This is a genomic window from Bacillus sp. LUNF1, assembly GCF_011008975.1.
In the GTDB taxonomy this organism is placed as follows: domain Bacteria; phylum Bacillota; class Bacilli; order Bacillales; family Bacillaceae; genus Bacillus; species Bacillus velezensis.
On sequence record NZ_CP048876.1, the window covers coordinates 287843 to 345513 of the forward strand.

The window sequence follows — 57671 nt, forward strand, 5'->3', positions numbered from 1 at the left end:
AAATTCTTATGTTTTATGAAACTTTGATATAATAAAAGACGTATATCTTAATAAACACCGGGATTCTTGTCCCGGAATTTAGTAAAAATGCGCACTTGCGGCGTGCTTAGCGGCACCCTTACAGAATAGGAGTGAATCATATGGCGATCTCTTTACAAAAAGGACAGCGGATTGATTTAACAAAAGGAAAAGCCGGCCTGTCAAAACTGCTGGTCGGACTCGGCTGGGACCCTGTATCATCCGGGGGCTTTTTCGGAAAGCTGTTCGGCGGAGGCGGTGCCAATATCGACTGTGACGCTTCCGTACTGATGCTTGAAAATGATAAAATGACAGACAGCAAAAACGTCATCTATTTCGGCAATCTGAAAAGCCGGTGCGGCGGTGTCGTACATACGGGTGACAACCTGACGGGTGAAGGCGACGGCGATGATGAACAAATTCTCATCGATTTGGCGAAAGTGCCCGCTCAGATTAATAAACTTGTGTTTGTCGTCAATATTTACGACTGCGTCAGACGAAAACAGGACTTCGGCATGATTCAAAACGCGTTCATCCGCGTCGTTGATCAGGCTAATCGCGAAGAACTGGTGACTTACAATTTAAGAGATAACTATTCAGGCAGAACGAGCCTGATCGCGGCTGAAATCTACCGCGAGGACGGCGAGTGGAAATTCGCCGCAGTAGGAGAAGGCACAAACGATACAAAAATCGGCGATATCGTTAACCGATACGCCTAAACGATAAAAAGGAGAGTGCTCACATGGCAATTTCATTGGCAAAAGGACAAAAAGTAGATTTGACGAAAACAAATCCGGGTCTTTCTAAAGTCGTTGTCGGCCTTGGCTGGGATACAAACAAATACGACGGCGGACATGATTTTGATTTAGATTCCAGCGTCTTTCTACTAAATGAAGCAGGAAGATGCGCGTCGCCCGATGATTTCATTTTCTATAATCAGCTTGAAGGCGGAAACGGCTCTGTCGCACATTCAGGCGACAACCTGACAGGCCAGGGCGAGGGCGATGACGAAAGCGTAAGAGTCAACCTGAGCGCGGTGCCTGCGGCTATTGACAAAATTTCATTCGTCATCACGATTCATGAAGCGGAAGCGCGCGGCCAAAACTTCGGACAAGTTTCCAACGCGTTCGTGCGTATTGTCAATGAAGAGACAAATGAAGAGCTGATCCGCTACGATCTGGCTGAAGATTTCTCAATTGAAACAGCCATTATCGCAGGGGAGCTTTACAGACATAACGGCGAATGGAAATTTTCCGCGATCGGCTCAGGCTACCAAGGCGGACTGGCCCGTATTGCGACAGATTACGGCCTGCAAATCGGCTGAACCATATCAAACACAGAAGGGAGAGGACGGCACATGGCTATTCAATTATCGAAAGGACAGCGTGTTGATCTGACAAAAACGAACCCCGGCCTTACAAAAGCGGTGATCGGCTTAGGCTGGGATACGAACAAGTACTCCGGAGGGCATGACTTTGACCTTGACGCGTCGGCTTTTCTTGTCGATGCCCATGACAACTGTGTAAATGATCTTGATTTTGTTTTCTACAATAACCTGGAACACCCAAGCGGGGGCGTCATCCATACGGGAGACAACCGGACGGGCGAGGGCGAGGGAGACGATGAACAAATTATCGTCGACTTCTCAAAAATACCCGCAAATATTGAAAAGATCGGCATCACCGTCACGATTCATGATGCGGAAGCGCGCGGCCAAAATTTCGGACAAGTGTCTAACGCGTTCGTGCGCGTCGTCGATGAAAACAGCCAGAATGAACTGCTTCGTTTCGATTTAGGGGAAGACTTCTCGATTGAAACGGCGGTTGTCGTTTGTGAGCTTTACCGCCATGGGGCTGAGTGGAAGTTTAACGCCATCGGCAGCGGGTTTTCCGGCGGTCTGGCATCACTTTGCCGGAATTACGGCTTGCAGGTGTAAGCAGGAAATTACCGTTTTACTAAATAGGAGGAAAAAACTTGGATTTTCTACATCATATTATGTCGACCTACGCTTCCTTTTTTGATTGGAAAATGTGGGGTGAGGTGCTGACTGACCCTGTATCATGGGGGCTGATCGGTTCCTTGGTTCTGCTGGAAGGGCTGCTGTCGGCCGACAATGCGTTAGTGCTTGCGGTTATGGTAAGGCATCTGCCTGAAAAACAGCGGAAGAAAGCATTAACATACGGATTGTTCGGGGCATATATTTTCCGTTTTATCTTTATCGGGATCGGAATGCTGCTCATTAAGTTCTGGTGGATCAAAGTGCTTGGCGCGCTGTACCTGGCTTGGCTCGTCATTAAGCATTTCTGGATCGGAGAAGGTGATGACGATACGGAAGGCATGAAGAAAAATTCATGGATGGTCCGTACGTTCGGAATTTTCTGGGCCACTGTCGTTTCAGTTGAGTTAATGGATCTGGCCTTCTCTGTTGACAGCATTTTGGCCGCGTTTGCGGTATCGGAAAAAGTGTGGGTGCTCTTGATCGGCGGTATGCTTGGCATTCTCATGATGCGTACAGTCGCAAAAGTATTCCTTGTTTTAATTGATAAAATCCCTGAGCTTGAAAACACGGCTTTCGTGCTGATCGGGATTATCGCCGTGAAAATGGCGGCGAGCGCCTTTGATTATGAAATGCCGCACGTTGTGTTCTTCGGAATCATCATCGCTGCGTTTGTGGTAACGTTTATTATCCACTATTTCAACAAACAAAAGCAGGTTCAGGAGCAAACGGCTGCATCTAAAGAAGAATAAAACAAAAAAGGAGGGAGAGTTCATTTCCTTCCTTTTTTGTACCGATAATCATGAAGAGAAAGGAGGAAGATGATGAGGCAGGAAGAATTGGTGATCCGAAAGGCCGAGCCGGAAAACGATGACTGGGAAACGTTTCTGATGCGGCCGCTGCCGGAACGTCCCGGTTACGAGCGGGAAAACGGGCTGGCGTTTACCCGGCTTGCCGTCCGGATTTTGGGCACTCCTTATGATGAGACGGAGTATTACAATAAGCTTTTCGAGCTGTCTTCTCATGAAAACATCCATGTGTTAAGCGAAACGCTGGATAAGACCATCGCGCCTGAAACGTTTCAGGCGCTCCAGCACATCCATTCGGTCAATCAAAAAGAGAAAGGGCTTTCGGTTTCCAGATTTGTCGCGTTTCTCGATGGGGGCAGGCTGCTTGCCAAACACGCTGATCCGCTTATGCACCGCCGGCTGAGAACCGCGTTTATGACGCTTTTGGAAACCTTTGCGGACCGGCATGAAAACGGGCTGAATCACCCCGATTTCCGGCGTGTGCTCTTGGATGTGTCAAAGTTTTCGCTGAACCACCTGAATCCATGGCTCGAACAAGCCGATATAGAGCGTGAGATGCCGAAGGTGGTGTGGTATGGAGACGCTACCAAAAGCCAGCTCTATTTTCTCTATTATCTCATGCTGATCGGCTGTGACGTCCTATTGTTTCATCCGGCTGCGGAAGATCCGTTCAGCTTGATTGATCCGGATGAGGAACTCAGCTTTGTGATAAAGCTCCCCGCAACAGGCGGCCTTGAGCCATTCCCGAAAGAAAAGCCGGACAGAACGTCCACGACGGCCTACCGGTCAACGAAAGAAATTGAGCATGTGCTGAACCATGAGGAATCTATGATGTATAAGCCTTGGCAGTTCAGGGATCATACCCCGCAGTCCGTGACTTTAAAAACGACGTATGATGAGTTATTTCTCATTGCGAAGGAGCGGGCATTTATCCGGCCGCAATTTAAAGCGGACAGGGAGCGGGTGGCCGTTCCGAACCTTTTTGCGAAAGTGATGGGGGTTTCCAAAGATACGAAAGAATATTGGAACAGACTCCATACCGCCGCGGACTATCAGGAGACACACATGATCCGCAGTTTTCCGTTTACGGAAGAGCTGAAAGCCAACTACCAGTATCACTACAGTCAGGTTTTGAACGAAGAAGGAGCAATTGACGCGGAAAGGCTTAAAAGAAGCAACATCTGGCAGTACAAGCACCTCCCGTCAGGCGTGCAGAACGCCATCGCCAATGTGATTTCTGACATGTGCAGAAACCCAGGGCTGAAGGCTTTGCCCGGCGAGCAGGCAAGGGATGCCGCAATCTATTTGTTCCGCCAGGCGACGAACCTGCCCGCTTCGCTGCTGCAATTGATTCAGACGTTTGATTACGCCCAAACCGTTCCGAAACTCATTTTATATCATACGGAACAAAATGGCGAACTCACACGTTCGGACGCCGCCGCTCTGTTGTTTTTAAATAAATTCGGCGTCGATATCATCTTGTATAATCCGCCGGGGCATCAAGATATTGAGCACTATATTGAAGAAAGCCAATTTGATGTCCATTGGCTGGAGGACATGGTGTTTCGGCAGGAATATAAGGAGCCGTCACTCGTAAGAAAGCTGTTTAGAACCATTACGCAAAAGCAGGGAGAGTAAATAAACATGACAGAAAATCAAAATCCGCTTGTTCTTGATAAAAATGAAGAGATTTCTGAACAAAAAGCAGATGACATCAGGGTGCAGCTGCGCCAAGACCCTGAAGTGCAGCGCATTTCGCAGCAAATTGACGTGAAAAACCAAATGGAGCTGCTTGAGTACGGAAAAGAACCGGCAGTTGAAATCTCGAAGTTCTCCGACCGCATCTTAAATATGATGAAAACAACAAGTGTCACGGATTCAGGCACAATGCTGACGCAGCTCGGAAAAATCATGGACCGTTTTGACAAAAATGATTTCGATGAACCAAAAGGATTTCTCGCTAAAATGTTCAAACGCGGCAACAGCATGATTGAAAAGATTTTTCAAAAGTACCGCACCCTGGGCGGAGAAATTGAAAAAATCCACGTTGAAATTTCAAAATACAAAGATGAAATGGCAAAGACGAACCATACGCTTGAAGAGATGTATGAAAACAACATTAACTACTACATGGAGCTTGAAAAGTATGTCGTTGCCGGGCAGATGAAGCTTGAGGAAATGCAGGCGCTTATTCCTTCTTATGAAGAAAAAGCGGCCGGCGGAAACCAGCTTGCGCAAATGCAGCTTGATACACTGCGTGACGGGCTTCAGGCGCTTGAGGAACGTGTCTATGATTTAGATATGGCGCGGATGGTGGCGCTGCAAACGGCGCCTCAGATCCGCCTCCTTCAGCGCGGGAATACGAAGCTCATCGGAAAAATCAATTCCGCTTTCGTTATTACGATTCCGATTTTCAAAAACGGCATCATTCAGGCTGTCACAGTCAAACGGCAAAAGCTTGTGGCTGATTCAATGAGCGAGCTGGACCGCCGCACGAATGAAATGCTGAAGCGCAACGCTGAAAATATTTCAAACCAAAGCGTGGAGATCGCCCGTATGGCAGGCCGTCCGAGCATTGACATTGAGACGATTGAAACGTCTTGGAACACGATCGTCAGCGGTATGCAGGAAACGGAACAGATCGAAGAAGAGAACAGACGTATCAGAGAAGACGGCGCGAAACGGATTCAACAGCTTCAGGATAATATTAAAAACGCAGTTTTAAAGAATTAACACAAACCCCGCTTGCTTACGGCAAGCGGGGTTTTTTTGCGAAAAAAGATAATGACAATGTGTAAAGACAGGTGTAAACTTATACGGTAATCATTTTCGATTTGAGGTGCTGCTTATGAACAAACAACCTGCCGTCACTCCGCGAAAACTTCTGGCGATTGCCGGAATGGGCTGGCTGTTTGACGCGATGGATGTCGGAATTTTGTCGTTTATTATCGCCGCGCTTCACACTGATTGGAATTTAACGCCCGATCAAATGAAATGGATCGGAAGCGTCAATTCCATCGGTATGGCAGCGGGCGCCTTTGTATTCGGAATGCTGGCCGACAGGATCGGCCGGAAAAAAGTGTTTATGATCACGCTGTTATTCTTTTCTGTCGGAAGCGGCATATCCGCTTTCGCAACGGGATTGACGGTTTTTCTCATATTGCGTTTTCTGATCGGAATGGGGCTTGGCGGGGAACTGCCTGTCGCCTCAACGCTCGTGTCAGAAGCGTCCCCTCCTGAAAAGCGGGGACGGATCATCGTGCTGCTTGAGAGCTTTTGGGCCGCGGGCTGGCTTCTTGCGGCGGTGATTTCCTACTTTGTCATACCGTCATTCGGCTGGCAGGCCGCGCTGCTCTTAACGGCGCTGGCCGCGTTTTATGCGCTGTACTTGCGGAAAAGCCTTCCGGAATCACCGGCGCATCAGGCATTGCCGCAGAAAAAAAGCATACGCGGGCAGGCGGGAAGTGTCTGGACGAAACCGTATATTCGGCCGACGGTGCTGCTGTCTGTCGTTTGGTTCTGCGTCGTCTTTTCATATTACGGCATGTTTTTATGGCTGCCGAGCGTGATGCTGATGAAAGGCTACAGCATGATTGAGAGCTTCGAATACGTCCTTCTGATGACACTTGCCCAGCTTCCCGGATATTTCTCTGCGGCGTGGCTGATCGAAAAAGCGGGGCGGAAGACCATCTTAGTCATCTATTTGCTCGGAACGGCGGGCAGCGCTTATTTCTTCGGTGCCGCGGATTCATTGGCCATGCTGCTCACAGCGGGCATGCTGCTGTCCTTCTTCAATCTCGGCGCATGGGGCGTGCTTTACGCCTATACACCGGAGCAGTATCCTGCGGCGATCCGTGCGACCGGTTCCGGCACAACGGCGGCCGTCGGCAGAATCGGCGGCATTTTCGGTCCGCTTCTCGTCGGATCGCTTGCAGCCCGGAACGTTTCGTTTACAGTGATTTTCGCCGTCTTTTGTGCGGCCATCCTGATTGCCGTCATCACCATTCTAATTCTCGGAAAAGAAACGAAACAGACAGAGCTTGCGCAATGAGCACCCTTTTGGGGTGCTTTTTTAGTGAGCTGTCTGTTGACAGACCTATATTTTTCCTTAATATTCCTTATTTTCAGGAGGCGAAAACTTCTTTTTCCGGGACAATGTCGCAAAAAAATTCTTTTATTTGTAAAAAAAGGATAGGAAATCAGTTTGCAGCACATTCGATGGAAACGTTCTCAAGCCTGATAAAAGCCCGATTTCCTTTATAATTTATCCTCAATAAGGAGGATTAGAGAGTATTTAGAAGCATACCAGAGGAAAATAAGACACAGGGATGTTTTTAAAGTGATGATACAAAATAAAAAGGGATTATGATGTTTGTTTGACTTATTACAAACGTGTTACGGTATTAAAGATTGCTTATTATGGAGGGAAAATATGAATTTGGATGAGAAACCAATTAAGATAAAAGTCGAAAATGTATCTAAGGTTTTCGGAAAACAGACAAAAAAAGCCATTCAGATGCTGTCCAGCGGAAAAAACAAAAAAGAGATCCTGAAAGCGACCGGATCAACCGTTGGTGTCAATCAAGCAAACTTTGATGTATATGATGGGGAGATATTTGTCATCATGGGTCTATCGGGGAGCGGTAAATCAACTTTAGTTCGGCTGTTAAACCGGCTTATTGAACCGACTGCCGGGAATATTTATATTGATGGTGACATGATAACAAATATGTCAAAAGACCAGCTCCGGGAAGTGCGCCGGAAAAAAATCAGCATGGTCTTTCAGAAATTTGCGCTGTTTCCGCACAGAACGATTCTTGAAAATACGGAATACGGTTTGGAGCTCCAAGGCGTCGACAAAAAAGAGCGTGAGCAAAAAGCGCTTGATTCGCTTAAACTTGTCGGTCTTGAAGGCTTTGAACACCAATTCCCTGATCAGCTCAGCGGAGGAATGCAGCAGCGTGTCGGACTTGCCCGCGCATTGACGAATGATCCTGACATTCTTCTGATGGATGAAGCTTTCAGTGCGCTTGATCCGCTGATCCGCAAAGACATGCAGGATGAGCTTTTAGACCTTCATGACTCTGTCGGCAAGACGATCATCTTCATCACACATGATCTTGATGAAGCATTGCGCATCGGCGACAGAATCGTGCTGATGAAAGACGGTAACATCGTTCAGATCGGGACGCCTGAAGAAATTCTGATGAGCCCGTCCAATGAATACGTTGAGAAATTCGTTGAGGACGTTGATTTATCCAAAGTTCTGACAGCGGGTCACATCATGAAGCGCGCTGAAACCGTGCGGATTGACAAAGGGCCTCGTGTAGCGCTGCAGCTCATGAAGAATCTCGGTATTTCTTCTATTTACGCCGTTGATAAACAGAAACAGCTTCTCGGCGTCATTCACGCGGCGGATGCGAAAAAAGCGGTGGAATCCGACTTATCGCTTCAGGATATTCTAAATACTGAATTTACGACTGTAAACGAAAGCACGTACTTGACGGAAATTTTCGATGTCGTGTCTGATGCGAATATTCCGATCGCCGTCACGGACGATAAGGACCGCATGAAAGGCATTGTCGTAAAAGGCGCATTAATCGGCGCGCTTTCAGGAAATAACGATTATATAAATGTTGAAGATTCTGCTGAACAAGCTCAGGATTCTTCTGTTCAGGGGGTGAAGTAAATGGACAGATTGCCTAGAATTCCGTTAGCAGATATCGTTGACCGGTTTGTTGACTGGCTTACCATGACGTTCGGAGGTTTCTTTGACGGAATCTCAAACGGTTTGGCCGCTTTCGTAAACGCGATTGTGAGCGGTTTGGGTTTCATCCCGTCTATTTTATTGACTGTTATTTTTGCAGCTCTCGCTTGGTGGATCAGTACGAGAGGAATTGCACTCTTTACGTTAATCGGATTCCTTGTTATTGATTATTTGGGCTATTGGTCGCCGATGCTGCAAACGTTGGCGCTTGTCGTCACCTCTGTTTTGATTTCCATTATTATCGGGGTTCCGATCGGCATATGGGCGTCTCAGAAAGAAACGGTCCGCCGCATTGTCACACCGATTCTGGATTTAATGCAGACCATGCCGGCTTTCGTATATCTGCTGCCTGCAATTTTCTTCTTTAATATCGGGGTTGTGCCAGGCGTCGTGGCATCTGTTATTTTCGCGATGCCTCCGACGATCCGCATGACGGTTCTCGGTATTAAACAGGTTCCCGCTGATCTGATTGAAGCGACGGAAGCATTCGGTTCAACGACGTCTCAGCGTCTGTTCAAGGTCCAGCTTCCGCTTGCCACAAAAACAATTCTTGCCGGTATTAACCAAAGCATCATGCTTGCTTTGTCAATGGTCGTTATCGCGGCCATGGTCGGTGCGCCGGGCCTCGGTTCTGAAGTATACAGCGCCGTGACACAGTTGAAAACCGGTGTCGGAGTGGAAGCGGGTATCGCGATCGTTATCGTAGCGATTACACTCGACCGTATCACGCAAAACATTAAAGTGAAGAAGAAGAGCAGGGGGAATGCCTGATGCTTAAGAAAATCATCGGTGTCGGCGTTACCGCTGCGCTGGCTCTTTCTTTGGCTGCCTGCGGTTCGCAGACTGATGGTAAGGCAACGGCTGCGGACCAGGTGAACAAAACCATTATCGGTATTGATCCGGGATCGGGGATCATGGCCCTGACGGATGAGGCCGTGAAGGATTACGGATTGAAAGACTGGAATGTCGTCACGGCATCAAGTGCTGCCATGACGGCGACATTGAAGAAATCATATGACCGGAAAAAGCCGATCATCGTAACGGGCTGGACGCCGCACTGGATGTTCTCCAGATACAAGCTGAAGTTCCTTGATGATCCGAAAAAAACGTATGGAACTGCCGAGCAGATTCATACGATTACTAGAACCGGCTTCAGTAAGGAACAGCCTAACGCGGCCAAAGTTCTCAGCCAGTTTAAATGGACGCAGGACGATATGGGAGAAGTCATGATTGCCGTTGAGGAAGGCGAAAATCCGGCCAAAGCCGCAGCTGAATATGTGAAAAAACACAAAGATCAAGTGGCTCAATGGACAAAAGGCGCCCATAAAGTTAAAGGGGATAAAATCAACCTGGCTTATGTGGCATGGGACAGTGAAATCGCAAGTACGAATGTAATCGGAAAAGTATTTCAAGACCTCGGTTATGACGTGAAGCTGACGCAAGTGGAGGCAGGACCGATGTGGACTGCGATTGCGACAGGCAGCGCGGATGCGTCATTGTCTGCTTGGCTTCCGAATACCCATAAGGCATATGCGTCTAAATATAAAGGCAAATATGAAGATGTAGGAACGAGTCTGACAGGCGTCAAGATGGGTCTGGTCGTTCCTCAGTATATGAAAAACGTCAATTCAATTGAAGATCTGAAGAAATAATGAAGAAAAGCAGCCCTGTAACGGGCTGCTTTTTTTATGCTTCAAACGATTTGAGGACGGCGGCCGTTAATATCTCAACTCCAGTAAAGATGGCGCTTCGGTCAAATGTCATTTGGGGATGGTGAAGTCCCGGCTCCAGACCGCATCCTAGGCCGAGCATCGTCGTTTTCAAGTTCGGCACCTTTAACCCGTAAAAATGAAAATCCTCTCCACCGGTTGTCACAAGAGGTTCATCCAGATGTTCTTCTCCGAGAATGCTGCTGATCGCAGATGCCATGATGGCTTCCGCCTCCTTGTTTCGCTCGGCTGCCGGGAGGCTGTGTTCTTTTTGCAGTTCGATTTTTGCGCCGAATGCGGCAGCCGCCGCTTCACAGGCTCTTTCGGTTTCGGCGGTTAATTTCTCCATGGCGGCATTGGTTTGTGCGCGGAGATCAAGGCTGAACGATGCTTTTCCCGGAATGATATTGGAACTCTCTCCGCCTGCCTGAAGCTTTGTCATCTTCACGGAATGCGGGATGCCGGGATCAAGATGAATGAAGCTGAGTTTTTGGACGAGAAGAGCGGCGATTTCGATACTGTTAAGGCCGAGATGCGGTCTCGCGCCGTGGGCTTCTTCTCCGATAATCAGTCCTTCTATATGCTGGCTTGAGCCATGCAGAATGGACGGTGCGCATCGGCCGTTTGCCGTTTCCTGTACGGGGCGCACGTGCACGCCGTATAAGAAGTCAACATCATCCAGTACGCCTTTTTCAATCATTTTCAGCGCTCCGCCGCCTTTTTCTTCCGCCGGCTGAAAAATAAAGCGGATGGTGCCCTTCGGAAGTTTCGGCTGACTCTTTAAAAGCATCATCGTGCCGAGCGCCATCGTCATATGTGAATCATGTCCGCATGAATGGTTCGCCTGAAAGGCACCGTCCACTTCCTGCCACAGCGCGTCAATATCCGCCCGGACAGCCACAACGGGCGAGCCTTCTCCGATTTCGCCGACAACCCCGGTACAATCATCAAACGTGCGGGTCCGGCAGCCGGCCTCTTTCAGTTTTTCAGTCAGATATTCAGTTGTTTGATATTCTTTCCAGCTTACTTCGGGATTGGCGTGCAGGTGGTCAAAAATATCCATAATGACTTGCTTTTCATGCGCTGTGAGTCTGTTCATGCCGTAAGTCCTCCTTCAAAAGCTGTCTGTTTTTTATTTTTGATATTGAAAACAGGCAATCGGTCTGTATATAATATAGCACATATCTGTATTTTCTGAATAGTTTATAAATTTAAAGCGGGATGGTGATGGTATGGCTGTGCCGAAGGCCGAACCTGTATTGAAAAAGAAGAAATTGTTTGTGATGCCTGATGCTTATGTGCTGCTGTTCATTGTCGCTTTACTATGCGCGATAGCGTCGTACATCGTTCCCGCGGGAGAATTTGACAGGGTGACAAAGGGCAGTGTGACGTCCGCCGTCCCGGGAAGCTATCATTCTTTAGACCAGTCTCCTGTCAGCCCGATCGCTTTTTTCACCGCGATTCAGGAAGGGATGACAAGTTCCGCGCCGATCATTTTTTTAATCCTGTTTACGGGCGGCACCATTGCGATTTTGGAGAAAACGGGCGCCATCAATGGATTGATCAGTAATGTCATCAGTACGTTCCGCACAAAACAGCTGCTGTTTATTGCGATTGTCGGATCTCTGTTTTCGATCCTCGGCACAACCGGCATCGTCGTTAATTCCGTGATCGGTTTTATTCCGATCGGCCTGATCGTCGCCCGCTCGCTGAAATGGGACGCCGTGGCCGGAGCGGCCGTCATTTATATCGGCTGCTATGCCGGGTTTAACGCTACGATTTTATCACCTTCACCGCTCGGGTTATCACAAAGCATCGCGGAGCTGCCGCTGTTTTCCGGTATCGGCCTGCGGATTGCCGTCTACATTTGTTTTCTGTTATCATCTATTTTATATATTTATCGGTATACGAGAAAACTCAGAAAAGCAAAGGACGCCAGTCTGCTGGGGAACGATTGGTTTCCGGCGGCAGGTTCACTCCCGCAGGTTTCTGAGCCGGAGGACAAGCATGTCCCGTTTACCGTCCGCCATAAATTGATTCTGGCTGTCGCGGCTTTGTCGCTTGCAGGCTTTTTATACGGCGCGCTTACTCTTGGCTGGTCTGATTCAGAGATGGCCGCCGTGTTCATTTTTATCTCAATCGTGTCCGGCCTGATTGCGGGAATGGCGGCAAATGATATCGCAAAAACGTTTATTACAGGCTGTCAGGGCCTCGTTTACGGCGCGCTGATCGTCGGAATGGCGAGAAGCATTTCCGTTATCCTGGAACATGGAAAGCTGCTTGATACGGTAGTCAATGGACTTGCGTCACTGCTGCACGGTTTCAGCCCGATGGCAGGCGCCATCGGAATGTATATTTCCAGCGCCCTGCTTCATTTTCTGATTTCATCAGGCTCAGGGGAGGCGGTCGTATTTATTCCGATCTTGGCGCCGCTTGCCGATCTGATGGGTATCACGAGACAGGTCGCGGTTGAAGCGGTTATGCTTGGGGAAGGCGTCGTAAACTGTGTCAATCCGACTTCCGGCGTGCTGATGGCCGTACTGGCTGCCAGCGGCATTCCGTACGTAAAGTGGCTTCGCTTCATGATTCCGCTGGCGCTGATTTGGTTTGTCATCGGCCTTGTGTTTATATGCATAGGCGTCCTGATCAATTGGGGTCCTTATTAACATTTTTGTCAATGATATTTCGGTTTATCATTATGAATCGGCAAGATATAATGGGAGTTGTAAGCCATTCTTAATAGTACGGGAGGAAGTCATGAATCAGCGTCGGAACAGACTTTCAAACGTGAATGGAAAGAGTGAGAGTGTGAAAGAGAAAGAACGAATGATTTGGTCAGAAGTCGGAATGCTTGTGGGCACACTGTCTTTGCTTGACATCATCGTACGCGGACTTGTTCTGAACTGTCCGTTTAGGGAATGGGCCGGTAGCTTGGCGGTTTTCTTCATTATAATTGTTTATTATTGTATCAGGGCGGGAGCGTCGGGAATGCTCATGCCGAGAATAGACACCAAAGAAGAACTGCAAAAGCGGGTGAAGCAGCAGCGGATAGATTCAATTGCGGTCACTTTTGCGGTAGCGGCGATTACGATGTACGACAGGGGGTTTCCCCATACATTCTTTGCTTGGCTGAAAATGATCTTTCTTTTTATCGTCTGCGGAGGCATTCTGTTTCTGCTTCGGTATGTCATTGTGAAGCTGTCTTACAGAAGAGCGATAAAAGAAATAAAAAAGAAATCATCTTGACAGGTGGTTTCTTTTTTTGTTTGAAAGCGGGAAGTCTTTTTAATTGATAGGAATATAGATTTGAATTCACTCTGTCACGTTGCTTTGATAGAGAGAGTGTGATAAGTTGAAATGTAAGCGTTAACAGAATTCTCCAGTCTTCACAACAGTTGAAAGGAGCTGAAGAAAGAGTAAGAGGAATTTTTGACTCCGCAGTCAGTCTTCAAAAATGAAATAAGGAGTGTCAAAAATGTTTGAAAAACGATTCAAAACCTCTTTACTGCCGTTATTCGCCGGATTTTTATTGCTGTTTCATTTGGTTTTGTCAGGCCCGGCGGCTGCAAACGCTGAAACTGCAAACAAATCGAATGAGATGGCCGCGTCATCGGTCAAAAACGGGACCATCCTTCATGCTTGGAATTGGTCATTCAATACGTTAACACAAAATATGAAAGAGATTCGTGATGCGGGCTATGCAGCCATTCAGACGTCTCCGATTAACCAAGTAAAGGAAGGGAACCAAGGAGATAAAAGCATGAGGAACTGGTACTGGCTGTATCAGCCGACATCGTACCAAATCGGAAACCGTTACTTAGGCACTGAACAAGAATTTAAGGACATGTGTGCAGCCGCGGAAAAATATGGCGTAAAAGTCATTGTTGATGCGGTTATCAATCATACCACCAGCGATTATGGCGCGATTTCTGACGAGATTAAGCGTATTCCAAACTGGACCCATGGAAACACACAAATTAAAAATTGGTCGGACCGATGGGACATCACTCAAAATGCATTGCTTGGGCTGTATGATTGGAATACTCAGAATACTGAGGTGCAAGCCTACCTGAAAGGTTTCTTGGAAAGAGCATTGAATGACGGAGCAGACGGGTTCCGCTATGATGCCGCCAAGCATATAGAGCTTCCGGATGATGGGAATTACGGCAGCCAATTTTGGCCGAATATCACAAATACATCGGCGGAGTTCCAATACGGAGAAATCCTGCAAGACAGCGCATCCAGAGATACTGCTTATGCGAATTATATGAATGTGACGGCTTCTAACTACGGGCATTCCATCAGATCCGCTTTAAAGAATCGTAATCTGAGTGTGTCGAATATCTCCCATTATGCATCTGACGTGTCTGCGGACAAGTTAGTCACATGGGTGGAATCACATGATACGTATGCCAATGATGATGAAGAGTCCACATGGATGAGTGATGACGATATTCGTTTAGGCTGGGCAGTGATTGGTTCCCGCTCAGGAAGCACGCCTCTTTTCTTTTCCAGACCTGAGGGCGGAGGAAATGGTGTGAGATTTCCCGGAAAAAGTCAAATAGGAGATCGCGGGAGCGCCTTATTTAAAGATCAGGCGATCACTGCGGTCAATCAATTTCACAATGAAATGGCCGGGCAGCCCGAGGAACTCTCGAATCCGAATGGGAACAATCAAATATTTATGAATCAGCGCGGCTCAAAAGGCGTTGTGCTGGCAAATGCAGGATCGTCTTCTGTCACCGTCAATACTTCAACGAAATTACCTGACGGCAGGTATGATAATAGGGCCGGCGCCGGTTCATTTCAAGTAGCGAACGGCAAACTGACAGGTACGATCAATGCCAGATCCGCGGCTGTTCTTTATCCTGACGACATTGGAAATGCGCCTCATGTCTTCCTTGAGATTACCAAACGGGGGCAGTCCATTCTTTCAATGATCAGCTGACGGTCACCCTGCGTACAAATGCGAAAACAACAAAAGCCGTTTACCAAATCAATAATGGTCAAGAGACAGCATTTAAGGATGGAGACCGATTAACGATCGGGAAAGAAGATCCAATCGGCACGACATACAACATCAAATTAACCGGAACGAACGGCGAGGGTGCAGCGAGAACCCAAGAATACACGTTTGTCAAAAAAGACCCGGCCCAAACCAACATCATTGGCTATCAAAATCCGGATCATTGGGGCCAGGTAAATGCTTATATCTATAAACATGATGGAGGCAGGGCCATAGAATTAACCGGATCGTGGCCGGGGAAAGCCATGACCAAGAATGCAGATGGAATGTACACGCTGACGCTGCCTGAGAATGCGGATACGGCCAACGCCAAAGTGATTTTTAACAATGGCAGCGCCCAAGTGCCCGGCCAGAACCAGCCCGGCTTTGATTATGTGCAGAATGGTTTGTATAACAACTCCGGTTTGAATGGTTATCTTCCGCATTAATGGATAGGGCCATCATCACATCAGCGTGCCGGCAAACCCCCGCTTCTGAGAAAGGGACAGCGCGTCTTCATTCACGCTGAAAAGATGACAACATCCTAAAACGGTTCCGTTTTAGGATGTTGTCAACAATCTGGAAACCATCACCGATATTTTTTTGTCCAAAAATCAAACTTTTCTCTTGCAAAAGTTTGTGAAGTATTGCACAATATAAATGTGAAATACTTCACAAGATAAAAACAGACACCACGAAACACTGGAGGATGAGCATACATGATGAACGAACGAGTGAACAAAGTAGCATTAATCGGAGCAGGTTTTGTTGGAAGCAGTTATGCATTTGCGTTAATTAATCAAGGGATCACAGATGAGCTTGTGATCATTGATGTAAATAGAGAAAAAGCCATGGGAGATGTCATGGATTTAAATCACGGAAAGGCATTTGCGCCTCATCCGGTCAAAACGTCTTACGGCACATATGAGGATTGCAAGGATGCCGATATCGTGTGCATCTGTGCAGGGGCCAATCAAAAACCGGGCGAAACGAGACTTGAGCTGGTCGAAAAAAATCTCGCCATTTTTAAAAGCATTGTCGGTGAAGTAATGGCAAGCGGATTTGACGGCATCTTCCTCGTTGCCACAAACCCGGTCGACATTCTCACTTATGCGACATGGACATTCAGCGGGCTGCCGAAAGAACGCGTCATCGGCAGCGGCACGACACTGGATTCTGCGCGATTCCGTTATATGCTGAGCGAATACTTCGGAGCCGCTCCGCAAAACGTACACGCCCACATTATCGGCGAGCACGGCGATACCGAGCTTCCTGTATGGAGTCACGCCAATATCGGCGGAGTGCCGGTGCAGCAATTGCTGGAGAAAAATGCAGCTTACAAACAGGACGAGCTGGATCAGATCGTTGACGATGTGAAAAACGCGGCCTACCATATTATCGAGAAAAAAGGCGCGACATATTACGGAGTGGCGATGAGCCTCGCCCGCATCACAAAAGCGATTTTGCGTAATGAAAACAGCATTTTAACCGTCAGCACATATCTGGACGGCCAATACGGTGTAAACGACGTCTTTATCGGCGTTCCGGCCGTCGTCAATCGGAACGGCATCGCAGGTGTGACGGAACTTGAGCTGAATGAAACAGAACAGGCTCAATTCAGCCGCAGCGCAAACGTGCTGAAAGATATTCTCGCTCCGCATTTCGCTGGGTAAATAAAAAAGCAGTACATGACAAACGCCATGTACTGCTTTTTTTAATTCGCTTTTTTCGCCATTTCCTGAGAGGTTTTCACTCTCGCTTTTCCCATAAACAAAATGGTAACGGCGGCAATGACGATCGGCGCTAGCGCAAGCGTAAATACATATGTGATGCTTTGCGACATGGCGTCAATAATGCGATCCAGAATGTGCGGCGGAATATGAGCGCGCGTGCCGGCCTGGAAAATGTCCTGCGGATTTCCTATGTTCTGCATCGCGCCGCCCGCTCCTTTCATGCCGCTGAATGAATCTGTGAGCTTATTGGTAAACACATTCGTCTGGATGGTGCCGAAAATCGTCACACCGAGCGTCATACCGAATGATCTCAAAAACGAGTTTGTTGAGTTGGCGCTTCCGCGATAACGCGGCTCCAGATCGTTCATGGACGCGGCCGGCAGCAGTGAGAAGTTGAAGCCGACGCCGAATCCTGAGATCAGCATGAATACCGTCAGCATCGTACGCGCCGTATCCGGTGTCATATTGGAAAGCAGCAGCATTCCGATAAAGAAAGCGACCACGGAAATCAGCATTAAACTGCGGAACCGCACTTTCGTCTGGAAAATTCCGCCGATCATACTTCCGATAACAGAACCGATCATCATCGGCGTCAAAATAAAGCCCGCGCTTGTAGCGGTGCTTCCGTACACAGCCTGAACGAAGATCGGGATAAACACCGCTAAAATGACGAACGTGGCTCCGTAAAGGAACGCCAGAATCTGTGCTGTAGCAAATAAACGGTTTTTAAACATCCAAAATGAGATAATCGGTTCTTCCGCTTTTCTTTCCACAATAAAAAAGGCGATAAAGAACACGGCGAACACAGCGAACAGACCGATGATCTGCACGGAGTTCCAATCATACGTTTTTCCGCCGAGCTCAAGAGCGAACATCAGACCGACAATGGAAACCACCAGCGTAATCGCGCCGGCCCAGTCGATTTTCTGTTTCCTGTGTTCAAGGGATTCTTTATAATAACGAAGAATGAAAAACAATGATAAAATACCGATCGGCACGTTGATGTAAAACACCCAGTGCCAGCTGATGGAGTCGGTAATGAGCGCGCCTAAAAGCGGTCCGAGAACGCTGGACAGGCCGAAAACGGCACCGAACATGCCCGACATTTTTCCGCGTTTTTCCGGCGGAAATAAATCAAAAATGATCGTGAAGGCGATCGGCATCAGCGCGCCTCCGCCGATTCCCTGAATGACGCGGTAAATAATGAGCTGATCCATTGTTTGGGCGATTCCGCATAATGCAGATCCGATTAAGAAAAGAATAAGACCGAATAAAAAGAAACGTTTGCGTCCGTACATATCGGACAGTTTTCCGTAAATCGGCATACCGGCCATAACGGCTACCATGTATGATGCCGTCACCCACGCGAACTTATCGAAACTTCCGAGGTCCGCCACGATATTTCCCATCGCAGTGGCAACGATTGTATTATCCATAGCCGACATTAAAATGCCCAGCAAAAGACCGATGACGACAAACTTCGTCGAGGCGTCCTTCGCGTCTGTTTGTTCCATGCTTTTTCCTCCCATACTTACTTTTGATCATTAAATTTGCTATGATCATATTAGATTTGCCGAAAATTATCTTGATCGTCAAGATAAATTGATTTTATAGGGAGGCCTGTCAGTTGTCAACAAGAAATACCAGAAGCGAGACGGAGGAAACCGCGATACAGTTATTCCGGAAGATGGCCACAAGGACGATCCTGTTTCATCAGGCGGCCGCTCAATCTCTCGGTCTGTTTCCGACCGATTTAAAATCAGCTGATATCTTAAATGAAGCAGGCCCGATGACCGCAGGCGAGCTGGGGAAAAAAACCGGCCTCAGCACAGGTTCGGTAACGGCGCTCATTGACCGGCTCGAAAAAGCGGGATATGTCATGAGGAAAAAAGACCCCGAAGACAAACGTCGGGTGATCATCGTGCCGCTGACAGCCGGAAAAGCGAATGTGAAGCAATTGTTCAGCTCCTTATCCCAGTCCACGATCAGCCTTTGCCGACAATATAAAGAAGAAGAACTGCAGCTGATATTCGATTTTTTAGGAAAAGCGACGGACATGATGGAAGACGAGCTTGAGAAATTAAAATAATGTATCATAGCACGGCCCATTCATGAATAACTTGTACAAGTTGCATGAATGAGGGGGAAGCCAATGAACATCTTTTTAAGCTACATCGTTCTCGGGCTGTCATTGTCAGCACCTGTCGGACCGGTCAATGCAGCGCAAATTGACAAAGGCATCAAAAACGGCTTTTGGCATGCATGGATTTTCGGTCTTGGCGCCATGGCCGCGGACGGGCTGTATATGATTCTGATCTATTTCGGGCTGTCTCAATTTTTGACCGCTCCTTTTGTAAAAACGTTTTTGTGGCTCTTCGGTTTTTTCGTGCTGACCTATACGGGAGTCGAAACGTTAAAAAATATCAGGGAAGCCATGAATGTCAGAAGCGGAAAAGGAAAACCGGCTTTTTACAAAACATTCGGCGCGGGATTTTTTATTTCTCTTTCCAATCCGCTGAGCATTTTATTCTGGCTCGGCATATACGGGAGCATTCTCGCCAAAACCGCTGAATCCTTCGATGCAAATCAGCTTTTGATTTACAGCTCCGGCATTCTTCTCGGCATTTTGATCTGGGATTTCTGCATGGCGGTCGCCGCGAGCACTTTCAGAAATCTCCTTCATGAAAAAGCGCTCCGCTGGCTGACGGGAGCGGCGGGTGTGTCTTTGATCGTTTTCGGGTTTTATTTCGGATGGCAGGGGATTCAAATGCTCATCTCATAAATAGAAGAAGAGTCACCCATCGCCTATCTCCGTCATAACGTATCATGACGATACTGGAGGTGGGCCGATGGCAAGCGGGCTGTACACAAAAAGTTGCCTTGAGGAAAAGTTATTGGATCTGCCAAATTGGCAGAGAATCGCTTTTGAGCTTCTATCAGAAAAAGTAGGCGATAAAGCGGATACGTTTCCGTGCATTCCCGGACGTCAGGGATTTTTGACAGATCAGCTCCGGATATCCTTTGCGGGTGATCCCCGCGAAGACGGAACCCCGGAGGAAGTGGGGATGCTGCTGTCCGAGTACGGAAAGATCTCAAGGAATACCGGAAGATACGCGTCGCTGCTTGTGATTTTTGATACGCCTGAGGATTTAGCTGAGCATTATTCAATTGAGGCGTATGAAGAGCTGTTCTGGTCTTTTTTAAACCGGCTGAGCGGCTGCGACCCGAATGACTGGCCGGAAGATATGCCGGAAGACCCTGAACATTATAAATGGGAGTTCTGCTTTGACGGCGAGCCGTATTTTATTCTGTGCGCGACGCCTGCGCATGAAGCGCGACAAAGCAGAAGCTTCCCGTTTTTTATGCTGGCGTTTCAGCCGAGATGGATTTTCGAAGGATTAAATGATTCAACCGCGTTCGGACGAAACATGAGCCGGCTGATCAGAAAACGCTTAGAGGCGTATGATGAAGCCCCTCTTCATCCCCGATTGGGGTGGTACGGAGGAAAAGACAATTTAGAATGGAAGCAATATTTCCTCCGTGATGATGAGACGCAAGTGTCAAAGTGTCCCTTTTCTTATTTGAAAAGACTATTTAAACCGACGAAATAAGCTATGATCCGGCAGGGCTGTGTCCCTGCTTTTTTTGTACGATCCATGTCACGATCGCAATGACGGCGAGAAAACAAAGGCTGACCAGAAAACCGGGCCGGCTCGATTTCTCAAACAGCGTCCCGGAGACGGCCGCGACAATCAGCACAAGGGCGATAACAATCTGTGCGGTTCCCATCTTTGTCGTTTCGAGCAGTTTCTTGCCCGAGAACAAAATGAACAGCCACGTATAAAGAAGCATGAGGCCCGCTGCGGTTGTCATGTGTTCATATATATTTTTCGGCAGCACCAATGACAGGATGATGGAGACGATGAGTCCGGCAAACGTCAATCCGAGCGCAGGCCAGCAGATTTTTTTGTTTTCCTTTAATCTGAAGCATTTCGGCGCATCCCCGTCATCGGCCATTGTACAAAGCAATGTCGTCACGGCAAACAGCGAGGCGACGAGCGTGGAAAATCCCGCAATAATAAAAATCCCGTTAAAAATATCAAGAATGATATCTAAATGAAAACCCTTCAGCGATGTAATAAACGGGCTGTCCTGCTCGGTGAATTTGCCCAGCGGCACTAACAGCAGCGCCAGGCCGAGAGAAATGACGTAAATCACCGCAAGTACGGCAAGCATCAGCCGGCCTGATTTTGAGGCTTCCTCCGGTTTTTTCAAGTGTACGGTCATCAGCCCCAAGACTTCAATTCCTCCGAAGGCGTAAAACGCATAAATCAGTCCCGTCCATAACCCCATCGCTCCGTGCGGGAACAAATCCTTTGATTCGTTCGGCACCTGCACATCCGGTTTATGAGAAAATATACCGCACAGCGCCAATATGGCGATCACGATAAACATAAATATCGCCGCCGTCTTGACAACAGCGAGCACATTTTCCGTTTTTTGAAAAACGGACAGCCCCGTAAATATAATCAAAAGACCGAGCACCGCATAGATGGAGGCGAAAATCCACAGCGGCACATTCGGAAACCAATGCTTCGTAAACAGCGAGATTGCTGTCAGCTGGCTTCCCGTGATCAGCATCTCGGACGACCAGTACACCCATCCGTTGCTGAAACCGGCCCAAGTGCCGAAAGCCTTTCTCGCATAAGCGCAAAAAGACCCCTTTTCGGGCTGTTTAGCCGAAAGCTTCGCGAGCTGCTCAAAGACAAAATAGGTGCCAAGCCCGGCAATAAGAAATGAGATCAGCGCGGAATATCCGCTTTTGACAATAGCAATGCTGGACCCGAGAAAAAAGCCCGTCCCGATTGTGCAGCCGACGCCGATTAAGGAGAGCTGCCACCAAGCGAGATTTCCTTTAGGCTGGTCCTGTGATTTACCCATGAAGTTCAACCCCTTTATCAAAGCTTAGATTGCAGCCGTCAGAAGGGGAATATACATCCAATAAATTGCTTTACATGAAACAAACGGACGGAGTTCATAATAGAAGAAAAAAGGAGCAGTCTGATGACACAGCAATTTATCGTACCGCCGAAAAAAGGGCTCGGCCTGAAGGTTCACAAAGGGCAGATTATAAAAGTTGTCGATGTGGAAGGACAGCAGGTGGCTGACTTCACGGCGTATCATGCCAAGGACTTTTATGAACATCTTGATCAGGGCGCGACGATTGATGCCAACCAGTCCATTCATGTAAAAACGGGTGATCATATTTATTCAAATTTATACAAGCCGATGCTGACGCTGATTGAAGATACAGTCGGTAAGCACGATCTGCTGCTTCCCGCCTGCCGTCCGGATATGAACAGACTTTTATACGGAAAGCATAAAGACGAACTCCAGGATACGTGTTATGACAATATGAGCGGGGCGCTTGAACCGTTCGGGGTGCCGCGGCCGCATATGCATTACCCGTTTGCCATCTTTATGAACACGGTGCTCGATGAGAAAGGGAACTTATCAGTCGAAACGCCTCTTTCTGACGCGGGTGATTATGTACGGCTCCGTGCGGAAATGGATCTCGTCGTCGCGTTTTCATCCTGTCCGATCGAAAAAGGAAAATGCAACGGAGACAGCATCACGGCGCTGCGGGTGGAAATCAGCTGATCCCGGTGTATTTGATTCACTTAAAATCCGCACCTGTGCTATATTTAACAGAGAGTCGTACATAGTGGCATGATTCATTTTCAGCATGAACGGGAAATGGATCATAAAGAAACAATGCAGGAGGAGTGATTGGGATGAGCATCCAGAAACAAATTATGAATGATCTCCATGTAAAGCCCTCAATTGATCCGAAACAAGAAATTGAGGACAGAGTGAACTTTCTGAAACAATATTTGAAAAAAACAGGTGCCAAAGGCTTTGTGCTCGGCATCAGCGGGGGGCAGGATTCCACGCTTGCGGGACGCCTCGCCCAATTGGCGGCTGAGAGCATCAGAGAAGAAGGCGGAAATGCGGAATTTATCGCCGTCCGGCTTCCACACGGCACACAGCAGGATGAGGATGACGCCCAATTGGCGCTCAAATTCATTAAACCTGATAAATCATGGACATTTGATATTAAGTCCGCTGTCAGCGCGTTCGCCGATCAGTACAAAAAAGACACGGGCGATCAGCTGTCTGACTTTAACAAAGGAAATGTAAAGGCCAGAATGAGAATGATCGCTCAATATGCCATCGGCGGACAAGAGGGGCTGCTTGTCATCGGCACCGACCATGCGGCCGAGGCAGTGACCGGTTTCTTCACGAAATACGGTGACGGCGGAGCTGATCTGCTGCCGCTGACCGGATTAACGAAACGCCAGGGCAGACGTTTATTAGAAGAGCTCGGTGCGCCGGAGCGCCTGTATTTGAAATTACCGACGGCCGATCTGCTTGATGAAAAACCGCAGCAGACTGATGAGACCGAACTCGGCATCACCTACAATGACATTGATGATTATTTAGAAGGCAAGGACGTTTCTTCCGAAGTGATTGAGGCGCTGGAAAAACGCTACCTCAGTACGGAGCATAAGCGCCAGGTGCCGGCATCGATGTTTGATGATTGGTGGAAATAGAATGAAAAAAACCTCCCTTTTAAAAGGGAGGTTTTTTGTTTATCGCATTTTTATTTATCTACACTTTCATAAATCCCTACCCAATACCCTTTGCTGCTGTCATAGTATTTGCTTTTGAAAATCCACTTTGTTCCATCTAAAACGAAAGAAGCAGCGAAGTTTCCGTTAGGGCTTTGAACGAGTTTGATGGCATTAATGCCGGCATCTGCTTTCGTTGAGATTGGGCTATTTTCCATGGATGCGGATGCTGTTGGTGATGCGGCAAAGGCAGGAGCGGCAGACATCAGTAAGGCAAGAGACAGCGCAGAACCGGTTAACACTTTTTTGAAGTTCATTTCGAGCACTCCCTTTTCAAATGAAATGTGTTACGTTGTTAATAATTAGACAATTATCCATAAAATACCTCTTCTGTTTCTAAAATTTTTTTCTTAAATTGAAAAAACATCCCTTCAGAGGGGCTTTTTATTTATTGATCCATTTGCATGGATCAGGGACATGTTTTCAAAACGTTTTTTTATTTGATACGGATATGATTCAGCTTCACCATCAATCTGTCGGTGAATCTTCGAAGGCTGCCTCTCGAATCAGGCTCAAAAGGCAGATTTGCTTGGGCAGCGATCGTTTCTGCGACCTGCTGAATAGACATTTGGTCTGTATGGAGATGTTCTGTGAAGAGGCTATCAGACAGGCTGTTGATGCAGCGGTCGATTTGTTTTGCGGCCCAGGAGTTTTTTCCTTCCGCTCTGGTGCGCAGGCGTTTCAGCAATGTTTCCTTTGAAGCCAGCAGGGTAAAGTGGTGAATGGTCCGGCCATCCTGTCTCAGCCTGCTGATAATGTCATGGAAGTATTGATCGTTCGTAATGGTCATGGGCACAATGATGATGCCCTGATATGTATCTGACAAATAGGAAAGCATGCTGTAATTGAATTCCCGCCACAGAGGGTAGCTTTGAAAGTCATCTTCAGCGATATCCGGCGGTATCATCGAACGCATCGCAAACCCCATCTTTTCAGGATCGTATACGTAAGACGGTTTCAGTCTTCTGTGCAGTTCAAACGCTGTTTGTGTTTTTCCGGAACCGAAAGCCCCATTTATCCAAAGGATCACCATGATATCCCCCTTTTTCTATATGATACAAAAAAAGACCCTTCGATCGAAGAGTCAGCGGGAAAAAACGGACGTATATTCGCGGAGCGATTCCTTTATATGCGTAAAGGCATGTTCTCCAAAATACTCAAGAGAAACAAAACCGTCATATTGTCTGTTCATCAGCTCTTTTAAAAATGCTTTTTGATCGAGATCTCCTTGAAAAATCGGAGTTGGCTTGCTGAGATACCAGTTGTCAAAATTCCAGTGATAGTTTTTCAGATGAATGTGGCTGACGGTATGATACAGTTTTTCTAAAGCGGACATTTGGTCAACGTGATTGACGTGTAGGTTGGAGCCGTCAAAAATGGTGCGGACCCGCGGATGTCCGACATCCTCCAAAAATGCCAGCGCCGCCTCCGGTGTATCCGCGTACGTATCGTAATGAATCTCAAGCCCGATATCGACTTCATAGTCATCTGCGAGCCGTGCCGCCTGCTGAAATTGATCAACCGCACGCTGCCACTTTTCCGGTGATGTCCGGTGCGAAGGAAGATTGCCGGCAAAGACTCTGATCAAGGGACTGTGCAGCTGTCGTGCCGCGCTTAATGCCCTTTGAACATCCTTTAACGCCTGCCTTTCATCCTGAGCGGCGAAGTCAGTGTACAAACTGACGGCAGGCACCCCGAGGCCTTCCTCCTGAAGCTGCTGATCAAGCCTGTCGAGCGGGCCGATTTCCTCTATATATTGTTTAGCGTGTCCGTACCACAGTTCGATTCCCTTAAAGGAGTGCTCCTTCGCGAAAGAAATGATGTCGAGAATATGCTTTTTTTTAAAACCTGTCGTGCAAAAACTCAGTTTCATCGGTAATCCTCCCGTAACTGTCTATCATATGTGTACTTTTTCCCCGGGTGCGATACGGATAAACAGGTGAAAAGGGCAGACACTTTTTTATAAGCGGGGTGTGTCTGCATCAGGTCGGTGCGGCACACAAATTGTTTAGCGCTTTTTTGCGTCAAAGTATTAAATAATTGACCGAAGTGTTGTACAATTAATTTCATTCGAGTAAGGGGGAGAAGCCATTGAAAAATGAAACGGAGCTGACGGACTTCAGTCCCGTCTGCAATAAACCGACTCGCGCTCGTTATGTGATACTGATTCTTTTGTTTTTTATCACTGCGATTAATTATATAGACCGTGCCAGTGTATCCATCGCCGCCCCGTCCATTCAGACATCGCTGAACATAAGCCCCGCGCTTTTGGGCGTCGTCTTTTCCGCATTCAGCTGGACTTATACGGGAATGCAGATTCCCGGCGGGCTCATTTTGGACAAATTCGGGTCAAAACGGACGTACGGCGTTTCTTTATTGATCTGGTCGGTTTTCACCGGAGTGCAGGCTTTTGCGGCCAGTTTCGGATTTTTATTCGGCTGCCGCCTGATTATCGGGCTGGCTGAATCGCCTGCGTTTCCGGCAAACAACCGGATTGTCACGACATGGTTTCCAAGGCGGGAACGCGCCTTTGCGACGGGTGCTTATACGGCGGGGGAATATGTGGGGCTGGCGTTCGCCACACCGGTTTTATTCTGGGTGTTAACGGCATTTGACTGGCGCGCCGTCTTTATTTCCTCAGGGGTGCTCGGGCTTGTTTTCTCCATTTTCTGGTTCAAAATGTATCACGAGCCGAATCGGTGCCGGAAAGTGAACCGGGAGGAGCTTGAGTATATTAGAGAAGGCGGCGGACTGACAGAGGTGTCAGAATCAGCCGGCAGGATCACGTGGCCGGATTTCGTCCAGCTTCTTAAATACCGCAAGCTTGTCGGCTTGTATATCGGCCAGTTCGCCGTAGCCTCCACGCTGTTCTTCTTTTTGACATGGTTTCCGACTTATCTGGCGGAGGCAAAGCACATGGCTTTCTTAAAAGTCGGCTTCGCCGCATCAATCCCGTATATCGCCGCCTTTTTCGGCGTATTGTTCGGCGGATATTGGTCTGACGGAATGATGAAACGGGGCGTGTCGGTGAACGTTGCCCGGAAAACGCCCGTCATCCTCGGTCTTCTGCTGACAGGCTCCATCGTGCTCGCGAATGTTACGGATTCTGCTCCTGCGGTTTTGACGATCTTATCCATTGCTTCTTTTGCGCAGGGCATGTCCAATATATCCTGGACGATGCTGAGTGAGGTGGCGCCAAGCGAGACAATCGGATTGGCAGGAGGCGTGTTTAACTTTTTCGCCAATATGGCCGGTATTATCACCCCGCTTATCATCGGGTTTATCGTTTCTGCGACCGGTTCATATAACGGAGCGATTCTGTTTGTCGGCGCTGTCGCATTTATCGGGGCATTTTCTTATATTTTCATTGTCGGAAAGGTGGAACGCATTACGCTCCGATAGAAAGAAAAACTCATCTCTTCTTAATAAAGGATGGGTTTTCTTTCATTGCATTATCTCTATGTTTCAATATTGAGTTATCATATAATAAACATAACTTTTTCATTTCTTAGGAGGATTTCGCCGAAGATGAACGCAAAACGTGCCATTCCCGTAAGAGAAAGAAATATCGTACTGATCGGATTCATGGGTGTCGGAAAGACAACAATCGGCCAGCTGGTCGCTAAGAAATTATACAGAGACTTCATTGATATTGATCTGCAGATTGAGAAAGATTTCAAGATGTCCATCCCTGAAATGTTTGAGAAAAAAGGTGAAGCCTTTTTCCGTCAGACCGAAAAGGATTATATATTAGATATCTGCCGCAATACGAAATTCAAGATCGTGTCACTTGGGGGCGGTTCGTTTAAACAAGAGGAAATCAGACAGTGCTGCCTTGAAAACTGTCTCGTGCTCCATCTTGATTTATCATGGGAGAATTGGAAGCAGCGGGCTGATCTGCTGATTGAAAGCCGTCCCGTTCTGCATAACCGTTCCATGGATGAAATGCAGCAGCTCTTTAACGAGCGCCAAAGCATCTATGATAAACATAATTCAAAAGTGGCGACGGATAATCTGGAACCAGAAGAAATAGCCGATTATATCGTAGAAACGTTAAAAATCGGCTGGGACCTGTATCAGCCGATGTAAAAAGAGCCGTGACGCTGTGAGCGCACGGCTTTTTTGTTTTTAAACAAACGTTTATTAAAATGTTTAGAAAATGAGTGTAAAATCGTGTTAAGATAGAGTCAGAAAATTAAATCTTATAAAACAAAGGAGAATAATCGGATATGCAATTATACGACTTGCCGCTCGACCAACTGCAAACCTATAAACCAAATAAAACCGCTCCTCATGACTTTTCGGATTTTTGGGCATCATCATTACATGAGCTTGCAAAGGAAGAGGCAAAGCCTGAATTGACGGCTGAAAGCTACCCGGCTGACGGCGTGAAAGTATTCCGGCTGACATACCGAAGCTTCGGCAAGGCGGAAATTAAGGGATGGTACGCCGTTCCCGACCGGCAAGGACCGCATCCGGCCATCGTGAAATATCACGGCTATAACGCGAGCTATGACGGGGATATACATGACATCGTAAATTGGGCGCTACACGGATATGCCGCATTCGGCATGCTTGTCCGCGGTCAGCACAGCAGCACAGATACAAGCGTCTCACCGCATGGACACGTTCCCGGCTGGATGACGAAAGGGATTTTAGATAAAGATACATATTATTACCGCGGCGTGTACTTAGACGCCGTCCGGGCTTTGGAAGTCATCAGCGGCTTTGAGGAAGTGGATGAAACGAGGATCGCCGTCATCGGCGGGAGCCAGGGAGGCGGACTTTCAATCGCCGCGGCGGCACTATCTGACATTCCGAGAGCGGTTGCGGCCGATTATCCTTATTTAAGCAATTTTGAGCGGGCCATTGATGTCGCTCTTGATGAGCCGTATCTTGAGATTAACTCCTTTTTCAGAAAGAACGGCAGCCCTGAAACGGAGAAGGCCGCGATGAATACACTGGCCTATTTTGATATCATGAATCTGGCGGACCGCGTAAAAGTTCCGGTGCTCATGTCCATCGGGCTGATTGACCGCGTGACTCCGCCGTCGACGGTGTTTGCCGCTTACAATCATCTGGAAACGGAAAAAGAATTGAAGGTTTACCGGTATTTCGGACATGAATACATACCTTCTTTCCATACGGAAAAGCTGGCCTTTCTGAAAGCGCATCTGAAAGGCTGACGACAGCGAAAAGCCCAAGTACTTGGGCTTTTTTCAGGAATGATCACGGAAAAGGACGGATACTGATGGAACAAAGGATCATCGAAGAATTAAAACGAATTGAAGCACAGCACGGCGTCAAGGTGCTTTATGCCGTAGAATCAGGGAGCCGCGCATGGGGGTTTCCGTCAAGCGACAGCGACTACGATGTACGGTTTCTCTATGTGCCGAAAAAAGAATGGTACTTTTCGATCGAACCGCATAGGGATGTCATAGAAGAGCCGATTCATGACATGCTTGACATCAGCGGCTGGGAACTGAGAAAAGCGCTGCGGCTTTTTAAAAAATCAAATCCGCCTCTTTTGGAATGGCTCTCTTCTGAGATGATCTATTATGAAGCTTTCTCAGCGGCTGAAAAGCTTCGAAAACTGAAAAACCGCGCCTTTTCGCCTGAAGCCGGCATCTATCATTATCTCAATATGGCAAAACGGAATGAAAAAACGGAATTGCGGGGCAGTGAAGTGAAGATTAAAAAGTATTTTTATGTTCTGCGTCCTCTCCTTGCCTGCAGATGGATTGAAACGTTCGGCTCCGTACCGCCGATGTCATTTCCCGTACTGGCCGATGCCTTATTGACGGATGAAGCGCTCATTTCTGAAATCAATACACTGCTTACAAGGAAAAAAAGCGGTCAGGAGCTGGCCCCGGAACCGAGAAATACGATCATTCATGCATTTATAGAAGAAGAAATAGAACGCATCAGGCACTATGTCAAAATGATCAAAACGCCGAAACCTGACATAACGGAGGAACTGAATCAGCTATTGATTCAGACCGTCGAAGAGGCGTGGGGGTAAAAAGGCGGAAATTGACGATTGCCGTCATTTCCGTCCGCCTTTTTTCGGCATAATCCGCCTGCTATCTAAGAAGCTGATTGTGGTAAAACCACAAAAATTTATCAGAATCTTTGTATTTTTAGAATATTGTGAGAGGATGTTTTGTCCATTTACAATAGACTCATACAAATACTTCTTAGATTGCGGGGTGTTAAGGTTGGAAGTGATTACAAGAGATTTTTTCTTATTTTTATCCAAGAGCAGCTTTCTCAATAAGATGGCGCGAAGCTGGGGAAGCCGTGTGGCAGCCGGCAAAATCATCGGAGGAATGGATTTCCGCAGTTCTATCCCGACAATCCGACATTTGAACAGCCAAGGGCTGTCAGTTACTGTCGATCATTTGGGGGAATTTGTCAACAGCGGTGATGTCGCGAAAGAACGCACCGAGGAGTGCATGCAGACCATCGCCTTAATCGCTGATGAACAGCTGAATTCCCAAGTGTCATTAAAAATGACGTCTTTAGGTCTTGATATAGATCTCGATCTTGTCTATGAAAATATGACGAAAATCCTCCAGACGGCTGAAAAACATAAAGTCATGGTGACGATTGACATGGAAGATGAAACGAGATGCCAGAAAACGCTGGATATCTTTAAAGACTTCCGGAGCCGGTATGAATATGTAAGCACCGTGGTGCAGGCTTATCTGTACAGAACGGAGAAGGATCTTGATGACCTCAGCCCGCTGAATCCGTTTCTGCGGCTTGTCAAAGGGGCCTATAAAGAATCGGAAAAGGTGGCCTATCCTGAAAAAAGCGACGTCGATGAAAATTATAAAAGACTCATCCGCAAACAGCTTTTAAAAGGACATTATACGGCAGTTGCCACGCATGATGACAAAATGATCGAGTTTACAAAACAGCTTGCCAAAGAGCACGGCATTCCAAACGACCGTTTTGAGTTTCAGATGCTGTACGGCATGCGCTCGCAAACCCAGCTCAGCCTGGTGGAAGAAGGATACCGCATGAGAGTCTACCTGCCTTACGGGGATGACTGGTACGGCTATTTCATGAGACGGCTTGCCGAACGCCCCTCAAACATCGCATTCGCCTTTAAAGGGATGACTAAGAAGTAAAAAAGGGAGAGATGACAATGACTACACCTTATAAACACGAACCATTCACGAATTTCCAAGATCAATCGAACGTTGAAGAATTTAAGAAAGCGCTTGCGACGGTAAATGAGTATCTGGGAAAAGATTATCCGCTCGTCATCAATGGTGAAAAGGTAGAGACGGAAGCGAAAATCGTTTCAATCAATCCGGCTGATAAAGAAGAAGTCGTCGGAAAAGTGTCAAAGGCGTCCCAGGAGCACGCTGAGCAAGCGATTGAAGCAGCTGCGAAAGCGTTCGAAGAGTGGAGATACACATCCCCTGAAGAAAGAGCGGCCGTTTTGTTCCGCGCAGCTGCCAAAGTCCGCCGCAGAAAGCACGAATTCTCCGCCCTGCTCGTCAAGGAAGCAGGAAAACCTTGGAACGAAGCTGATGCAGATACGGCTGAAGCGATTGACTTCATGGAGTATTATGCACGCCAAATGATCGAACTGGCAAAAGGCAAACCGGTCAACAGCCGCGAAGGCGAGAAGAACCAATATGTGTACACGCCGACTGGAGTGACAGTTGTTATTCCGCCGTGGAACTTCTTGTTTGCGATCATGGCAGGAACAACAGTGGCGCCGATCGTTACTGGAAACACAGTGGTTCTAAAACCTGCGAGTGCTACACCTGTTATTGCAGCAAAATTTGTTGAGGTGCTTGAAGAGTCCGGATTGCCAAAAGGCGTAGTCAACTTTGTGCCGGGAAGCGGAGCAGAAGTAGGCGATTATCTTGTTGACCATCCGAAAACAAGCCTTATCACATTTACAGGATCACGTGAAGTCGGTACGAGAATTTTTGAACGCGCGGCAAAAGTGCAGCCGGGCCAGCAGCATCTGAAACGCGTCATTGCTGAAATGGGCGGTAAAGATACGGTTGTTGTTGACGAGGATGCGGACATTGAATTAGCGGCTCAATCGATCTTCACATCTGCATTCGGCTTTGCCGGACAAAAATGTTCTGCAGGTTCACGTGCAGTTGTCCATGAAAAAGTGTATGATCAAGTATTAGAGCGTGTCATTGAAATTACGGAATCAAAAGTAACTGCTAAACCTGACAGTGCAGATGTTTATATGGGGCCTGTCATCGACCAAGGTTCTTACGACAAGATCATGAGCTACATTGAAATCGGAAAAGAAGAAGGCCGTTTAGTAAGCGGCGGCACCGGAGATGATTCAAAAGGCTACTTTATCAAGCCGACGATCTTCGCTGACCTTGATCCGAAAGCAAGACTCATGCAGGAAGAAATTTTCGGGCCTGTCGTGGCGTTTTCTAAAGTGTCAAACTTTGATGAAGCTTTAGAAGTGGCCAACAATACTGAATATGGTTTGACAGGCGCGGTCATTACAAATAACCGCAAACATATTGAACGGGCGAAACAGGAATTCCATGTCGGCAACCTGTACTTCAACCGCAATTGTACGGGAGCGATTGTCGGCTACCATCCGTTCGGAGGCTTCAAAATGTCCGGCACTGATTCAAAAGCGGGCGGCCCGGATTATTTGGCCCTCCACATGCAGGCGAAAACAATCAGTGAAATGTTTTAAGAGGGACTGAATGGGCATCCTCCTCGCGGGGGGTGTCCATTTCACCATAAACATATAAAGCGGAGGAGGAAATGCCATAGCAAACATTCAGTTGATTATTTCCATTTGTATCTATATGGCGGGTATGCTGTTTATCGGTTATTTCGCCTACAGACGGACGTCAAATCTGACGGATTACATGCTCGGGGGGCGTTCTTTAGGCCCTGCCGTCACAGCGCTCAGCGCGGGAGCGGCGGATATGAGCGGATGGCTCTTGATGGGGCTTCCGGGTGCTATGTTCTCGACAGGATTAAGCGGCGCTTGGATTGTGCTCGGGCTTGTGCTCGGGGCGTGGGCGAACTGGCTTTTCGTGGCACCGAGGCTGAGAACGTATACCGAAAAAGCGGGGAATTCCATCACCATTCCGGGTTTCCTTGAAAACCGTTTCGGTGATCATACGAAGCTTCTCAGACTGTTTTCGGGTCTTGTCATTCTCGTCTTTTTCACATTTTACGTATCATCCGGCATGGTCTCAGGAGGCGTCTTATTCAACAGCATTTTAGGGTTGAATTACCACACGGGACTGTGGGTCGTGACAGGCGTCGTTGTCGCCTACACCTTGTTCGGAGGCTTTTTGGCGGTAAGCTGGACGGACTTTGTTCAAGGGATCATTATGTTTGTGGCGCTTATTCTCGTACCGATTGTGACGATTTTCCATACGGGCGGCCCGGGGGAAACCGTTGCCGATATCCGTTCCGTCAACCCGGAACTGTTTAATATGTTCAAAGGGACGACCGTCCTTGGCATTATTTCTTTATTTGCGTGGGGGCTCGGCTATTTCGGGCAGCCGCATATTATTGTGCGCTTTATGGCGATCACATCTGTGAAAGAAATCAAACGCGCCAGACGGATCGGAATGGGATGGATGATTTTGTCTGCACTAGGCGCGCTGTTTACGGGTCTTGCGGGAATCGCGTATTACCACCAGCACGGACTGAAGCTGGCTGATCCGGAAACCATTTTTATTCAGCTCGGCAACATTCTGTTCCACCCGATTATTACGGGATTTCTCATTTCTGCGATTTTAGCGGCCATTATGAGTACGATTTCGTCTCAGCTGCTCGTTACGTCCAGTTCTTTAGTAGAGGATTTGTATAAGTCCATGTTCAGGCGTTCGGCTTCTGATAAGGAACTCGTATTTCTGGGGAGAATGGCAGTGCTTGCGGTGTCAATCATCGCTTTGGTGCTCGCTTGGGAGAAAAACAACACGATACTTGGTCTTGTCAGCTATGCATGGGCGGGATTCGGCGCGTCATTCGGGCCGGTCGTACTGCTCAGTTTATTTTGGAAACGGATGACGAAATGGGGGGCACTCGCCGGCATGATTGCGGGAGCGATTACCGTAATCATTTGGGCGAATGCCGGTCTTTCAGACTTTTTGTACGAAATCATTCCGGGCTTTGCTGTAAGCCTTGCCGCTGTATTTGTCGTCAGCTTATTGACACAGGCTCCGTCAAAAGATGTCACAGATCAGTTTCATGATTACCGTGATACACTTTCTCAATAAAAGCAAGGAACGAGAGGAAGAAGGGACCGCCCTTTTTCCTCTTTTCACGATACAGGCTTTCGGATCATGCCGTTTTGGGAATAGGTGAATTTTTTTCTATACAAAAAGTCACCCCGCAGAGTATGATAAAGATAAAAAGAGCATAGGAGAAATAGGTATGGAAGAGCTTTTAGAGAGAGTTTTTTCATTTACGGACATTGATAAATTAATTGATTTCATCAGTTATGAATTGCAGAAGCCCGTTATTCTGGAAAGCGCGGATTTCTTTTTGCTTGCCTATAATTCTTATTACATTAATCACTTCGACTCCGCCAACCAGCAGACGATATTTTCAAAAAAATGCCCCGTGCAGATTTTTGAAAGGTTTCTGAAGGACGGGGTGATCGAAAAGCTGAAAACCGTTCCTGAACCGTTCCGTGTCGAAAAAATAGACAGTATCGGACTGAATCAGAGAGTGGTTGTAAGCGCAAAACATAAAGGGGAAGTGATGGGCTACATCTGGATTCAGGAGCTCGACCGAAACTTGACGGACGAGGAGCTCGATTTTTTATATGAAACTTCATTTCATGTCGGAAAAATCATCTATAAAACGAACCGGCTGAAACAAGAAAAAGAAGAAAGAGCGGAAGACCTGGTGAAACGGGCGATCTTTCAGCAATTCTCCTCTGAAAAGGAGTTCAGGCGGGAAGCGGAAAAGATGAACGCCGTGCTGCCGTCGGTTTTTTCAGTAGTCGTCCTGCACGCCGCAAATGGGGATGGGGAGGCAGTCGAAGATGTGAAGGAAAACATCAAATCGTACTTGAATTTGCGGGATAAAGTCAGTCACGTCTTAACCATTGATTCCAATATTGTCATCGTCGTCGCAAGCTTCTCGCAAAAAAGCTCCGGCACTTCGGCAGCATCTGAATTCATCCACAAACTGCTGACTCATTTTCACTTTCAGAAGATCCCCACTCCCATCTATATCGGAATCGGCAATGAATACAGCAGCATCCTGAAGCTCGGCAAAAGTTATATAGAAGCCCTTGAAGTCATAAAGGCCGCCGAAATTACCGGAAACCAGGAAAATATCCCGTACGAATACAGTAAGCTCGGGATTTACCGCTATCTTGAAAGCATCGAAGAAAAAAACGCCTCACTGGAATATGTAAACGATGATTTAGCGTTATTAAAAGCCAAAGACAGAGAAAGCAGTACAGAACTGCTGAAAACGTTAGAAATCTATCTCCTCAATAACTGCAAAACAAAACCAGCCGCAGAACAGCTTTTTATTCATCAAAACACATTGAACTACCGTATCAAACAGATTCTTGACATGACATCAATTAATTTAAACGACTTCAGGACAAGGTGCCAGCTGTACCTCGATATCATGCTGATGAAAAAGAGATAAAAAAGAAACCAGTCGCCGTACTGGTTTCAGTTTTAATACCTTCCCGCTTATCAATCTCAGAACCTCACTTCTGAATCACTCCTTTTCCGCAAGATGAGAAATGAATAAACACTGCTCCTCAATATGTGTTATACTTTCATTGATATTGATTCTCAATTAAAAATATTTGAAGTATAGATATAAACGGGAGGCAGAACGATGGCGGAAAATCATGAGGTGTATGACGTCACGATTATAGGCGGAGGCCCGATCGGCCTGTTTGCGGCTTTTTATTGCGGGATGCGCGAGCTGAAAACGAAAGTGATCGAGTTTTTGCCGCGGCTCGGAGGGAAAGTGTCTATGTTTTTCCCTGAAAAAATCATCCGTGATATCGGCGGAATACCCGGGATTGCCGGAGAACAGCTGATTAAGCAGCTGAAGGAACAGGCTGCGACATTTAAGCCGGATATCGTGTTGAATCAGCGGGTGACTGGATTTGAACGGGTGGAAGACGGAACCATTGTGCTGGAAAGTTCCAAAGGGGAAAAGCACTATACGCGCACGGTGATTTTGGCCGTCGGCATGGGAACGCTTGAGGTCAATGAACTTGACAGCGCGGATGCGAGCCGTTATTCGGGAAAGAACCTTCATTATAAGGTAGAGAAGCTTGATGCGTTTCGAGATAAGCATGTCGTGATTTCCGGAGGGGGAGATACCGCGGTTGACTGGGCGAATGAGCTGGAACCGATTGCGGCGTCTGTTACCGTCTTGCACCGCAGGGAGGAGTTTGGCGGTTTGGAAAGCAGCGTCGCGAAAATGAAGCGGTCTTCCGTGCGGGTGCTTGCGCCGTATCGACTGAAGCATCTCAACGGCACCGGAGAACGGATCGAGAGCGTCACCATTTGCCAAACTGAGTCCGGACTTTCTGAAGTCATCAAGCTTGATGAGCTCATTATCAACCACGGGTTTAAAATTGATCTCGGTCCGATGAAGGACTGGGGGTTTGAGATAGAAGAAGGCAGGATTAAAGCTGACAGACATATGCGGACGAATCTTCCGGGCGTGTTTGTCGCCGGTGACGCCGCCCATTATGAAAGCAAGCTCAGATTGATTGCCGGCGGTTTCACGGAGGGGCCGACCGCCGTGAACAGCGCCAAAGCCTATTTGGACCCGCAGGCGGATCAGATGGCGATGTATTCGACTCACCATAAAAAATTGGTGACACAATAAAAAAGGGCTGACCCCCGATGTTGAGCCTGAGGGTCAGAAAAGCATTCCGGGTATCAGCTGTGAACGAGCATGTCTTTCATTTCATTTCGTATAAACGCAAATAACTGTTCCTGATTTTTCACGGCGGTAAACCCGCAGCCGGCGGGGACGTCTTCGCCCATGCAGATGACGGGAGGGCGGTTTGCTGACGGATCCGGTGATATGCCGATTTGTTTTCCGGCGCTGATCAAATGCTGAGCGGATTCTTTGCCCGTACAGATAATCATTTGCAGAGGAGACTCACTGATCGTGCGTTCGATCATGGAAGTGAACCGCTCATCCGCGATATGCTCATGGGTGATATAAAACGGGCATGATTTTGAGTCTGACAAGTTTTCTGCTGCTTGACGGCTTCCTACAATGAGTGAATGCGGAGAATCAATTTGACATTCGGATAGGAGAAAGCCCCGTTTTGTCAGTTCCGTCTTTGCGGCCTCAGTCGCTGCATTCAGGCTTGCGGTCACCCGGCGGATATCGATCTGCTTGAAAGCCAGTGTGTCAAAGAATTCGCATACCGCAAGGCGTGATGTGAAAAATAGTTGTTCAAAGGTGCTGATCTGTTTCAGGATGTTTTCGTTTGCGGGCATTTTTTTAACGATCCGCTTCGGCCATTCAATAACATCGGCGCCATACTCGCGCAGCTTGTCTGTCAATGTATGTTCTTCATCGCCATGAGTGACAACCATGATATGCCGCCCGATGAACGGTTTGCTTTCAAACCAGCTGTGTGTTTGAAAATTGACAATATCACCGATGACGATAATGGCAGGGTTGGTGATGTTTTGGCTTTGAACTTTTTCATGGATGTCCTGAAGCGTTCCTTTAACGCTTCGCTGCCGCCCCCACGTCCCCCATTGAATGACGAGTACGGGAACGGAAGGGGATTTTCCGTACTCCATAAGCTGCCGGCATATAAACGACAGATTTTTAACGCCCATGTAAAACACAAGCGTTTGAACGCTTCGGGCAAGCCCTTCCCAGTCGAGATTCGGCCTGCCTTGCAATGATGTATCATGAGCGGTGATCATCGCGAAGGACGAAGCGAAATCACGATGGGTGACGGGGACTCCCGCATACAGCGGCGCTGCGATTCCCGAGGTGATGCCGGGCACCATTTCGTAGCGGATGCCGTGCTGATGAAGCGCCTCCGCTTCTTCGCCGACTCTGCCGAACACACTTGGGTCTCCGCCTTTCAAGCGGACGACGGTGCAGCCCTCCGCCGCTTTTTCAATCAGCAGGGCATTTATCTCAGACTGTTTCATAAAATGACGGTCGGGCAGCTTTCCGCAATAAATGAACCGGCAGTCCGGTGAGGCATATTCAAGGAACTTTGGGTTTGCGAGCCGGTCATACAAAATGATATCCGCTTTCTCCAGAGCCTGTTTTCCTTTTACGGTGATCAGCCCCGGGTCTCCTGGTCCGGCACCGACAAAATATACGATTCCGTTTTTCATGATGGCGTCATCCCTTCAGCAATTTAAAAAATGAAGGACCACTTGAAAAAGTGATCCGGTCTTTGCTCAATACAGGAGGTATACATTCTCTCCTTCAATCAGTGTTTCGTATGTTTTGACACAGCCATGATCCGGCTCTTGGACTTTTCCGTCTTCTAAGGAGATTTTCCAGTCATGCATCGGACAGAAGACGTATTCTCCGCTGACGATGCCTTCAGCCAGGACGCCCCCTTTATGGGGACAGCGATTTTCGACGGCGCGGACGCTCCCGTCAGAAAGCTTAAATACGGCAAGCTCTTTATCTTCTATATATACGGTTTTTCCTAACTCCTCGGGTAATTCGCTTACTTTGCCTATGCAAACCTTTGTCATATCTTTATTAACCATGTCCGTTCCCCCTTACTGTTTTATGAAGTCGTGACGACATTTTCGAATAGATCTTTAGATGCTTTTTTATCTTTAAGGAAGTATTGCCACGGATCTTTGTGGACAGAGAGTGTCTCATTCATTCTGTCGTTGAGCTCCTGCCGTTTTTCCGGATCGTTTAATACGGATTGGACATGAGATAGACCGACGCGCTCAAGCCATGCGGATGTCCGCTCCAGATAGTTTGCCGTTTCTCTGTAGTACTGAAGGTAAGCCCCCGCATATTCTAAGACTTCTTCATTCGTTTTTACTTTCATCAGCAAATCACCGGCGCGCAAATGGGTTCCGCCGTTTCCGCCGACATAAAGCTCCCAGCCTCCGTCGATGCCGACAACGCCAAGGTCCTTAATGCCTGATTCCGCACAGTTCCGAGGGCAGGCGGACACGGCCATTTTGACCTTGTGAGGCGTATTGAGCCCTTCGAATTTTTTCTCAAGCGCAATGCCCAGTGCCATGGAATCTTGCGTGCCGAAGCGGCAGAATTGTTCGCCTACGCACGTTTTTACCGTGCGGAGTGTTTTTCCGTACGCGTAGCCTGACGGCATATCAAGCTCGGCCCATACTTTCGGCAGGTCTTCTTTTTTGACGCCGATGAGATCAATCCGCTGGCCGCCTGTCATTTTAACGAGCGGGATCTCATATTTGTCGACGACATCGGCGATCTTACGGAGATCCTGAGAGTTGGTCACGCCGCCGTACATCCGGGGCACGACTGAGTATGTTCCGTCTTTTTGAATATTGGCGTGCATCCGTTCGTTCACAAAACGGGATGTTCTGTCATCCTCGTATGTAGCCGGATTAATCATGCCTAAGTAGTAGTTGAGGGCAGGACGGCATTTGGAGCAGCCCTCCGGCGTTTTCCAGCCGAGCACGTTCATGATTTCTCTTGTATGGGACAGCCCTTTGGCTTTGATTTCTTCTACGACTTCATCTCTCGACAGTGATGTACAGCCGCAAATCGCTTCTTTTTGCGCGGACGCGTCAAATTCTGAGCCCAGTGTATATTGAAGAATGTCTTCCACGAGCGGTTTACAGCCTCCGCAGGAACGGGATGCCCCGGTGCATGCTTTGATTTCGTCCGTTGATGTGCAGCCTTTTTCCTGAATGGCTTGAATAATCGCACCTTTTGAAACGCCGTTGCATCCGCAGATGATTTCATCGTCGCTCATCGCCGCGGTCATGCTTGCGCCTGCTTCCTGGTCAAGAGGCTGTAAGATTGATATTTTGGAGGTTTCGGAGATATCGGCTTCTTTTTGAATCATAGAAAACAGGCGGCCGCCCTCGCTGCTGTCGCCGAACAAAACAGCGCCGACAATTTGATTGCCCCTCAGGACGATTTTTTTATAAATGCCGTCCTGTTCATCGAACACTTTAATCGCTTTTTTGTCCTCTGATTCGTCAAAGTCACCGGCAGAGAAGACTTCGACGCCTGATACCTTTAATTGAGTGGAGAGAACGGAGCCTTCATACGGTTTTGTGTCAATGCCGCAAATATGTTTGGCCAGCACTTTCGCCTGTTCATAGAGCGGCGCCACAAGACCGTATGCGATTCCGCGGTGCTCGGCACATTCACCGACCGCGTAAATGTGCGGAATGTCAGTCTGCATATAATCATTGACAATGATTCCGCGGTTTACCGGAATGCCGCTTTCTGTGCCAAGCTGTGTATTCGGGCGGATGCCGACCGCCATGACGACCAGGTCAGCTTCGATGCTTGTGCCGTCTTTGAAGCGTACGCCTTCGACACGGTCAGTACCGAGAATTTCATCGGTTTGCTTTTCAAGGAAAAAGGTCATGCCTTGTTTTTCTAATTCGTTTTGCAGCAGGCGTCCCGCCGCTGCGTCAAGCTGGCGCTCCATCAGGAATGGGGCGAGGTGGATGACAGACACGTCCATTCCGAGATTCAGCAGTCCGCGTGCGGCTTCCAATCCCAGCAGTCCTCCGCCGATGACGGCTGCTTTTTTATATTGTTTTGACGCCGCGAGCATCGTATCTGTATCTTTTATGTCCCGGAATGCCGTGACGCCTTGTTTGTCTGCGCCCGGAATCGGAAGGATAAAAGGGACAGAGCCTGTCGCCAGGATGAGTTCATCGTAAGGCTGGATTCTGTCTGCATCTGTGATGACGGTTTTATTTTCCGTGTCGACTTTGATGACTGTTTCACCGGTATACAGCTGAATGTTGTTTTCTTTGTACCAGTTCCAATCGTTTAACGTAATGTCTTGAATGTCGGTATCGCCTTGCAGCACTTTTGACAGAAGGATTCGGTTATAGTTGGGATGAGGTTCGGCCCCGAATATTGTAATCTCGAATTCGTCTTTTGAAACACGCAGTATTTCTTCAATCGCTCTTACCCCGGCCATTCCATTTCCAACAAGGACTAGCTGTTTTTTTCCCATCAGATGATCCGCTCCTTATCTATGTTTTCTTTAGCGTAGCACAGCAAAAACAAATATTTAAGGTGCATGTTATGAAATGTAACAAAAAATACTAAAAAATCTAAAAATTTTATGAAAAATTATATAGGGCTGATTCGTACCGCGCACATCTTAAAACCGGGCATTTTACAGTCCGGATCCAAGGCTTCACCAATTAAATCGTTGACGTTTTGCGTGTCAGACCAATGGATGGGGACAAACAACGTGTCTTTTCGTACGTTTTCCGACCATCTGCTCCGGACCGTGATGCTGCCCCGGGGGGATTCTATCTTCACGAGAACACGGTCTTCGATATGATAGTCGGCCGCCGTTTTTGGGTGGATTTCCACAAAGGATTCGAAATGTCTTGCAGCCAAGGCAGAGCTTTTTCTCGTTTGGACACCCGTTAAGTAGTGAGACATGACTCTGCCTGTCGTTAAATAAAGCGGATAATCGGCTGACGGTTTCTCTTTTGGAACAGGTGGTTCGTTTGGAATCACACTTAATGCCGCTTTTTGATCCGGATGAGCAAATGATTCTGTAAACAAGCGCCCAGTTCCGGGATGATCAGATTCCGGACACGGCCAATGAATGCCGCCTTCCCGCCTGAGCCTGTCATAGGTGATGCCAGCGTAATCAGCAATTCCGCCGCGGCTCGCTTCTCTCAGTTCGTTAAAGATTTCCTCCGCTGACGTATAGGGAAAATAATGCCCTTTACCAAGAGCCGAGGCAATGTCACAGATAATCTGCCAATCATGTTTCGCTTCTCCGGGGCAGGTGCGGCTCGCTTCTCTTAATGTCACGCGGCCTTCTACATTTGTCATCGTGCCTTCGTCTTCCAAATAAGAGGAGGCGGGTAAAATCACATCTGCGAATGCCGCGGTCTCAGAAATAAATAAATCAACTGCGACAAAGAATCTCAGTTTCTTGATTGCTTGCTTGACGAAATTCGCATTTGGGCCGGAAACAGCCGGATTGGAACACATGAGAAACAGTCCTTTGATGTCGCCGCTAGCTATTTTTTCTATCATTTCATAGGCTGAGACGCCTTTTCGCGGCAGCTCATCCTGATGAATCCCCCACACCTTCGCAATATACGCCCGGTGTTCTTCAATTTCGATAGAACGGTAGCCCGGAAGCTGATCCGCTTTTTGGCCGTGTTCTCGCGCGCCTTGTCCGTTGCCTTGACCGGTAATCGCCCCGTAACCTGAGAAGGGCTTGCCGATTTTTCCCGTGATCAGCACCATATTTAAGAAAGCTTTCACCGCCGCGGTACCGTCAGTCTGCTGTTCGATCCCCCGCGCTGTAAACAGCATGCCGGATGTTTCCTTGGCAAACTTCACGGCGGCCTTTCGCATATGCTCCAAAGGAACACTTGTCTGCTCGGAAATCTCTTTCAGATCTAAAGCGTCGGTATGCCGTTTGAGCTTATCGAATCCGTTTGTTCGTGTGCGGATAAAGTCTTTGTCTGTAAGCTGTTCGTCAATGCAGATTTTGACGAGTCCGTTTGCCAGGGCGGCGTCTGTGCCGGGCTTGATTTTCAGGTGAAGATCGGCTATTTTGGTCGTCGCCGTTTCCCGGGGATCAATGGCGATAATGTAAGCCCCGTTTTCTTTCGCTTTATCAAAATACGGCATGATCGTCGGCTGGCATTCCGCGATATTGGTGCCTGCCAGGATGATGACGCGTGTATGCGGAATGTCCGATAATGGATTCGTCAGGCCCCTGTCCGCGCCGAATGTCTGGCCGGCCGCCGTTGCTGCGGCAGACATACAGAGCCGCCCGTTGTAATCGATGTATTTCGTCTGTAAGCCGACCCGTGCGAACTTTCCTAGCAGATAGGCTTCTTCATTTGTAATGGAGGCGCTCCCGTAGACGGCCATCGCATCATTGCCGTGTTCGGTTTGGATCAGATTGATTTGTTCCTTAATGCGATTCAGTGCTTCAGCCCAAGAGACAGGCACAAATTCACCGTTTTTTTTAAACAGGGGGCGTGTAATGCGGGAAGAGTGCACGGCATGCTGATGGGCATTCATGCCTTTTGTACATAAACGGCCATGTGTCGTCGGATTATCAATGCCGATTGCAGTGTATTTCTTCCGTGCCGCGAAGGTTTGTTCCGTAAGCTGCATTTTGCATTGCATGCTGCAGAACGGGCATTGCGTCTCATATGTTTTTTCCGATTGAATATCTTGCAGTTTGTCACGGAAATAACGGAGCATCGGTTCAGTCAAAAAGCTTCATCCTTTCGTATGGCGTTTTCCCGGCAGACAGGTTTTGCAGCAGGGATATGTCTGAACGAAGATTTTTCAGAAGCTGTGTCCGCATATCTTCTTCAAACAGCATTTCTCTGATATGGACGAGGCCGAGTCTGTCAACCCATTGGTAAATCGCTTCGTTGTAGTGAGCCGTTTCGCGATAATACTGAATAAGGCCTTTCATCATAGCGGCGGTACTGTCTTCGTTATTCGTCACACAAAAAAGGCTGCCGGCGCGGGCTTGTTTTCCGCGGACGCCCCCGATATAAACTTCCCAGCAAGTTTGTGTCTGAAGCACGCCGATATCCTGAATGTAAGCATCGGTGCAATTGTTTTCACATGACAAGCTGACGGATACATAAGCGGGTACGGCAAGCATGTCGGTATCTCGTTCAATCCTGCTTGCCAGCTCTTGAAAGGAGCGATGCTGTCCGCACGTACATGCTCTGATTTGAATCGTCCAGCGGTGCCGGGGGGAGAAAACCGGCATGTTCAGTGCTTTTCTGATGCTTGCAAGGTCATTTGGCCTGATTCCGGAAAGCCTCAGCCGGTGACTGTCAGTCATCGAAACGCCGGGGATGCCGTATTCTTCGATGACGTCTGCGATGTTTTTGAGCTCTGCCGCACTTGTCAGTCCGCCGTACATTTGCGGAATCAGGGTGCATGTCTCTTCTGCCGATATTTCATTGAACTGCATAAAATCAGGCCGCGTCCTTTCCAGGTAATAGTGAAGCGCCGGAATACAAATGCGGCAGCCGTTTTCTGTTTTCCAGCCGATCTCTTTCATTACCTCGGCGGCATCAGTGAACGGACGGCGCCAAAGTTCCGCGATGACTTCTTCTTCCGTCAAATCGGTGCAGCCGCAAAACGAAGGCTGGCGGGAGGGTTTTGTGTAATCATCGCTCGCCATATACTTCAGCAAGTCTTCAACGAGAGGCCTGCATCCTCCGCAAGACCCGGACGCTTTTGTCATGTGCTTTACTTCCTCCGCGGTTTTTAAGCCATATTTGTTTACCGCTTCTTCAATGGACCCCTTGGTCACTGAGCTGCATTGGCAAATGGTTTCATGGGGAGGCATGGATTCAAAGGATATACCGCCTTGATCCGGTTCCATGAGCTGTTTTTTCACGATGGAAATATCTCTTTGCTTCACAAGACTGTCGAGAAGCCGCTGTTTACCGCGCGTGTCCCCGAATAAAATAAAGCCGGCCGGTTTATCGTCCTCAAAGAGCGCTTTTTTGTAGATGCCTGCATGCTCATCATGGAACAATATGCCGGCTGTGTGCTCATCCTCGTGCACCTTTCCTGCCGACCATACATCAATACCGGCTATTTTTAAGGCTGCAGATTGTGTAAAGCCTTGAAACCCTTCGCACGGGACGCCGCATAGATGCTGCGCGAGCACTTTTCCCTGTTCATAAAGCGGCGCCGCCAATCCGTATACAATCCCGTCATGCTCCGCGCATTCACCGACGGCATACACATTCGGTTTGTTCGTCTGCATGAATTGATTGACGATGATTCCTCGGTTCACTGAAAGTCCGGCAGATGCAGCCAATCGGATATTGGGCCTCACACCGGCGGCCATGACAATCAGGTCTGCTTCTATGGAAGAACCGTCTTTGAAACGGATGCCTTCCGCCCGTGAGTTTCCTGTAATGGATGCCGTGTCTTTCTCTAAAAGAAAGACTAAGCCTTTTCGCTCCAGCTCTTTCTGCAGCAGGCGTGATGCCGTTTGATCAAGCTGTTTTTGCATAATGGCCGAAGAGTGGTGAATGACGCTGACGTCCATGCCGAGCTGCCGTAAGCCGACGGCCGCTTCAAGACCTAATAAACCGGCGCCGATGACCGCCGCCTTTTGATACCGGCCGGCCGCATTGATAAGGGATTGGCAGTCTTCTATTGTCCGAAAGCCGCAGACCCCTTCTTTCTCTGCTCCGGGTATGGGGAGAATATAAGGAGAGGAGCCAGTTGCAAGGATGATTTGATCGTAAGTCATGCTGCGCTTTCGATCCGTTGTGACAACCTGCCGTTCTGTATCAATGTCTACAACCGTTTCTCCCGTGTAAAGCGTAATTCCGTTTTTTTTGTACCATTCGCGGCTATTCAGCGTAATGGCATCAAGCGAAACCTCACCTTGTAAAACGGAGGATAAGAGAATGCGATTGTAATTGGGATGAGGTTCGCTTCCGAAAATGACAATCTCAAACATGTCACGGTTCATCTTTAAAATGTGTTCAATACAGCGGATTCCGGCCATTCCGTTCCCTGCTGCAATTAATCGTTGTTTCTTCATTCGCCAAACCTCCTTTGCAGCTGCCTGTAAGATTGCTTCTCTATGAGAAATTATGGCACATTGCCTGATTAACGCATTAAATGTGTCGCATTATCTTACACATGTCTTTTCCGGTGAATGCCGGTCATATATTCTTGATTCAGCAATTTGAAATGATAGAAGACCGGAAAGGAGAATGTTATGAAGCTGTCGGAATTAAAAACAAGCGGTCATCCGCTCACTCTGCTCTGTTCCTTCCTATATTTTGATGTGAGTTTTATGATTTGGGTAATGCTGGGGGCGCTCGGCGTTTATATTTCTCAGGATTTCGGGTTGTCTTCTTTTGAAAAAGGGTTTGTCGTGGCTCTGCCGATCTTATCAGGATCTGTGTTTCGGATCATTTTAGGTGTGTTAACGGACAGGATCGGGCCGAAGAAAACAGCCGTGATCGGGATGCTGATCACGATGATCCCGCTGCTTTGGGGGGCATTCGGCGGCCGTTCTTTGACTGAGCTGTATGCGATCGGCATTCTGCTGGGCGTAGCGGGCGCAAGTTTTGCTGTTGCGCTTCCGATGGCGAGCCGGTGGTATCCGCCTCACTTGCAGGGGCTTGCGATGGGGATAGCAGGTGCCGGCAACAGCGGCACTTTGTTTGCGACATTGTTCGGTCCCCGCCTTGCGGAACAGTTTGGGTGGCACAGTGTAATGGGAATTGCGCTTCTTCCGTTGATGATCGTTTTTATTCTGTTTATCGTCATGGCGAAGGACTCTCCTGCACAGCCCGCACCGCAGCCGCTTAAAAACTACCTTCACGTTTTCAGGCAGAAGGAGACATGGTGTTTCTGTCTTTTGTACGGCGTCACTTTCGGAGGTTTTGTGGGATTATCAAGTTTTTTGGCGATTTTTTTCGTTGATCAATATCAATTGTCAAAAATCCATGCCGGTGATTTCGTTACAATATGTGTCGCGGCGGGCAGTTTTTTTCGCCCAGCAGGAGGCTGGATTTCAGACCGTGCGGGAGGTGCGAAAGTTCTCGCTGTACTGTTTGTCATCGCGGCTCTGTGTATGGCGGGAGTCAGCAGCCTGCCTCCGCTTTCAACGGTTGTCGTTCTGCTGTTTATCGGAATGATGGCGCTCGGTATGGGCAACGGAGCGGTATTTCAGCTTGTCCCTCAGCACTTTGCAAAAGAAATCGGAATGGTGACGGGGATCGTCGGAGCGGCCGGCGGCATAGGGGGGTTTTTCCTTCCGAATATTTTAGGATCATTGAAGCAGATGACGGGAACTTATGCGATCGGTTTTATCTCTTTTTCATGTATCGCATTGCTCGCATTTGTGCTTGTTCTGGCCGCAGGCTATTTTTGGAGAAAAAGCTATGGCACTGAAAACAGTCCTGCGGATGTTTAAGTTTGGGCGGAAGACACGTATGACAGCGTGTCTTTTTTATGATTGATTATTTTTCACTTGATTTTAAACGGAGAATATATCAGAATAAATAGTAACGATTACGATTTATAACAATGTACATCATGATGAAAATAAGGCAGGTGCGGGATGTAAATCGTAATCATTCTATTTTGTCAGGAGGCTATTTTATGAAAAAAATTCCGGTTACAGTATTGAGCGGCTATCTTGGTGCCGGAAAGACGACCGTTTTGAATCATATTTTACAAAACCGCAACGGTTTAAAAATTGCCGTCATCGTCAATGACATGAGCGAAGTAAATATAGACGCGGGCTTGGTGAAGCAGGGAGGCGGCTTGTCAAGGACGGATGAGAAACTCGTAGAATTATCCAACGGCTGTATCTGCTGCACGCTGCGTGAAGATTTATTAGTCGAAGTTGAGAAACTCGCGAAAGACGGCAGATTTGATTATATTGTGATTGAATCAACAGGGATCAGCGAACCGATTCCCGTTGCCCAGACATTTTCTTATATAGATGAAGAAATGGGCATTGATCTGACAACTTTCTGCAGGCTGGACACAATGGTGACCGTGGTGGATGCAAACCGCTTCTGGCATGATTTCCAGTCCGGTGACAGCCTTCTTGACCGGAAGGAAGCGGCGGGAGAAGAGGATGAACGGGTGATTGCCGATTTATTAATTGACCAAATCGAGTTTTGTGATGTGCTCATTTTAAATAAATGCGACATGGTGGGCGAAAAAGAGCTTGAACAGCTGGAAACGGTTCTTCGCGCATTACAGCCCCGTGCCAGACTGATCCGGTCCGTCCGCGGAGAAGTGCCCGCCGAATACATATTGAATACCGGTTTATTTGAGTTTGAGGAAGCGAGTTCATCAGCAGGATGGATAAAGGAGCTGACGGCAGGTCATGAAGCGCACACTCCCGAAACGGAAGAGTACGGCATCACTTCGTTTGTGTACTCGCGGCGTCTGCCGTTTCATACCGTTCGTTTTGACAGCTGGCTGCATCAATCAATGCCTGACAACATTGTGCGCGCAAAAGGAATTGCTTGGTGCGCAACCCGCAACAGCCTTGCGCTGCTGATGTCTCAGGCGGGTCCGGCAGTTTCGATTGAGCCTGTTTCTTATTGGGTGGCGGCAATGCCGAAACTTGAGCAGGAGCAGATTAAACAGCAGGAACCGGAGATTCTGGAAGATTGGGACGACCAATTCGGAGACCGTCATACGAACCTGGTGTTTATCGGAACAGATTTACATGAAGCAGCCATTACAAAGGAATTGGATCAGTGCCTGCTCACGCCGTCTGAGTTCGATTCCGACTGGTCGCAGCTTGAAGATCCTTTTCAATGGGATATTCAGCGGGCCGAATAACATTCCGGCCAAGTTTAGAAGCAGGTGAAAAGGGAAGGAGTGATTAAAAAGGAGCTGACCAAGTGTGAAAGCACTGACATACCAAGGAAAAGAACATATGGAAGTGAAAGAAGTCCCGGCACCCGCCATTCAAGATGAGAGGGATGTCATCGTTCGAATCACCGCAACCGGGATATGCGGTTCAGACCTTCATTTATATAAAAACGGAATACCCGCCGATCCGGGTTATATCGTCGGGCATGAGCCGATGGGAATCGTTGAAGAAACGGGCAGTCAAGTCAAAAAGCTGAAAAAAGGCGACCGGGTCGTGATTCCTTTTAACATCGGCTGCGGAGAATGTCATTATTGCCAGCACCAGATGGAAAGCCAGTGTGATGAATCTAATCCAAATCCTCATACAGATGCCGGCGGCTTATTCGGTTTTTCGGAGTTTAACGGTAATTATCCCGGCGGGCAGGCTGAATATTTACGTGTTCCTTATGCTGATTTCTCTTCTTTTCTGGTTCCGGCAGACAGTGAGCTTGAAGATGAGCATGTGCTGCTTCTGTCAGATGTCATGCCGACCGCCTTTTGGAGCGTCCAGCACAGCGGAGTGAAAAAAGGAGATACAGTCGTGATTCTGGGATCAGGTCCGATCGGTTTAATGGCGCAAAAATTCGCGTGGAAAAAAGGAGCAAAGCGGGTTATCGCAGTCGATCAAGTCCCGCATCGCCTTGAACATGCGAGACGCATAAACGGAGCAGAGACCTTCAATTTTTCAGAACATGATGAGATCGGGAAACTGCTGCATGAACAAACGTCAGGGGGCGCGGATGTAGTGATTGATTGTGTCGGAATGGACGGCACGCCGCTGTCAAAAGAAAAAACAGAGCAAAAACCGAATCAGTTCGGAACGATCAGTCCGATTCTTACAGCATCAGAAGCCGTTAAGAAGTTCGGAACCGTGCAGCTCACGGGCGCATACATTTCTGAAGCGGACGGCTTTCCGCTCGGTGATTTTTTCACACGCAACGTTTCTTTAAAAATGGGCCAGGCACCCGTTATTCATCTGATGCCGATGCTGTATCAAATGATCGAACAAAATGAAATTGATCCGACGGACATCATTACACACAAAATGAGTCTTGCGGAAGCTCCTGCTGCATATGATATATTTGACAAAAAAGAAGATGGCAACATTAAAGTGATTTTAAAGCCATAGTGAGGAGAAACACGATGAATATTTACAGACCGGCGGGATTTTGGATCAGATTGGGAGCCGTGGTACTCGACTATTTAATTACTTCAGTGCCTTTGGCGATTATTTTTATGCTGGCAACAGGAAAAGATCCGAATGAGAGCGCAATGATCAGCATTATTTTGACTCTTTATGGTATTTTGCTCCCTGTCTACTGGAACGGTTATGTTATCGGCAAAAAGATCTGCGGTATCCGCATCGTCAAAAAAGACGGAACTCAGGTAGGCTTTCTCACTATGATTTTGAGAGTGCTTGTGGGCGGCCTGATATATGGGGTGACGTTTGGAATCGGTGTGATCGTGAGCGCATTCATGGTCGGAATGAGAGAAGACAAACGGTCAATCCACGATTTTGTAGCGGGAACGTATGTCACGTACGCGCTGCCGGACGAATCGATTGAAAAGAGCGAATAATTTCGCTCTTTTTTTTGCATAAAAAATGGATGAGGGAGAAACATATAACAAACGTTAAAGGAGGAAAGAATCATGAAAAGAGCTGCATTGTCTTTAGCTGCGTTTTTCATTACAGCAATGGTTTTCACAATGCCGGCACACGCCGCCGGAACAAAAATGCCTTCAACAATGTCACTCACGGAACAGCAGAAAAAAGAAATTGAATCACTTGAAAAAGAAGTGCTCGAAAAACGAAAACATGTCATATCCAAATATGTCGAGTACGGGGTCCTGCCGAAAGAAAAAGCAGAACATATTAAACAGCATATGGACAGGCGCTTTAACATGATGAAACAAAATGGGTTTGTCCCGAAGCCTCCGCCTCATAAATTGGAAAAGCGGCATCATCATTCTTAAGCATCCGGCAAGCCGGATGCTTTTTTGTTTTTATCGGGATTGCTCTGAAACGCGTTTCATAACGTATGATATCAATATCATAGGCATCAGGAGGATGAAACACATGATACATAAAAAACAGGGCCTGTTCCCTGATACATTTCTATGGGAGTCAGCCTCGGCTGCCTATCAGGCTGAAGGAGCCTGGAATAAAGACGGTAAAGGACCTTCAGTATGGGTAAACAGTGCAGAGTGGCTATTAGTGACGGAGTTCATCTCATCGGCTACTGCAGCTGGTCATTCACGGATCTGTTAAGCTGGCTGAACGGCTATCAAAAACGCTACGGTTTTGTGTATATCAATCGAGATGAAGAAGATGAAAAGGATTTGAAACGGATCAGGAAAAAAAGTTTTTATTGGTACCGGAATGTAATTGAAACAAACGGTAAAAGTTTATAAAAGTTCCCTGAGAGAAATATGATTCTCTCAGGGATTTCTTTTACATTACGGCTGCATCAATAATATACGTATCCGCATGAAGATCGGATATTTCGGCAGGCACTGAATAACAGGTAAGGCTGTATCGGCCTTTCGGAATATGAAAGAAAAGCCGCTTTGACATCACGCTTTCAATCTCAATTCCATCTTTTACAGCCTCAAAGGGAACAGTCGCTTTTTTCTCATAGGATGGTACCGGTTCACTTGTGTTAAGCCTGAGAACGATAAATGCCCTCGTATTTCTCCTTGCCTCAAATGAAACAGCTCCGTCAGCTTCCGCATATCCTTTTTCAATGGCTTCATCGGTCCAATCGATAACAGGCGGTTCTGAATCTTTTTGGAAGATTGTAAATTGATGATAAGAAATGGCCAGTTCTTGCGGTTTCCATGATTTAATCAATGCGCTGTTCCTCCTGTTTTTTACTTAATTTTAAATAATACTCTCGTTCCGTCGGGATCATTGGTAAGCTGGTGTCCGACCCATGAGCCGGCTCCGCGGTTGTCTGCCGGAGAAATATATTCTACGGAGGCGTTGTTTCCGCCCTGTTTACAAACCGCCATCGGCCATTCATCCCTATCGTATCCCGTTTTGACAGGCACATGTTTAAGAGATTGCTCACGCCGCTTATGTACTCCGTCTCTGTCAATGGTGCATATGCTGGAATGCCCTTCTTTTATCGCGTCCTTAATATGCTTTGCTGTTTCCGGATATCGATCGGACGGAAATAGGATTACCTTGTCGTAATCACTCTTCTGAACGGTTTGCTCGTTATCTGAGAAAAGATCACCCTTGATCAGGGCCGCGACTGCTCCGGCAATGATGATAAGAACAAGCAGCAGTGCTTTTAATGTTTTCAAGAGTATCAATCACCTCCAGTTTTAATTGCTGTAAAGCTGGTCCAAGAATAAAGCAGAATCGGCCGGCTGTAAAGCTGTTAAAATATATTTCTCAGCCGCAATTCAGCTGAATATCTGTAAAACCATCCGCACAAATCAACTTTATTCATTAAAAATTCGATCAGAAAGTGTTTTTGCCGTTTCCCTATTCAGAAATGAATGGTTGCGGCCGTATCGTCAATTGACTTATTATAGCGATAAGCTCACCGGCAGGATATCTTCGTCTGCGAGTGTCTGACCCGAAAACCTTGGCCTGTATGACCGTGCGCAACAAGACGATAAAAAGACGGCCATCTGATAAGAAGGCCGTCAGCAAATCATTCCAGATTCGCATGCTTTGTAAACATGTCTGCTGAATTCAATTCTTTTTTCTCCATGATTTTTAGAATAACCGCATCGTAAAACAGCAGAAGAGTTTGTTCGAATAAAGAACCCATCGGCTGAATCGTCTTTCTGTCTCCGCCGGTCTCTTCCTTAGGAGAGCCGGGAATCGTTATTGTAAGATCCGCAAGTTTGCCGAGACTTGAAGCGGGGTTAATCGTTAATGCAGTGATGATGCCGTTAAGGCTTTTGGCTTTTTCAGCCGTATGAAGCAGACTTTTTGTTTCGCCTGAGCCTGAGCTGATGATGACGAGATCGCCTTCTTGGAGGGGAGGGGTAAGCGTCTCACCGACGATGTAAGCGTTCAGGCCGATGTGCATCATCCTCATGGCGAACGCTTTAGCCATAAAGCCGGAACGCCCCGCTCCGGACGTGAAGATTTGATCTGCCGATAAAATCTGATCCGCAAGCTTGTCAGCTTCACTGTCGGATATTAATGCTGCGGTGCGGGATATTTCATTTAGTATTTCATGTAAGTATTCAGTCGTTTTCATGATCCTTGTGTGATCAGCTGTTTCATTTTAGCAGCAGCATCCGCTTTATTGTCAGCTCCCGTAATGCCTCCGCCGACAATGATTAAATCTGGGTTTTGTTTGATGGCTTCAGGAAGCGTATCAAGTTTAATGCCTCCGGCAATTGCGGTTTTAGCGCTCTTGACCGCTTTTTTAATCGCCGTCAGTTCCTCGAATGAATTTTTTCCTTCTGCCTGAAGATCATAACCCGTATGAACACAAATATAATCAACACCGAGTTGGTCAATTTCTTTTGCCCGTGTTTCAAGGTTTTTTACGTTTATCATGTCGACGAGGATTTTTTTCTGCTGTTTTTTTGCTTCGGCAACGGCCCCTTTGATCGTTGAGTCGTCTGTCGCTCCTAAAACGGTGATGATGTCGGCTCCCGCTTCTGCCGCTTTCATAATCTCGTAACCGCCTGCATCCATGATTTTAAGATCGGCAAGCACTTTCAAGTGAGGAAAGGCTGTTTTCATTTCCTGCACGGCTTTCAGTCCTTCATTAATGACAACGGGAGTGCCGATTTCTACAACATCTATATATTGTTCGACCTCTTTCACAAGTTCAATTGCTTCCGGGATATTTACTAAGTCTAATGCCAGCTGTAATTCCACTTTATATCCACTCCTCTTTTTCATGTATTTCCATTCTATAGAGTGCCCCGCATGTTGAGAAGTACGCACTTTGAAGTCTAATAGTTACTTTGAGGATACTGTCCCCGCAGGCAATGCGCTTTGTTTCAGCAAAACTGCGTGGTAGTATAAACTGATGAAAGTTGTGTGAAAAAGTAAGCGTGTATGAATAGATGATGACCGTACAAAAAGTAAGAGGAAGGAGAATTGTCTGTGAGCCGAATGGATGAGAAAACGTTTAATTGCGAAAAGGAATTGACGCTTGCCGTGATAGGCGGGAAGTGGAAAATGCTGATTATGTGGCACTTGGGAAAAGAAGGGACGAAGCGGTTTAATGAGCTGAAAGCTTTAATTCCGGATATTACGCACAAAATTCTTGTGAATCAGCTCAGGGAGCTGGAGCAGGATCTGATCGTTCACAGGGAAGTTTACCCTGTCGTCCCTCCGAAAGTGGAGTATTCTTTAACGGCGCAAGGAGAAAGCCTTATGCCGATTCTGGACGCCATGTATAAGTGGGGAAAAGATTATATGGAATTAATCAACATTGATAAAACTGCAATAAAGGAATCTTTTTGAAGTGCTCTATGTAAAATAGAGTGCTTTTTTTGCGGTTTAATGAAATCATATTGCGAACATTCGGGCCGTCTGTTTCGGTTCTTGCGCTGTTTTTTCCGGGTCAGCTTACGTACGTAAATTTTTTTTATTTCTGCCATAACTGGATATTCGACAGATTTTCATTATAGTTTAAAGATTTTTAATTTTACGTAAATAATATTTTTGAAAATAAATTGCGGGATGCCGCAAAATACCCTCTGGATTTGTCGGATTTTTTTTCGGTGTGCCGCATGAAACTTTTCACCCATTTTTCGGTGATAAAAACAATATTTTCATATAAAGTGAACGTAAGTAGATATATAGAAATACATGCAGAAATAGGTAAACCTTTCGTGCTTACAATCAATGGCTTTTTGTCTTGATTTCTCATAAATTTGATGCCGTATTTCGGACTGCGCGGGTGAACGGATGACGGATTTCGGCGGTGATTGAATCGGGATCGTTTTTGAGGTAAGTGGTTCTTTTGGCTTGAGAATGAGTTAGGGACATAGAGGGAGGCTGTTTCTAAGGGAGAATTGACAACTATATCTTAAAAAGGGGAGGCGCACACATATGGAAATAACTTTTTATCCTTTAACAAATGCTCAAAAACGTATCTGGTATACAGAAAAATTCTATCCGAACACAAGTATTTCAAATCTTGCCGGGTTCGGGAAACTCATTTCTGAAGACGGCGTACAGGCTCATTACGTTGAGAAAGCGATACAGGAATTCGTCCGGCGGTATGAGTCGATGAGAATCCGTCTGCGGCTTGATGATGAGGGGGAGCCCGTTCAATATGTGAGCGAATACCGTCCGCTCTCTATCGGGCACACGGATATCAGGCAAGCCGGCTGCTCTGCGGACGAGCTGTCAAAATGGGGGCGTGAAGAAGCTGGCAAGCCTCTGGCGTTATATGATCAGGATTTATTCCGTTTTTCCGTGCACACGATCAGTGAAAATGAGGTCTGGTTTTACGCTAATGTGCATCACATTATTTCAGACGGGATTTCCATGACGATTCTGGGCAATGCGATTACTGATATTTATTTGGAGCTTTCAGGCGGGACAAGTGAGGAACAGACGGAGATTCCTTCTTTTATCGAGCACGTGCTGACAGAGCAGGAATATGTGCAGTCGAAGCGGTTTAAGAAGGATCGGGACTTTTGGAACGGGCAGTTTGAGACCGTGCCGGAGCTTGTGTCCCTGAAACGGAGCCGGGCAGATGCGGGTCTTGATGCGAAACGGTTTTCTCAAGAAATTCCTCACGACTTATATGGCCGCATTCATTCATTCTGCGAGGAGCATAAAGTCAGCGTACTGTCTCTGTTCCAGTCAGCTCTGATCACTTATCTCTACAAAGTGACCGGCCGGGATGACGTTGTCACGGGTACGTTTATGGGAAACCGGACGAATGCGAAAGAAAAGCAGATGCTCGGGATGTTCGTATCTACGGTGCCTGTGCGGACAAGCGTTGACGGAGGACAGTCGTTCTTGGAATTCGTTAAAGGCCGGATGAAGGATCTGATGAAAATTCTCCGCCACCAAAAGTATCCGTATAACCTGCTTGTCAATGATTTGCGTGCTTCGAAAAGTTCGCTGAGCAGATTGTTTACGGTGGCTCTGGAGTACCAGGTGATGCAGTGGCAGAAAAAAGAGAATCTGTCCTTCCTGACAGACCCTATTTTCAGCGGAAGCGGTACAAATGATATTTCGATTCATGTGAAGGAACGATGGGACACCGGGAAACTGACAATTGATTTTGACTATCGCAGCGACATTTTCAAGGGGGAAGAGATTGAATCTGTTTCTGAACGTTTGATCACGCTGATTGAAGATGCGATTTCATCTCCTGATCGCATAATTGATGAACTTACTCTTCTTTCTGAATCCGAGAAAGAGCGGCTGCTGAAACGGGCCTCCGGCAATCCGGTGAATTACCGCAAGGAGATGACGATACCGGGGCTGTTTGAAGAGAAAGTGAAGTCACTGTCTGACAAACCCGCAGTTGTGTATGAAGGCCGAACATTGTCCTATCGCACATTGCATGAACAATCAGGCCGTATTGCCGGACGCCTTCTTCAAGCCGGGATATCAGCCGATTCTCCTGTCGCGGTGCTGCTTGGCCGATCTGAGCGTGTCATTGCGGCAATATTGGGAATTTTGAAAGCGGGCGGCGCTTATGTGCCGATAGATCCTGACTTTCCGGCGGATCGGATTCAGTACATTTTAGAGGACAGCGGAGCGAAGGCTGTTCTGACGGAGACCGGAATACAGGTGCCTGCAGCGGATGCCGAACGGATTGATTTTGACGAGGCTGTTCAGTTTGAAACGGCTGCGGACGGTGTCAGCACACAATCAGACCGGCTGGCTTACATCATCTACACGTCAGGTACAACGGGGCGGCCGAAAGGCGTGATGATTGAGCACCGGCAAGTTCATCATCTGGTGCAATCACTGCAGCAGGAGATTTATCAATGCGGTGAGCAGACGTTAAGAATGGCGCTTTTGGCTCCGTTTCATTTTGATGCGTCCGTCAAACAGATTTTTGCCTCGCTTCTTTTGGGACAGACGCTTTATATCGTGCCGAAAACGACTGTGACGAATGGCTCGGCACTGCTGGACTATTATCGTCAAAACCGGATTGAAGCCACTGACGGAACGCCTGCGCATCTGCAGATGATGGTTGCGGCGGGAGATGTCAGCGGAATTGAATTGCGCCACATGCTCATTGGGGGAGAGGGCCTGTCCGCGGCTGTTGCTGAACAGCTGATGACGCTCTTTCATCAATCGGGCAGGGCGCCGCGTCTGACGAATGTCTACGGGCCGACAGAAACGTGCGTAGATGCGTCCGTGCATCAGGTGTCAGCCGATAACGGAATGAATCAACAGGCGGCGTACGTTCCGATCGGGAAACCGCTCGGCAACGCCCGTCTGTATATATTGGATAAGCACCAGCGGCTTCAGCCCGACGGCACGGCCGGTGAGCTGTATATCGCGGGTGACGGTGTAGGCCGCGGCTATTTAAATCTTCCGGATTTGACCGCAGAGAAGTTTTTGCAGGACCCGTTTAACGGAAGCGGCCGCATGTACCGCACGGGTGATATGGCGCGCTGGCTGCCGGATGGGACGATCGAATATATCGGCCGTGAAGATGATCAGGTGAAAGTCCGCGGCTACCGCATTGAGCTGGGAGAAATTGAAACGGTGCTCAGAAAAGCTCCGGGCGCGGCGCAGGCCGTCGTGCTGGCACGGCCGGATCTGCAGGGCAGCTTAGATGTCTGCGCATATATCGTTCAGGAAAAAGGAACCGAGTTTCACCCTGCCGAGTACAGAGAGTATGTGTCAAAGCACCTTCCTGATTACATGGTGCCCGCTTACTTTACAAAAACGGACGAAATTCCGCTCACGCCGAGCGGGAAGGCAGACCGCAAAAAGCTGTTTGCGCTTGATGTGCAGGCTGTCAGTTCATCCGAATATGCCGCGCCGAGAAATGAAACGGAGGAAACGCTCACCGTCATCTGGCAGGAAGTCCTCGGAATGGACAAGGCGGGCATTTATGATCATTTCTTCGAGTCAGGCGGTCATTCATTAAAGGCCATGACGCTTCTGACGAAAATTCATAAGCAAATGGGCGTCGAAATTCCGCTGCAATACTTGTTTGAGCATCCGACGATTGCGGCGCTTGCCGATTATGCGGAAAACCGAAACGAAGGACCGGCATTCAGTGCGATTGAGCCGGCTGAGAAGCAGGCGAGCTATCCGCTTTCGCTCGCTCAGCAGCGGACTTATATCGCGAGCCAATTTGAAGACGCGGGAGTCGGATATAACATGCCGGCTGCGGCCATGATTGAGGGCGCTTTAGACCGTGAAAAGCTTGAGCGTGC

At 47.7% G+C, this 57671-nt stretch carries 50 protein-coding genes and 2 pseudogenes (1 of these 52 cut by a window edge); 37 read left to right on the forward strand and 15 right to left on the reverse strand.

What is annotated here, in order from left to right:
* The first annotated feature begins 140 nt into the window (after positions 1-140).
* The 10 genes from G4O42_RS01590 to G4O42_RS01635 all read left to right on the forward strand — a co-directional run bounded on the left by G4O42_RS01590 (position 141) and on the right by G4O42_RS01635 (position 10242).
* Positions 141-737 (forward strand): TerD family protein, encoded by a 597-nt coding sequence (locus tag G4O42_RS01590; RefSeq protein WP_003156649.1) that lies wholly within the window; start codon positions 141-143, stop codon positions 735-737.
* A gap of 23 nt (positions 738-760) precedes the next feature.
* Positions 761-1342 carry a TerD family protein gene (locus G4O42_RS01595; RefSeq protein WP_003156648.1) on the forward strand — a complete coding sequence of 194 codons (582 nt, stop codon included), beginning with the start codon at positions 761-763 and terminating at the stop codon, positions 1340-1342.
* Positions 1343-1375: 33 nt separating this feature from the next.
* Positions 1376-1954, forward strand: a complete 579-nt coding sequence (locus G4O42_RS01600) for a TerD family protein (RefSeq protein ID WP_032872756.1) — start codon at positions 1376-1378, stop codon at positions 1952-1954.
* A 38-nt stretch (positions 1955-1992) separates the two neighbouring features.
* A complete protein-coding gene (locus tag G4O42_RS01605) occupies positions 1993-2766 on the forward strand; it encodes a TerC family protein (protein ID WP_003156644.1) in 774 nt (257 codons plus the stop codon).
* 72 nt (positions 2767-2838) lie between these two features.
* Positions 2839-4461 (forward strand): YceG family protein, encoded by a 1623-nt coding sequence (locus G4O42_RS01610; protein WP_032872758.1) that lies wholly within the window; start codon positions 2839-2841, stop codon positions 4459-4461.
* A gap of 6 nt (positions 4462-4467) precedes the next feature.
* On the forward strand, positions 4468-5556 hold the full coding sequence (locus G4O42_RS01615) for a toxic anion resistance protein (protein WP_032872760.1): 1089 nt from the start codon (positions 4468-4470) through the stop codon (positions 5554-5556).
* Positions 5557-5671: 115 nt separating this feature from the next.
* Positions 5672-6874 (forward strand): MFS transporter, encoded by a 1203-nt coding sequence (locus G4O42_RS01620; protein WP_032872762.1) that lies wholly within the window; start codon positions 5672-5674, stop codon positions 6872-6874.
* Between the two features lie 381 nt (positions 6875-7255).
* Positions 7256-8512 carry a glycine/proline betaine ABC transporter ATP-binding protein OpuAA gene (opuAA, locus tag G4O42_RS01625; RefSeq protein WP_015416756.1) on the forward strand — a complete coding sequence of 419 codons (1257 nt, stop codon included), beginning with the start codon at positions 7256-7258 and terminating at the stop codon, positions 8510-8512.
* Positions 8513-9361, forward strand: coding sequence for a glycine/proline betaine ABC transporter permease subunit OpuAB (gene opuAB / locus G4O42_RS01630; RefSeq protein WP_003156639.1), 849 nt, complete (start codon positions 8513-8515; stop codon positions 9359-9361). It begins immediately after the preceding gene.
* Positions 9361-10242, forward strand: coding sequence for a glycine betaine ABC transporter substrate-binding protein (locus G4O42_RS01635; RefSeq protein WP_032872764.1), 882 nt, complete (start codon positions 9361-9363; stop codon positions 10240-10242). Before opuAB ends, G4O42_RS01635 begins: the two co-directional genes overlap by 1 nt.
* Before the next feature lie 34 nt (positions 10243-10276).
* Here the strand turns inward: G4O42_RS01635 and G4O42_RS01640 are convergent, their stop codons facing one another.
* A complete protein-coding gene (locus G4O42_RS01640; RefSeq protein ID WP_032872766.1) occupies positions 10277-11398 on the reverse strand; it encodes a M20 peptidase aminoacylase family protein in 1122 nt (373 codons plus the stop codon).
* 133 nt (positions 11399-11531) lie between these two features.
* On the opposite strand from G4O42_RS01640, the gene G4O42_RS01645 reads away from it, so the two are divergent.
* From G4O42_RS01645 to G4O42_RS01660, 4 genes and pseudogenes are all read left to right on the forward strand, one after another.
* Entirely contained in the window at positions 11532-12965 is a 1434-nt protein-coding gene (locus tag G4O42_RS01645) for a YfcC family protein (protein ID WP_007609251.1), read from the forward strand.
* Positions 12966-13056: 91 nt separating this feature from the next.
* Positions 13057-13545: a DUF6773 family protein gene (locus tag G4O42_RS01650; protein WP_015416759.1), complete on the forward strand. Its 489-nt coding sequence runs from the start codon at positions 13057-13059 to the stop codon at positions 13543-13545.
* Positions 13546-13774: 229 nt separating this feature from the next.
* Positions 13775-15753: pseudogene (amyE, locus tag G4O42_RS01655) on the forward strand (alpha-amylase).
* Between the two features lie 270 nt (positions 15754-16023).
* Entirely contained in the window at positions 16024-16977 is a 954-nt protein-coding gene (locus G4O42_RS01660) for an L-lactate dehydrogenase (RefSeq protein WP_007609256.1), read from the forward strand.
* A 41-nt stretch (positions 16978-17018) separates the two neighbouring features.
* Here G4O42_RS01660 and G4O42_RS01665 read toward each other — a convergent pair whose 3' ends face one another.
* Positions 17019-18551 (reverse strand): MDR family MFS transporter, encoded by a 1533-nt coding sequence (locus G4O42_RS01665; protein WP_032872768.1) that lies wholly within the window; start codon positions 18549-18551, stop codon positions 17019-17021.
* Positions 18552-18664: 113 nt separating this feature from the next.
* On the opposite strand from G4O42_RS01665, the gene G4O42_RS01670 reads away from it, so the two are divergent.
* The 3 genes from G4O42_RS01670 (at position 18665) to G4O42_RS01680 (ending at position 20648) form a co-directional block, all read left to right on the forward strand.
* On the forward strand, positions 18665-19126 hold the full coding sequence (locus G4O42_RS01670) for a MarR family transcriptional regulator (RefSeq protein WP_032872770.1): 462 nt from the start codon (positions 18665-18667) through the stop codon (positions 19124-19126).
* 63 nt (positions 19127-19189) lie between these two features.
* On the forward strand, positions 19190-19819 hold the full coding sequence (locus G4O42_RS01675; protein ID WP_007409057.1) for a LysE family translocator: 630 nt from the start codon (positions 19190-19192) through the stop codon (positions 19817-19819).
* Positions 19820-19886: 67 nt separating this feature from the next.
* Positions 19887-20648 (forward strand): YqcI/YcgG family protein, encoded by a 762-nt coding sequence (locus tag G4O42_RS01680; protein ID WP_032872772.1) that lies wholly within the window; start codon positions 19887-19889, stop codon positions 20646-20648.
* A 1-nt stretch (position 20649) separates the two neighbouring features.
* Here the strand turns inward: G4O42_RS01680 and G4O42_RS01685 are convergent, their stop codons facing one another.
* Entirely contained in the window at positions 20650-21978 is a 1329-nt protein-coding gene (locus tag G4O42_RS01685; protein WP_029973917.1) for an amino acid permease, read from the reverse strand.
* Between the two features lie 123 nt (positions 21979-22101).
* Between G4O42_RS01685 and G4O42_RS01690 the strand changes: the two genes are divergently transcribed.
* Both G4O42_RS01690 and nadE read left to right on the forward strand, forming a co-directional pair.
* Positions 22102-22698 carry a DUF1989 domain-containing protein gene (locus G4O42_RS01690; RefSeq protein WP_011996295.1) on the forward strand — a complete coding sequence of 199 codons (597 nt, stop codon included), beginning with the start codon at positions 22102-22104 and terminating at the stop codon, positions 22696-22698.
* 134 nt (positions 22699-22832) lie between these two features.
* Entirely contained in the window at positions 22833-23651 is an 819-nt protein-coding gene (gene nadE / locus G4O42_RS01695; protein ID WP_007409061.1) for an ammonia-dependent NAD(+) synthetase, read from the forward strand.
* Positions 23652-23701: 50 nt separating this feature from the next.
* On the opposite strand, the gene G4O42_RS01700 is transcribed toward nadE, so the two are convergent.
* The 3 genes from G4O42_RS01700 to G4O42_RS01710 form a co-directional block, all read right to left on the reverse strand.
* Entirely contained in the window at positions 23702-23986 is a 285-nt protein-coding gene (locus tag G4O42_RS01700; protein ID WP_032872774.1) for an antimicrobial peptide LCI, read from the reverse strand.
* A 179-nt stretch (positions 23987-24165) separates the two neighbouring features.
* On the reverse strand, positions 24166-24759 hold the full coding sequence (tmrB, locus tag G4O42_RS01705) for a tunicamycin resistance ATP-binding TmrB (RefSeq protein ID WP_032872828.1): 594 nt from the start codon (positions 24757-24759) through the stop codon (positions 24166-24168).
* A 54-nt stretch (positions 24760-24813) separates the two neighbouring features.
* Positions 24814-25602, reverse strand: coding sequence for a sugar phosphate isomerase/epimerase family protein (locus G4O42_RS01710; RefSeq protein WP_032872776.1), 789 nt, complete (start codon positions 25600-25602; stop codon positions 24814-24816).
* Positions 25603-25820: 218 nt separating this feature from the next.
* Between G4O42_RS01710 and G4O42_RS01715 the strand changes: the two genes are divergently transcribed.
* From G4O42_RS01715 to G4O42_RS01755, 9 genes are all read left to right on the forward strand, one after another.
* Positions 25821-27131 (forward strand): MFS transporter, encoded by a 1311-nt coding sequence (locus G4O42_RS01715; RefSeq protein ID WP_032872777.1) that lies wholly within the window; start codon positions 25821-25823, stop codon positions 27129-27131.
* 126 nt (positions 27132-27257) lie between these two features.
* Positions 27258-27818, forward strand: a complete 561-nt coding sequence (locus G4O42_RS01720; protein ID WP_032872779.1) for a shikimate kinase — start codon at positions 27258-27260, stop codon at positions 27816-27818.
* A 140-nt stretch (positions 27819-27958) separates the two neighbouring features.
* Entirely contained in the window at positions 27959-28915 is a 957-nt protein-coding gene (gene cah / locus G4O42_RS01725) for a cephalosporin C deacetylase (protein ID WP_032872781.1), read from the forward strand.
* A 65-nt stretch (positions 28916-28980) separates the two neighbouring features.
* The gene (locus tag G4O42_RS01730) at positions 28981-29751 is read left to right on the forward strand and encodes a nucleotidyltransferase domain-containing protein (RefSeq protein ID WP_032872784.1); all 771 of its coding nucleotides are present in this window, start codon (positions 28981-28983) and stop codon (positions 29749-29751) included.
* Positions 29752-29953: 202 nt separating this feature from the next.
* On the forward strand, positions 29954-30865 hold the full coding sequence (locus G4O42_RS01735; RefSeq protein WP_087920787.1) for a proline dehydrogenase family protein: 912 nt from the start codon (positions 29954-29956) through the stop codon (positions 30863-30865).
* Positions 30866-30882: 17 nt separating this feature from the next.
* Positions 30883-32430 (forward strand): L-glutamate gamma-semialdehyde dehydrogenase, encoded by a 1548-nt coding sequence (gene pruA / locus G4O42_RS01740; RefSeq protein WP_011996302.1) that lies wholly within the window; start codon positions 30883-30885, stop codon positions 32428-32430.
* Between the two features lie 91 nt (positions 32431-32521).
* Positions 32522-33976: a sodium/proline symporter PutP gene (gene putP / locus G4O42_RS01745; RefSeq protein ID WP_007609276.1), complete on the forward strand. Its 1455-nt coding sequence runs from the start codon at positions 32522-32524 to the stop codon at positions 33974-33976.
* Positions 33977-34133: 157 nt separating this feature from the next.
* Positions 34134-35369, forward strand: coding sequence for a proline utilization transcriptional regulator PutR (gene putR / locus G4O42_RS01750; RefSeq protein ID WP_003156600.1), 1236 nt, complete (start codon positions 34134-34136; stop codon positions 35367-35369).
* 198 nt (positions 35370-35567) lie between these two features.
* Positions 35568-36578, forward strand: coding sequence for an NAD(P)/FAD-dependent oxidoreductase (locus G4O42_RS01755; RefSeq protein ID WP_032872786.1), 1011 nt, complete (start codon positions 35568-35570; stop codon positions 36576-36578).
* A gap of 53 nt (positions 36579-36631) precedes the next feature.
* On the opposite strand, the gene cobA is transcribed toward G4O42_RS01755, so the two are convergent.
* The 5 genes from cobA to nirB all read right to left on the reverse strand — a co-directional run bounded on the left by cobA (position 36632) and on the right by nirB (position 45468).
* The gene (gene cobA / locus G4O42_RS01760) at positions 36632-38071 is read right to left on the reverse strand and encodes a uroporphyrinogen-III C-methyltransferase (RefSeq protein ID WP_032872788.1); all 1440 of its coding nucleotides are present in this window, start codon (positions 38069-38071) and stop codon (positions 36632-36634) included.
* A 66-nt stretch (positions 38072-38137) separates the two neighbouring features.
* Positions 38138-38458 carry a nitrite reductase small subunit NirD gene (gene nirD, locus G4O42_RS01765; RefSeq protein WP_032872790.1) on the reverse strand — a complete coding sequence of 107 codons (321 nt, stop codon included), beginning with the start codon at positions 38456-38458 and terminating at the stop codon, positions 38138-38140.
* Between the two features lie 20 nt (positions 38459-38478).
* The gene (gene nasD / locus G4O42_RS01770) at positions 38479-40896 is read right to left on the reverse strand and encodes an NADPH-nitrite reductase (protein ID WP_032872792.1); all 2418 of its coding nucleotides are present in this window, start codon (positions 40894-40896) and stop codon (positions 38479-38481) included.
* A gap of 119 nt (positions 40897-41015) precedes the next feature.
* Positions 41016-43148: an assimilatory nitrate reductase catalytic subunit NasC gene (nasC, locus tag G4O42_RS01775; protein ID WP_032872794.1), complete on the reverse strand. Its 2133-nt coding sequence runs from the start codon at positions 43146-43148 to the stop codon at positions 41016-41018.
* Positions 43141-45468, reverse strand: a complete 2328-nt coding sequence (nirB, locus tag G4O42_RS01780) for a nitrite reductase large subunit NirB (protein WP_032872796.1) — start codon at positions 45466-45468, stop codon at positions 43141-43143. Before nirB ends, nasC begins: the two co-directional genes overlap by 8 nt.
* 180 nt (positions 45469-45648) lie before the next feature.
* On the opposite strand from nirB, the gene G4O42_RS01785 reads away from it, so the two are divergent.
* The 7 genes and pseudogenes from G4O42_RS01785 to G4O42_RS01815 form a co-directional block, all read left to right on the forward strand.
* On the forward strand, positions 45649-46854 hold the full coding sequence (locus G4O42_RS01785) for an MFS transporter (protein WP_032872798.1): 1206 nt from the start codon (positions 45649-45651) through the stop codon (positions 46852-46854).
* Between the two features lie 188 nt (positions 46855-47042).
* Positions 47043-48245 (forward strand): GTP-binding protein, encoded by a 1203-nt coding sequence (locus G4O42_RS01790; protein ID WP_032872800.1) that lies wholly within the window; start codon positions 47043-47045, stop codon positions 48243-48245.
* Positions 48246-48309: 64 nt separating this feature from the next.
* Positions 48310-49446, forward strand: a complete 1137-nt coding sequence (locus G4O42_RS01795) for a zinc-dependent alcohol dehydrogenase (protein ID WP_032872802.1) — start codon at positions 48310-48312, stop codon at positions 49444-49446.
* A gap of 14 nt (positions 49447-49460) precedes the next feature.
* On the forward strand, positions 49461-49895 hold the full coding sequence (locus tag G4O42_RS01800) for an RDD family protein (protein ID WP_021494203.1): 435 nt from the start codon (positions 49461-49463) through the stop codon (positions 49893-49895).
* 72 nt (positions 49896-49967) lie between these two features.
* Positions 49968-50291 carry a YckD family protein gene (locus G4O42_RS01805; RefSeq protein ID WP_032872805.1) on the forward strand — a complete coding sequence of 108 codons (324 nt, stop codon included), beginning with the start codon at positions 49968-49970 and terminating at the stop codon, positions 50289-50291.
* 103 nt (positions 50292-50394) lie between these two features.
* The gene (locus tag G4O42_RS20190; RefSeq protein WP_074534339.1) at positions 50395-50586 is read left to right on the forward strand and encodes a family 1 glycosylhydrolase; all 192 of its coding nucleotides are present in this window, start codon (positions 50395-50397) and stop codon (positions 50584-50586) included.
* Positions 50511-50729: pseudogene (locus G4O42_RS01815) on the forward strand (family 1 glycosylhydrolase); the annotation flags it as partial. The gene G4O42_RS20190 and the pseudogene G4O42_RS01815, both read left to right, overlap by 76 nt.
* A gap of 40 nt (positions 50730-50769) precedes the next feature.
* Here G4O42_RS01815 and comJ read toward each other — a convergent pair.
* The 4 genes from comJ to hxlA all read right to left on the reverse strand — a co-directional run bounded on the left by comJ (position 50770) and on the right by hxlA (position 53172).
* Positions 50770-51168: a competence protein ComJ gene (comJ, locus tag G4O42_RS01820; RefSeq protein WP_032872809.1), complete on the reverse strand. Its 399-nt coding sequence runs from the start codon at positions 51166-51168 to the stop codon at positions 50770-50772.
* A 20-nt stretch (positions 51169-51188) separates the two neighbouring features.
* On the reverse strand, positions 51189-51626 hold the full coding sequence (locus tag G4O42_RS01825; RefSeq protein ID WP_003156588.1) for a NucA/NucB deoxyribonuclease domain-containing protein: 438 nt from the start codon (positions 51624-51626) through the stop codon (positions 51189-51191).
* A 356-nt stretch (positions 51627-51982) separates the two neighbouring features.
* Positions 51983-52540, reverse strand: a complete 558-nt coding sequence (gene hxlB, locus G4O42_RS01830) for a 6-phospho-3-hexuloisomerase (protein ID WP_032872811.1) — start codon at positions 52538-52540, stop codon at positions 51983-51985.
* Complete coding sequence (hxlA, locus tag G4O42_RS01835) at positions 52537-53172, reverse strand: 3-hexulose-6-phosphate synthase (RefSeq protein WP_014416875.1); 636 nt, start codon at positions 53170-53172, stop codon at positions 52537-52539. The genes hxlB and hxlA overlap by 4 nt, the downstream gene beginning before the upstream one ends.
* 231 nt (positions 53173-53403) lie before the next feature.
* On the opposite strand from hxlA, the gene hxlR reads away from it, so the two are divergent.
* Positions 53404-53766: a transcriptional activator HxlR gene (hxlR, locus tag G4O42_RS01840; RefSeq protein WP_007409352.1), complete on the forward strand. Its 363-nt coding sequence runs from the start codon at positions 53404-53406 to the stop codon at positions 53764-53766.
* Between the two features lie 591 nt (positions 53767-54357).
* Positions 54358-57671 carry the 5' portion of a surfactin non-ribosomal peptide synthetase SrfAA gene (srfAA, locus tag G4O42_RS01845; protein ID WP_057766256.1) on the forward strand. Its footprint extends 7441 nt past the window's final position, so the window shows 3314 of its 10755 coding nt (coding positions 1-3314); its start codon is at positions 54358-54360; its stop codon lies beyond the right edge, outside the window.

Excerpts from the sequence above, each read along its gene's own strand:
- G4O42_RS01690 (WP_011996295.1), top strand. The coding sequence starts at position 22,102 with ATGACACAGCAATTTATCGTACCGCCGAAAAAAGGGCTCGGCCTGAAG.
- G4O42_RS01710 (WP_032872776.1), bottom strand. The coding sequence starts at position 25,602 with ATGAAACTGAGTTTTTGCACGACAGGTTTTAAAAAAAAGCATATTCTC.
- G4O42_RS01610 (WP_032872758.1), top strand. The coding sequence starts at position 2,839 with ATGAGGCAGGAAGAATTGGTGATCCGAAAGGCCGAGCCGGAAAACGAT.
- G4O42_RS01595 (WP_003156648.1), top strand. The coding sequence starts at position 761 with ATGGCAATTTCATTGGCAAAAGGACAAAAAGTAGATTTGACGAAAACA.
- G4O42_RS01640 (WP_032872766.1), bottom strand. The coding sequence starts at position 11,398 with ATGAACAGACTCACAGCGCATGAAAAGCAAGTCATTATGGATATTTTT.
- G4O42_RS01805 (WP_032872805.1), top strand. The coding sequence starts at position 49,968 with ATGAAAAGAGCTGCATTGTCTTTAGCTGCGTTTTTCATTACAGCAATG.
- G4O42_RS01785 (WP_032872798.1), top strand. The coding sequence starts at position 45,649 with ATGAAGCTGTCGGAATTAAAAACAAGCGGTCATCCGCTCACTCTGCTC.
- G4O42_RS01790 (WP_032872800.1), top strand. The coding sequence starts at position 47,043 with ATGAAAAAAATTCCGGTTACAGTATTGAGCGGCTATCTTGGTGCCGGA.
- G4O42_RS01730 (WP_032872784.1), top strand. The coding sequence starts at position 28,981 with ATGGAACAAAGGATCATCGAAGAATTAAAACGAATTGAAGCACAGCAC.
- G4O42_RS01800 (WP_021494203.1), top strand. The coding sequence starts at position 49,461 with ATGAATATTTACAGACCGGCGGGATTTTGGATCAGATTGGGAGCCGTG.
- G4O42_RS01645 (WP_007609251.1), top strand. The coding sequence starts at position 11,532 with ATGGCTGTGCCGAAGGCCGAACCTGTATTGAAAAAGAAGAAATTGTTT.
- pruA (WP_011996302.1), top strand. The coding sequence starts at position 30,883 with ATGACTACACCTTATAAACACGAACCATTCACGAATTTCCAAGATCAA.
- nirD (WP_032872790.1), bottom strand. The coding sequence starts at position 38,458 with ATGGTTAATAAAGATATGACAAAGGTTTGCATAGGCAAAGTAAGCGAA.
- G4O42_RS01675 (WP_007409057.1), top strand. The coding sequence starts at position 19,190 with ATGAACATCTTTTTAAGCTACATCGTTCTCGGGCTGTCATTGTCAGCA.
- G4O42_RS20190 (WP_074534339.1), top strand. The coding sequence starts at position 50,395 with ATGATACATAAAAAACAGGGCCTGTTCCCTGATACATTTCTATGGGAG.
- nadE (WP_007409061.1), top strand. The coding sequence starts at position 22,833 with ATGAGCATCCAGAAACAAATTATGAATGATCTCCATGTAAAGCCCTCA.
- G4O42_RS01720 (WP_032872779.1), top strand. The coding sequence starts at position 27,258 with ATGAACGCAAAACGTGCCATTCCCGTAAGAGAAAGAAATATCGTACTG.
- G4O42_RS01680 (WP_032872772.1), top strand. The coding sequence starts at position 19,887 with ATGGCAAGCGGGCTGTACACAAAAAGTTGCCTTGAGGAAAAGTTATTG.
- opuAA (WP_015416756.1), top strand. The coding sequence starts at position 7,256 with ATGAATTTGGATGAGAAACCAATTAAGATAAAAGTCGAAAATGTATCT.
- G4O42_RS01685 (WP_029973917.1), bottom strand. The coding sequence starts at position 21,978 with ATGGGTAAATCACAGGACCAGCCTAAAGGAAATCTCGCTTGGTGGCAG.
- G4O42_RS01600 (WP_032872756.1), top strand. The coding sequence starts at position 1,376 with ATGGCTATTCAATTATCGAAAGGACAGCGTGTTGATCTGACAAAAACG.
- G4O42_RS01660 (WP_007609256.1), top strand. The coding sequence starts at position 16,024 with ATGATGAACGAACGAGTGAACAAAGTAGCATTAATCGGAGCAGGTTTT.
- nasD (WP_032872792.1), bottom strand. The coding sequence starts at position 40,896 with ATGGGAAAAAAACAGCTAGTCCTTGTTGGAAATGGAATGGCCGGGGTA.
- G4O42_RS01615 (WP_032872760.1), top strand. The coding sequence starts at position 4,468 with ATGACAGAAAATCAAAATCCGCTTGTTCTTGATAAAAATGAAGAGATT.
- putR (WP_003156600.1), top strand. The coding sequence starts at position 34,134 with ATGGAAGAGCTTTTAGAGAGAGTTTTTTCATTTACGGACATTGATAAA.
- hxlB (WP_032872811.1), bottom strand. The coding sequence starts at position 52,540 with ATGAAAACGACTGAATACTTACATGAAATACTAAATGAAATATCCCGC.
- G4O42_RS01635 (WP_032872764.1), top strand. The coding sequence starts at position 9,361 with ATGCTTAAGAAAATCATCGGTGTCGGCGTTACCGCTGCGCTGGCTCTT.
- G4O42_RS01590 (WP_003156649.1), top strand. The coding sequence starts at position 141 with ATGGCGATCTCTTTACAAAAAGGACAGCGGATTGATTTAACAAAAGGA.
- cah (WP_032872781.1), top strand. The coding sequence starts at position 27,959 with ATGCAATTATACGACTTGCCGCTCGACCAACTGCAAACCTATAAACCA.
- G4O42_RS01755 (WP_032872786.1), top strand. The coding sequence starts at position 35,568 with ATGGCGGAAAATCATGAGGTGTATGACGTCACGATTATAGGCGGAGGC.
- G4O42_RS01700 (WP_032872774.1), bottom strand. The coding sequence starts at position 23,986 with ATGAACTTCAAAAAAGTGTTAACCGGTTCTGCGCTGTCTCTTGCCTTA.
- G4O42_RS01665 (WP_032872768.1), bottom strand. The coding sequence starts at position 18,551 with ATGGAACAAACAGACGCGAAGGACGCCTCGACGAAGTTTGTCGTCATC.
- cobA (WP_032872788.1), bottom strand. The coding sequence starts at position 38,071 with ATGAAAAACGGAATCGTATATTTTGTCGGTGCCGGACCAGGAGACCCG.
- opuAB (WP_003156639.1), top strand. The coding sequence starts at position 8,513 with ATGGACAGATTGCCTAGAATTCCGTTAGCAGATATCGTTGACCGGTTT.
- nirB (WP_032872796.1), bottom strand. The coding sequence starts at position 45,468 with ATGAAGAAACAACGATTAATTGCAGCAGGGAACGGAATGGCCGGAATC.
- G4O42_RS01650 (WP_015416759.1), top strand. The coding sequence starts at position 13,057 with ATGAATCAGCGTCGGAACAGACTTTCAAACGTGAATGGAAAGAGTGAG.
- G4O42_RS01620 (WP_032872762.1), top strand. The coding sequence starts at position 5,672 with ATGAACAAACAACCTGCCGTCACTCCGCGAAAACTTCTGGCGATTGCC.